At 59.1% G+C, this 56,347-nt stretch carries 51 protein-coding genes and 1 pseudogene (2 of these 52 cut by a window edge); 20 read left to right on the forward strand and 32 right to left on the reverse strand.

All coding sequences use genetic code 11. The annotated features are described in order from the left end of the window. The 5 genes from KFS80_RS08700 to KFS80_RS08720 form a co-directional block, all read right to left on the reverse strand. Positions 1-894, reverse strand: the 5' portion of a protein-coding gene (locus KFS80_RS08700) for a fumarate reductase/succinate dehydrogenase flavoprotein subunit (RefSeq protein WP_122600338.1). 837 nt of this gene lie to the left of the window's left edge; the window shows 894 of its 1,731 coding nt (coding positions 1-894); the start codon lies at positions 892-894; its stop codon lies beyond the left edge, outside the window. Next, positions 891-1,643 (reverse strand): GntR family transcriptional regulator, encoded by a 753-nt coding sequence (locus KFS80_RS08705; protein WP_212544545.1) that lies wholly within the window; start codon positions 1,641-1,643, stop codon positions 891-893. The genes KFS80_RS08700 and KFS80_RS08705 overlap by 4 nt, the downstream gene beginning before the upstream one ends. 183 nt (positions 1,644-1,826) lie before the next feature. Next, positions 1,827-2,792, reverse strand: a complete 966-nt coding sequence (locus KFS80_RS08710; RefSeq protein ID WP_212544546.1) for a Gfo/Idh/MocA family protein — start codon at positions 2,790-2,792, stop codon at positions 1,827-1,829. 11 nt (positions 2,793-2,803) lie between these two features. Next, positions 2,804-3,691: a Dyp-type peroxidase gene (locus tag KFS80_RS08715; protein WP_212544547.1), complete on the reverse strand. Its 888-nt coding sequence runs from the start codon at positions 3,689-3,691 to the stop codon at positions 2,804-2,806. A gap of 331 nt (positions 3,692-4,022) precedes the next feature. After that, positions 4,023-5,120: an AraC family transcriptional regulator gene (locus KFS80_RS08720; protein ID WP_159814809.1), complete on the reverse strand. Its 1,098-nt coding sequence runs from the start codon at positions 5,118-5,120 to the stop codon at positions 4,023-4,025. A gap of 211 nt (positions 5,121-5,331) precedes the next feature. On the opposite strand from KFS80_RS08720, the gene KFS80_RS08725 reads away from it, so the two are divergent. The 3 genes from KFS80_RS08725 to KFS80_RS08735 all read left to right on the forward strand — a co-directional run bounded on the left by KFS80_RS08725 (position 5,332) and on the right by KFS80_RS08735 (position 7,118). Next, complete coding sequence (locus KFS80_RS08725; protein ID WP_212544548.1) at positions 5,332-6,279, forward strand: SphA family protein; 948 nt, start codon at positions 5,332-5,334, stop codon at positions 6,277-6,279. Between the two features lie 385 nt (positions 6,280-6,664). Then, positions 6,665-6,859, forward strand: coding sequence for a type II toxin-antitoxin system RelB family antitoxin (relB, locus tag KFS80_RS08730; RefSeq protein ID WP_159814810.1), 195 nt, complete (start codon positions 6,665-6,667; stop codon positions 6,857-6,859). A 46-nt stretch (positions 6,860-6,905) separates the two neighbouring features. Continuing rightward, on the forward strand, positions 6,906-7,118 hold the full coding sequence (locus KFS80_RS08735) for a type II toxin-antitoxin system RelE/ParE family toxin (protein WP_256671890.1): 213 nt from the start codon (positions 6,906-6,908) through the stop codon (positions 7,116-7,118). 60 nt (positions 7,119-7,178) lie between these two features. Here the strand turns inward: KFS80_RS08735 and KFS80_RS08740 are convergent, their stop codons facing one another. The 15 genes from KFS80_RS08740 to KFS80_RS08810 form a co-directional block, all read right to left on the reverse strand. Continuing rightward, a complete protein-coding gene (locus KFS80_RS08740; protein ID WP_212544549.1) occupies positions 7,179-8,234 on the reverse strand; it encodes a substrate-binding domain-containing protein in 1,056 nt (351 codons plus the stop codon). Positions 8,235-8,258: 24 nt separating this feature from the next. After that, on the reverse strand, positions 8,259-9,284 hold the full coding sequence (locus tag KFS80_RS08745; protein WP_212544550.1) for an ABC transporter permease: 1,026 nt from the start codon (positions 9,282-9,284) through the stop codon (positions 8,259-8,261). Then, positions 9,277-10,833 carry a sugar ABC transporter ATP-binding protein gene (locus KFS80_RS08750; protein ID WP_212544551.1) on the reverse strand — a complete coding sequence of 519 codons (1,557 nt, stop codon included), beginning with the start codon at positions 10,831-10,833 and terminating at the stop codon, positions 9,277-9,279. Before KFS80_RS08750 ends, KFS80_RS08745 begins: the two co-directional genes overlap by 8 nt. Positions 10,834-10,841: 8 nt before the next feature. After that, positions 10,842-11,513, reverse strand: coding sequence for a methionine ABC transporter permease (locus KFS80_RS08755; RefSeq protein WP_159814813.1), 672 nt, complete (start codon positions 11,511-11,513; stop codon positions 10,842-10,844). Beyond that, entirely contained in the window at positions 11,510-12,310 is an 801-nt protein-coding gene (locus KFS80_RS08760) for a methionine ABC transporter ATP-binding protein (RefSeq protein WP_212544552.1), read from the reverse strand. Before KFS80_RS08760 ends, KFS80_RS08755 begins: the two co-directional genes overlap by 4 nt. Beyond that, positions 12,307-13,116 (reverse strand): MetQ/NlpA family ABC transporter substrate-binding protein, encoded by an 810-nt coding sequence (locus KFS80_RS08765; protein ID WP_053119562.1) that lies wholly within the window; start codon positions 13,114-13,116, stop codon positions 12,307-12,309. The genes KFS80_RS08760 and KFS80_RS08765 overlap by 4 nt, the downstream gene beginning before the upstream one ends. 27 nt (positions 13,117-13,143) lie before the next feature. Further along, positions 13,144-14,190, reverse strand: coding sequence for an isopenicillin N synthase family dioxygenase (locus tag KFS80_RS08770; RefSeq protein ID WP_212544553.1), 1,047 nt, complete (start codon positions 14,188-14,190; stop codon positions 13,144-13,146). Between the two features lie 834 nt (positions 14,191-15,024). Beyond that, positions 15,025-15,942, reverse strand: coding sequence for a catechol 1,2-dioxygenase (gene catA, locus KFS80_RS08775; protein ID WP_212544554.1), 918 nt, complete (start codon positions 15,940-15,942; stop codon positions 15,025-15,027). Positions 15,943-16,117: 175 nt separating this feature from the next. Continuing rightward, positions 16,118-16,408, reverse strand: a complete 291-nt coding sequence (gene catC, locus KFS80_RS08780) for a muconolactone Delta-isomerase (protein ID WP_212544555.1) — start codon at positions 16,406-16,408, stop codon at positions 16,118-16,120. A gap of 27 nt (positions 16,409-16,435) precedes the next feature. Beyond that, positions 16,436-17,557: a muconate cycloisomerase family protein gene (locus KFS80_RS08785; protein ID WP_212544556.1), complete on the reverse strand. Its 1,122-nt coding sequence runs from the start codon at positions 17,555-17,557 to the stop codon at positions 16,436-16,438. A 22-nt stretch (positions 17,558-17,579) separates the two neighbouring features. Beyond that, complete coding sequence (locus KFS80_RS08790) at positions 17,580-18,341, reverse strand: 1,6-dihydroxycyclohexa-2,4-diene-1-carboxylate dehydrogenase (protein ID WP_212544557.1); 762 nt, start codon at positions 18,339-18,341, stop codon at positions 17,580-17,582. A gap of 180 nt (positions 18,342-18,521) precedes the next feature. Next, positions 18,522-19,529, reverse strand: a complete 1,008-nt coding sequence (gene benC / locus KFS80_RS08795; protein ID WP_212544558.1) for a benzoate 1,2-dioxygenase electron transfer component BenC — start codon at positions 19,527-19,529, stop codon at positions 18,522-18,524. Positions 19,530-19,549: 20 nt separating this feature from the next. Further along, a complete protein-coding gene (gene benB, locus KFS80_RS08800; RefSeq protein WP_212544559.1) occupies positions 19,550-20,038 on the reverse strand; it encodes a benzoate 1,2-dioxygenase small subunit in 489 nt (162 codons plus the stop codon). After that, positions 20,038-21,393 (reverse strand): benzoate 1,2-dioxygenase large subunit, encoded by a 1,356-nt coding sequence (gene benA / locus KFS80_RS08805; RefSeq protein WP_212544560.1) that lies wholly within the window; start codon positions 21,391-21,393, stop codon positions 20,038-20,040. The genes benB and benA overlap by 1 nt, the downstream gene beginning before the upstream one ends. A gap of 139 nt (positions 21,394-21,532) precedes the next feature. After that, positions 21,533-22,489 (reverse strand): AraC family transcriptional regulator, encoded by a 957-nt coding sequence (locus KFS80_RS08810; RefSeq protein WP_212544561.1) that lies wholly within the window; start codon positions 22,487-22,489, stop codon positions 21,533-21,535. Between the two features lie 201 nt (positions 22,490-22,690). Here KFS80_RS08810 and KFS80_RS08815 point away from each other — a divergent pair, with 201 nt between their 5' ends. Then, positions 22,691-24,235 (forward strand): methyltransferase regulatory domain-containing protein, encoded by a 1,545-nt coding sequence (locus KFS80_RS08815; protein ID WP_212544562.1) that lies wholly within the window; start codon positions 22,691-22,693, stop codon positions 24,233-24,235. Positions 24,236-24,310: 75 nt separating this feature from the next. Here the strand turns inward: KFS80_RS08815 and KFS80_RS08820 are convergent, their stop codons facing one another. Continuing rightward, complete coding sequence (locus tag KFS80_RS08820; protein ID WP_212544563.1) at positions 24,311-24,568, reverse strand: hypothetical protein; 258 nt, start codon at positions 24,566-24,568, stop codon at positions 24,311-24,313. A gap of 113 nt (positions 24,569-24,681) precedes the next feature. Further along, positions 24,682-25,683 carry an AraC family transcriptional regulator gene (locus KFS80_RS08825; RefSeq protein ID WP_212544564.1) on the reverse strand — a complete coding sequence of 334 codons (1,002 nt, stop codon included), beginning with the start codon at positions 25,681-25,683 and terminating at the stop codon, positions 24,682-24,684. Positions 25,684-25,816: 133 nt separating this feature from the next. Here KFS80_RS08825 and KFS80_RS08830 point away from each other — a divergent pair, with 133 nt between their 5' ends. From KFS80_RS08830 to KFS80_RS08840, 3 genes are all read left to right on the forward strand, one after another. Further along, positions 25,817-27,403: a GMC family oxidoreductase gene (locus KFS80_RS08830; RefSeq protein WP_212544565.1), complete on the forward strand. Its 1,587-nt coding sequence runs from the start codon at positions 25,817-25,819 to the stop codon at positions 27,401-27,403. A 251-nt stretch (positions 27,404-27,654) separates the two neighbouring features. After that, positions 27,655-29,235, forward strand: a complete 1,581-nt coding sequence (locus tag KFS80_RS08835; protein WP_053119536.1) for an arylsulfatase — start codon at positions 27,655-27,657, stop codon at positions 29,233-29,235. Positions 29,236-29,332: 97 nt separating this feature from the next. Further along, entirely contained in the window at positions 29,333-29,683 is a 351-nt protein-coding gene (locus KFS80_RS08840; RefSeq protein WP_212544566.1) for a hypothetical protein, read from the forward strand. A 37-nt stretch (positions 29,684-29,720) separates the two neighbouring features. Here KFS80_RS08840 and KFS80_RS08845 read toward each other — a convergent pair whose 3' ends face one another. Further along, entirely contained in the window at positions 29,721-30,008 is a 288-nt protein-coding gene (locus KFS80_RS08845) for a hypothetical protein (protein ID WP_212544567.1), read from the reverse strand. Positions 30,009-30,907: 899 nt separating this feature from the next. Next, positions 30,908-33,196, reverse strand: coding sequence for a 5-methyltetrahydropteroyltriglutamate--homocysteine S-methyltransferase (gene metE, locus KFS80_RS08850; protein WP_212544735.1), 2,289 nt, complete (start codon positions 33,194-33,196; stop codon positions 30,908-30,910). A gap of 300 nt (positions 33,197-33,496) precedes the next feature. Here metE and KFS80_RS08855 point away from each other — a divergent pair, with 300 nt between their 5' ends. The 3 genes from KFS80_RS08855 to KFS80_RS26925 all read left to right on the forward strand — a co-directional run bounded on the left by KFS80_RS08855 (position 33,497) and on the right by KFS80_RS26925 (position 37,303). Next, entirely contained in the window at positions 33,497-34,873 is a 1,377-nt protein-coding gene (locus tag KFS80_RS08855) for a pyridoxal-phosphate dependent enzyme (RefSeq protein WP_053121219.1), read from the forward strand. Then, positions 34,870-36,042, forward strand: coding sequence for a cystathionine gamma-synthase (locus tag KFS80_RS08860; protein ID WP_212544568.1), 1,173 nt, complete (start codon positions 34,870-34,872; stop codon positions 36,040-36,042). Before KFS80_RS08855 ends, KFS80_RS08860 begins: the two co-directional genes overlap by 4 nt. 652 nt (positions 36,043-36,694) lie before the next feature. Further along, positions 36,695-37,303, forward strand: a complete 609-nt coding sequence (locus KFS80_RS26925) for a heme utilization protein (RefSeq protein ID WP_246541756.1) — start codon at positions 36,695-36,697, stop codon at positions 37,301-37,303. Positions 37,304-37,637: 334 nt separating this feature from the next. Here the strand turns inward: KFS80_RS26925 and KFS80_RS08870 are convergent, their stop codons facing one another. Beyond that, entirely contained in the window at positions 37,638-38,636 is a 999-nt protein-coding gene (locus tag KFS80_RS08870) for a bile acid:sodium symporter family protein (RefSeq protein ID WP_053121226.1), read from the reverse strand. Between the two features lie 84 nt (positions 38,637-38,720). On the opposite strand from KFS80_RS08870, the gene KFS80_RS08875 reads away from it, so the two are divergent. Further along, entirely contained in the window at positions 38,721-39,509 is a 789-nt protein-coding gene (locus KFS80_RS08875) for an AraC family transcriptional regulator (protein WP_212544569.1), read from the forward strand. Here KFS80_RS08875 and KFS80_RS08880 read toward each other — a convergent pair whose 3' ends face one another. Beyond that, on the reverse strand, positions 39,510-40,454 hold the full coding sequence (locus KFS80_RS08880) for a Dyp-type peroxidase (protein ID WP_212544570.1): 945 nt from the start codon (positions 40,452-40,454) through the stop codon (positions 39,510-39,512). It abuts the gene before it with no gap. Between the two features lie 196 nt (positions 40,455-40,650). Here KFS80_RS08880 and KFS80_RS08885 point away from each other — a divergent pair, with 196 nt between their 5' ends. After that, complete coding sequence (locus tag KFS80_RS08885; RefSeq protein ID WP_212544571.1) at positions 40,651-41,625, forward strand: TerC family protein; 975 nt, start codon at positions 40,651-40,653, stop codon at positions 41,623-41,625. A gap of 123 nt (positions 41,626-41,748) precedes the next feature. Here KFS80_RS08885 and KFS80_RS08890 read toward each other — a convergent pair whose 3' ends face one another. Further along, on the reverse strand, positions 41,749-42,849 hold the full coding sequence (locus tag KFS80_RS08890) for a polyamine ABC transporter substrate-binding protein (RefSeq protein WP_159814039.1): 1,101 nt from the start codon (positions 42,847-42,849) through the stop codon (positions 41,749-41,751). A gap of 250 nt (positions 42,850-43,099) precedes the next feature. After that, the gene (locus KFS80_RS08895) at positions 43,100-44,506 is read right to left on the reverse strand and encodes a purine-cytosine permease family protein (protein WP_212544572.1); all 1,407 of its coding nucleotides are present in this window, start codon (positions 44,504-44,506) and stop codon (positions 43,100-43,102) included. Positions 44,507-44,830: 324 nt separating this feature from the next. Here KFS80_RS08895 and KFS80_RS08900 point away from each other — a divergent pair, with 324 nt between their 5' ends. Beyond that, entirely contained in the window at positions 44,831-45,316 is a 486-nt protein-coding gene (locus KFS80_RS08900) for a flavin reductase family protein (RefSeq protein WP_212544573.1), read from the forward strand. 160 nt (positions 45,317-45,476) lie between these two features. Continuing rightward, positions 45,477-46,520 (forward strand): LLM class flavin-dependent oxidoreductase, encoded by a 1,044-nt coding sequence (locus KFS80_RS08905; RefSeq protein ID WP_159814042.1) that lies wholly within the window; start codon positions 45,477-45,479, stop codon positions 46,518-46,520. A 127-nt stretch (positions 46,521-46,647) separates the two neighbouring features. Here KFS80_RS08905 and KFS80_RS08910 read toward each other — a convergent pair whose 3' ends face one another. Together KFS80_RS08910 and KFS80_RS27275 are read right to left on the reverse strand one after the other, a co-directional pair. After that, a complete protein-coding gene (locus KFS80_RS08910) occupies positions 46,648-47,247 on the reverse strand; it encodes a hypothetical protein (protein ID WP_159814044.1) in 600 nt (199 codons plus the stop codon). A 98-nt stretch (positions 47,248-47,345) separates the two neighbouring features. Then, a pseudogene (locus tag KFS80_RS27275) lies at positions 47,346-47,695 on the reverse strand (winged helix-turn-helix transcriptional regulator); the annotation flags it as partial. A 165-nt stretch (positions 47,696-47,860) separates the two neighbouring features. On the opposite strand from KFS80_RS27275, the gene KFS80_RS08920 reads away from it, so the two are divergent. From KFS80_RS08920 to argE, 5 genes are all read left to right on the forward strand, one after another. Next, positions 47,861-48,679, forward strand: a complete 819-nt coding sequence (locus KFS80_RS08920) for an alpha/beta fold hydrolase (RefSeq protein ID WP_212544574.1) — start codon at positions 47,861-47,863, stop codon at positions 48,677-48,679. Between the two features lie 352 nt (positions 48,680-49,031). Next, entirely contained in the window at positions 49,032-50,351 is a 1,320-nt protein-coding gene (locus tag KFS80_RS08925; protein ID WP_212544575.1) for a flavin-containing monooxygenase, read from the forward strand. Between the two features lie 58 nt (positions 50,352-50,409). Then, the gene (locus tag KFS80_RS08930) at positions 50,410-50,826 is read left to right on the forward strand and encodes a RidA family protein (RefSeq protein ID WP_212544576.1); all 417 of its coding nucleotides are present in this window, start codon (positions 50,410-50,412) and stop codon (positions 50,824-50,826) included. A 126-nt stretch (positions 50,827-50,952) separates the two neighbouring features. After that, entirely contained in the window at positions 50,953-51,630 is a 678-nt protein-coding gene (locus KFS80_RS08935) for a DUF1028 domain-containing protein (protein WP_212544577.1), read from the forward strand. Then, positions 51,627-52,775 carry an acetylornithine deacetylase gene (argE, locus tag KFS80_RS08940; protein ID WP_212544578.1) on the forward strand — a complete coding sequence of 383 codons (1,149 nt, stop codon included), beginning with the start codon at positions 51,627-51,629 and terminating at the stop codon, positions 52,773-52,775. Before KFS80_RS08935 ends, argE begins: the two co-directional genes overlap by 4 nt. 18 nt (positions 52,776-52,793) lie before the next feature. On the opposite strand, the gene KFS80_RS08945 is transcribed toward argE, so the two are convergent. After that, positions 52,794-53,705 carry a LysR family transcriptional regulator gene (locus KFS80_RS08945; RefSeq protein ID WP_053121255.1) on the reverse strand — a complete coding sequence of 304 codons (912 nt, stop codon included), beginning with the start codon at positions 53,703-53,705 and terminating at the stop codon, positions 52,794-52,796. 463 nt (positions 53,706-54,168) lie between these two features. On the opposite strand from KFS80_RS08945, the gene KFS80_RS08950 reads away from it, so the two are divergent. Further along, complete coding sequence (locus KFS80_RS08950; protein WP_053121257.1) at positions 54,169-55,584, forward strand: purine-cytosine permease family protein; 1,416 nt, start codon at positions 54,169-54,171, stop codon at positions 55,582-55,584. A 66-nt stretch (positions 55,585-55,650) separates the two neighbouring features. On the opposite strand, the gene KFS80_RS08955 is transcribed toward KFS80_RS08950, so the two are convergent. Continuing rightward, positions 55,651-56,347 carry the 3' portion of an NmrA family NAD(P)-binding protein gene (locus tag KFS80_RS08955; protein WP_159814058.1) on the reverse strand. It continues 167 nt past the right edge of the window, so 697 of the gene's 864 nt are visible here — the last part of the coding sequence; its start codon lies off the right edge, out of view; the stop codon is at positions 55,651-55,653.

Genomic DNA, 56,347 nt, shown 5'->3' on the forward strand with positions numbered 1-56,347 from the left:
CACCGGGCCGTTGCCGCTCTCCAGTTCCTGGTGGAATTCCCACATCATCTGCCCGCTCCAGTAGTCGCACTCGATGAAGCGTTCGCCCTTGTTGTTGGCGGTGTAGCCGCCCAGCGGGCCGGTGACGTAAGCGCAGGCCGGGCCGTTGTAATCCTTGATCAGCGGGTTGATCTGGAAGCACTCGAGGTTGGCCAGTTCGGCGCCGGCGTGATAGGCCATCGCGTAGCCGTCGCCGGCATTGGTCGGGTTTTCGTAGGTGCCCATCAGGTAGCCCGACGATGGCAGGCCGAGTCGCCCTGCAGCGCCGCAGGCGAGGATCACCGCTTTGGCTTTGATCACGTGGAAATCGGCGGTGCGGCAGTCGAAGCCCATCACCCCGTTGACGGTGCCCTCCTCGTCGGTCAGCAACCGCGTGCACACGAGGCGATTGGTGATGCTCACTCGTGCACGTTTCAACTGGCGATAGAGGACTTTTTTGATGTCGTGCCCTTCCGGCATCGGCAGCACGTAGGCGCCCATGTGGTGGACTTTTTTCACTGCGTAATCGCCGGTTTCGTCTTTCTCGAACTTCACGCCCCAACGGTCGAGCTGTTCGATGGTTTCGAAGCTGTGCGTCGCGTAAGCGTAAACGGCGGCCTGATTGACGATGCCGTCATTGGCGATGGTGATTTCCTTGGTGTACTGCTCAGGCGTCGAGTGCCCGGGAATGATCGCGTTGTTCAGGCCGTCCATGCCCATGCTGATCGCGCCGCTGCGTTTGACGTTGGCCTTGTCGACCAGCAGCACGCGCAGGTCGCGGTTCTTTTCCTTGGCCTTGATCGCGGCCATCGGGCCCGCGGTGCCGCCGCCGATGACGACGATGTCGTATTCCTGTTCGAGAACGTTGCGGGTCATGCCTGCTCCCCTTTTTGCCGGTCGATCCGCAGGCGGTACTGGAATGCATCGCCACGGTAGTAAAGGTGTTCGAAGTCCAGCGGCTGGCCTTTTGCGTCATGGGTCAGACGTTCGATGCGCATGATTGGCGAACCGGCTTCGACGTTGAGCGCCTGGGTCAGGTCGCTGTCGGCCAGCACCGCGTCGATGGCCAGATCAGCGTGACCGAGGGCGATGCCGCAGTCGTTTTCGAGGATCAGAAAGATGTCGCGGGTGACCAGATCAGCCTTCTCTAACCGCTCGCCGACGGCTTTCGGCAGATAGGTGATTTCAAGCGAAATCGGCTCGCGGTTGATCAGGCGCACGCGTTTGATCTGCGCGACGATCTCGCCTTCGGCCACCTGCAAACGCTCGGCCACGCGCTTGTCGGCCGGGATGAATTTGAAGCTGCGCAGGCGGTTGATCACCTCGTAACCGCGCCCGGTCATGGACTCGGCGAGGCCTTGCAGGCTGCTGACGTTTTGAAAGGTTTTCGGCTTGGCGACGAAGGTGCCTTTGCCGTGGATCTTGAAGATCAGCCCTTCTTTTTGCAGATCGCCCAAGGCCTGGCGCACGGTGATGCGGCTGACTTTGAACAGCGCGCCGAGTTCGCTTTCGGAGGGCATCTGGCTGTCTTGCGGGTATTCGCCGTCGAGAATGCGCGCACGGAGGACGTCGCGTAATTGGGTGTGCAGAGGAACGCTACTGAGGGAGAGAACGTTATCGGTCATCGCGGGATCACTTGTTATAACGAGTTATGACGTGATCTTAGAGTTGTTATGACAAGGTTAGAAATATTGTTTGGGCATAACCTTAGATTCGGTGTTGAAAATTCAAAGATCGCAGCCTTCGGCAGCTCCTACATGAAACCGCGATCCCCTGTAGGAGCTGCCGAAGGCTGCGATCTTTTGATCTTAACGTTTGAGGATTTGATCCATGACCCAGTCAGTCTTGAGCGCTTGCTCGGCGACTGCAGGGTGTTGTGAATCACCCCGAATATGCGCATTCATACCCAGCACGTGATGCCACTGAATGTGTTCGTGATGCGGGATTTCCAGGCTGATCTTTTCATCGGCATGCAACTGCACAGGATGCTCATCAAACACCGAAAAACTGATCCGCCCCAGGCTGCCGATGATCTCGACGCGGTCCTCGCGCCGATCCGCGACAAAGCTCCAGCAGCCCATGCCCAACGCCCCGGAGGCGAATCGCCAACTGGCGCTGACGGCATCTTCCGCCGCATACAAACCCGCCTGCCGCGCCGTGAATCCGGCCACTTCAACGATATCGCCGAGCAGATATTGGAACAGGTCAAAACCGTGGCTGGCCAGATCGGCGAAGTAACCGCCACCGGCCACCGCAGGATCGGTGCGCCAGTTGTCGCGGCCATCGAGATCAACCGGCGACGGCGCTTTGGTCAGCGTCCAGCTCAGATGTCGAACCTTACCGATGCGCCCCTCCTCCAGCCACTGCCGCACCTGCGCAAAGCGCGGCAACGAACGGCGATAGTAGGAAACGAACAGGTGCAAACCAGCGTCGGCAAACGCCTGTTGCATCTCGCGGCTTTGCCCGGCGTTCAGCGCCATGGGTTTTTCCACGCAGCAATGTTTGCCGGCGGCAGCGACTTTCAGGCTGTAGGCGTGGTGGCTGTCGGGTGGCGTGGCGATGTACACCGCGTCGACCTCGGGATCGTTGATCAGCGCATTGACGTCGGTGTAGACCCGCGCGATGCCGTGGCGCGCAGCGTAGTCAGTCACCGCTTCAAGGCGTCGGCCCATCACCGCCACCAGCGCAGAACCGGGCGCCTTGTAGAAGGCCGGCCCGCTCTTGCGTTCAGCGACGCTGCCGCACCCGATCATGCCCCAACGCACCACGTTCATTTTTTACTCCTTTAGCCGATGCGCAAGGCGCGCAGATCGAGGTGACCATCCTTCAACGGCGGGCACCAGTAGTAGCCGCCAGTGACCGGCCGGCTAATGCGATACAGACCGTCGGTGATGCCGTCTTCCAGACCGCTCATGCGTCGCAGTTGTGCTTCGAAGGCATCCAGCGAGAAGCCGAACGCGAGGAACATCAGGCCCGCACGATCGCCTTCAATCCACGGCATCGAACGGCGCACGACGAACGCTTCCGGCGCGAAGCTTTCCTGCGCGGTGCGTTTGACGTGGGCCGAAATCGGCGCGTCGTCGATCTCTTCGTTGTCGCTGAGGCGACGGCCCATGATGTTGTCTTTGTCATCGGCCGAGAGTTTGTGGAAACCCTTGAGATCGTGCTGCCACTGCTGGATTGCGGCGAAGCTGCCGCCGACCATGCCGTCAGTGCCGGCGCTTTGCAGGGCAGCGGCGATGGCGGCTTCGTCGTGCGGGTTTTCGGTGCCGTCTTCGTAGCCGGTGAGGTCGTGGCCGTCCTTGTGGCGGAAGGCTTCCTGCATCTCAACCAGGCGCAGGGCCGGAGCGAGTGCGGCTTCGAGGGCGTTGCAGCGGTTGAGCAGTTCACCACGGTCGACGCCGTGCAGCCAGACCCACAGCGCGTGTTGGGTCGACGGGTTTTCCACGCCGACGCCGGACATGGCCGGGAAGCTGCGCAGGCCTTCAATTTGTACATTGAGGGCCTTGGCCAGGGATTCACCGAAACCGACCACCGCCGACTTGCCGTCCACCAGATTCATCAGGTTGTCGATCGCCTGTGGCAGCGCTTCAACTGACTGAAGCGCGAAAAACAGGTGACGTGCTTGCGCAGGAACGGGGGTGGCGAGAATGCCCGGCTGGTAGTAACTCATGTGAACTCCTTGGAAAGTGCGCGGGAGTTTACCTGTGGCCGGAGGATTTGTGTGGGTTTGGATGGTGGCAAAAGCCCCTCACCCTAGCCCTCTCCCCGAGGGAGAGGGAACTGAATGGGGGATATTTGCGAGGTACGCCGACTTGAACGTGCTGCTGTGAATCCATAATCGACGCAAAACGTTCAGGTCGATGTATAAAGCAAGCCACCTCGATCGGCCATTTGCCCTCACCCTAGCCCTCTCCCAAAGGGAGAGGGAACTGAATGGGGGATATTTGAGAGGTGCGCCGACTTGGACGTGCGGTTGGGAATCCATAATCGACACAAAACGTTCAGGTCGATGTATGAATCAAGACACCTCGGTCGGCCCCCTCTCCCTCTGGGAGAGGGCTGGGGTGAGGGTTTGCGTCATTGCGCCACGCACTCGGACTCATCCCCGTCCAGCGCTTGAACGCCCGGCGAAAACTGCGCACATCGCTGTAGCCCACCTCTTCGGTAATCCGCTCGATCGGCATGTCCGGGTTCGCCAGCAGACTCATCGTCCGCGCCTGCCGGACTTGCTCCAGCAGCGCCTCAAATGTCAGCGCATGCTCGGTCAACCGTCGGCGCAAGGTGCGGCTGCTCATGTTCAAATCGCCGGCAATCTTTTCGATATGACTACCGCTGCTCAGATCCCGCGCAATCGCCCGCTCCACCGCCTGGATCAGATCAAGCTTCTGATGCACCTGCGCCGCTTCCAGCTCCAGCAGTTTCACTGCCTGACGCAGCGCCAGTGAATGGTGATTGGGCAGGTTCACATCGAGCCAGCGCACATCGATCAACATGCGATTGTGCAGGCAACCGAAGCGCACATTCGGCCCGAGCAGTCGGTGATATTCGCTCAGGTAATCCGGCGCGGCATGCACAAACTCCACCGCAATCGGCGCAAAATCAGCCCCGGCTAGCGCCCGGCCATACACCAGCAAACTGGCAAAAAACTCCTCGACCGCGAACACCTGCACTTCGGCGAACGGCAAACGACAATCAGCATCAAGGTGCACCTGATCGCCAACCACATCGACACTCGACACCACAATCCCGCCCGACGTGTGCTGATGACGAATGCCCAAGGCAAACGCATCGCGCAAAGTCTTGCACAGCGACAACACATGCCCGAGCAAGCCCAACGTGCCCAGCACATTTTGTGCGCCCACCCACAAGCCGAGGCCCTGATTGGGCAGGACTTTGAGCGCACGCTGAATCATCGCCACGGCCTGGCGATAGGAAATCCGCTGCGCCGGATCCTGCAGGTCTTCAAGGGTAAAACCCAGGCCACGGCACAGGCTCTCGGGCTCGACGCCCTTGTTTTGCGCGACTTCGGCGAGGGTTTGCAGGAGGAACGGCGACACCAGCGCCAGTTCGTAGGTCGGATCGACAACTTTCATGTTCATGGCGGCGAGACATTCCGGATCAGGCTTGATTGTTATTTTTGTAACCGGTTATGTCGAAGGAAGTTAGCACAGGCTTGACGGACTGTCCGCAGAAGTCCCCCTCAGTGTCCGCCAATACCCTGCCCTGACAGGCGCCAACGGCTTATTTCTATAGTGCCGGGCGTGCTGCGTACCGGCGTTGCGTCACAACACAATAATAATGAGGACGGATATGCACCCGAACCGCGCGACATTCCCCTTGCGCCTGGCCCTTTCCTTGCTGGGCTGCGCCGCGACTGTACCGGCGCTGGCCACCGAAGCCGGCGTCGACAACATCGGCCCCGGCACCGACGGTTTCTTCATGCTGCCGCTGGAAGTCGACAGCCTTCCGGAGAACATGGTCGCGTTCAACGTCTACTACAACCATTACAAGTCGACCAAACTCAACATCAGTTCGCTGGGCGGCAAGGTGCCTAATGTCGAAATTGAATCGACGGCGGTGATTCCGCGCCTCGACTACTTGAGCCCGGTGCGCGTGTTCGGTGGGCGTCTGGCCGGCTACATCGCACAGCCGTGGTTGAAGCAGGAAGTCTCGGTGTTCGGCCTCAGCGACACACGCGAAGGCATGGGCGACACCACCGTCGCGCCGATCATTTTGTGGGACATGGGCAAAAACCTGACCCTCGGCGCGGCCTTGGAAATCACTGTGCCGACCGGTGAATACAGCGTCGATCGGCTGGCCAACACCAGCAACAATTTCTACACCTACAAGCCGCTGTTCTCCTTCACCTGGCTGCCGACGGATAAAACCGAGGTGTCGATGAAGACCACTTACAGCTTCAACGAGAAGAACAAAGACACCGACTACAAGTCCGGGCAGATCTTCCACTTCGATTATTCGGCCAGCTACAAGCTCACCGACGACCTGATGCTCGGGATCAACGGCTACTTTCTCCAGCAAACCACCGACGACAAACAGTTCGGCCACACCGTGCAGTTCGCCGGGCAGGATGTCGACGACGGCGTGCGCGGCAAAGTGTTCGCCATCGGCCCGGCGCTGCACTGGACGTTCCTCAAATACGCCAGCGCAGAGATCCGCTGGGCCAAGGAATTCGACGTGGAAAACCGCCCGGAAGGCGAAATGCTCTGGGCCAAGGTCAGCATCCCCTACGCCTTCTGAAATCTCCTTGCCCTCTGTGGGAGCGGGCTTGCTCGCGAAGGCGCCAGGTCAGGCACCTTCGATGTTGAATGTCGCGGCCTCTTCGTGAGCAAGCCCACTCCCACCTTTGATCCCTGCCAACCACAAATCCCGCCTCCACTCACGATCCAATGTGTGTGGGCTTGCTCGCGAAGACGGCGTGTCAGCCATTAAAGATGTCGCCAGACACTACGCTTTCGCGAGCAAGCTCAGCTCCTACAAAAGCCTCCGAAATTCCCTGCTGATCGGAGGAATCGTCTGACATCTTTGGCGCTTGAGCTTGGGGATACTCGGTACTTCGTCTAGCCAGTGACGACACAGAGCCGCATCCCCCTTAGACTGCTTAACATTGATCATGGAGGTCATTATGAGCGCCGAACTTTTTCCTGACGTTGCCGAATTCGAAACTGCAGAGCAGGCAGCGAGCTACGACCGTTGGTATCGTGCAAAAGTACAAGCCGCACTTGATGATCCGCGCCCAGGCATTCCCCATCAGGAAGCCATGGTGCGGCTTGATCGGATGTTAGAAGAGAGGCGAAAAAATCGACGCGCTACTGGTTGAGTGGAGCGATCAAGCTCTGGACGATCTGGCTGATATCATCGATTACATTGAGCAATACAACACTAACGCTTCAGTTTCGCTGTATAAAAAAGTTGGGACAGCTGCGCAAAACCTGTCTTCTGTGCCCCGTGGCTTCCGCTTTGGTCGAATACAAGGGACTCGCGAAATGGTGATAAACCCGAACTATCTTCTTGTTTATCGAGTGACGGATCGCATCAGAATACTGACGGTGCTCCACGCTCGGCAAAAATATCCCTGAACACGATCAAAAAAAAAGGGCGACCCATCGGTCGCCCTCCACGTACAACCGCACAAACTTTCAATTCACCACCGGAATCCAAGCCGCCCGCGCCACATCTGCCGTATCGCCAAACGCCGGCAGTTTCTGCGCCAGGTCGCGCACGTTCTTCACGTCGAGATCCAGCAACTGCTGCCGCGTGATCAAGGTCGGTGGTACCAGCACTTGCTGCCCCGGGTTTTCCCCGGCAATCAGCATCGCCAGACTGCGCACACTGATTGCACCGGCGACTTGTGGATTGACCGCTGCCGTCGCGGCCCAGGCGCTGTTCGGTTCTTTCATGATCTGGATATCGGCGGTGGAGATGTCGGCGCTGTAGATTTTCACTTTGCTCGCCAGTCCGGCTTCGTCGACGGCGATTTTTGCGCCTTTGGCGAATTCGTCGAACGGCGCGAAGATCACGCTGATGTCGGGATTGGCGCGCAGCACGGCGCTGGCCTGATCGGCGACGGAGTTGGCGATTGGCGGGTTGAGCGTGCCGAATCGCGCTTTCTCGATGATCCCCGGATTGGCCTTTTTCACTTGGCTCCAGATTTCATCGCGCCGCTCCATCGGGGTGAAACCGCTGATGTACACGTAGCCCGCATCAAAGCGCGTGCCGTTGTCCTTCACCGCTTGATCTAGCGCCAGACGCGCCAATGCGTGGTGATCCTGCTCGACCTGGGTGACTTGCGGCGTGTTCAGATCAACGTCGAAGGCGACGACTTTGATGCCTTTGGCGAGCGCCCGGTCGATCGGGCCTTTGAGGGTTTCCGCCAGGCCGAGCTGCACGATGATGCCGTCGACACCGAGGTCAGCCGCCTGATCAATCATCTCGCCCTGACTCGCCGCCTGCTGCCGCGCATCAAACACCCGCAGATTGGCGCCGAGCGCTTCAGTCTGTTTCTCCACACCACGCAAATACGCTTCGGGAAAATCCCCGGAAAACAGATAACCCACCAGCGCAATCTGCACCTGGCCCTTATCGAACGGCGCCGGAGCGCCGGGCAATGCCTTGGCCTGCGCGTTAAGCGCCAATACCGAGAGCACCGCGCCGGTGAGGCAATGGCGCGCGAACTGTTTGATTGAACCGTGCATACAACATCCTTGAATAAAAGCAGCTCAGCGCGCCCGATGCGCGAGGCCGAAGGTGAACATCAGGGCCAGCACCAACACCAGTCCCTTGACGAAATCCTGCGCGTAATACGGCGCATTGAGCATGGTCAGGCCATTGAGCAGCGAGGCGACCAACAGCGCGCCGATCAGCGTGCCGAAGGCGTTGGGTTTCTTCGCGCCGAGCACGGCGAAACCGATCAGCGCGGCGCCGAGCGCGTCGAGCACCAGACCGTTGCCGGAGCTGACATCGCCACGGCCCAACCGCGCCGCGAGCAACAATCCGCCGAGCGACGCCAGTAACGACGACAGCACGTAAGCCAACAGTTTGAAGCGCTGCACTGGCGCCCCGGCCAGTCGCGCAGCCTGCTCGTTGCCGCCGATGGCATAGAACAGCCGACCGATGCGCGTACGTTCGAGAAACAGCCACACCGCCACCGCAACCACCGCAGTGATCAACACCGGAATTGGTACGACTTCCCACAGCCGCCCACGGCCCAGCGCAAGAAATGCGGCACTGAATGCGCCCTCGGTTTCCTCGCCGTTGGGTAGCGTCATGCCCACCGCAATCGAGCGGCCACCGGTAGGAATCAACTGCACGCCGATCACCAGAAACATGCTGCCCAACGTGGCGAGAATGTCAGGCACCCGCAGCTTGACGATCAGCCAACCGTTGAGCAGGCCGACCAGCGCGCCGCCCGCCAGGCTGATCAACACCGCCGGCACCGCGCCCCAACCGAGCACGACCATCACGTAACTGGCGATCATCAGGCTCATCGCCGCGACCGCGCCAATCGACAAATCGAGGCCGCCGACGGCCATGGTCAAGGTCACGCCCAAGGCGAGCAGCGCGACAATCGACACCGATTGCAGAATGCTGAACAGATTGCCGACGCGCAGAAACGCCGGCTCTGCGAAGCTGAAAAACACCACGATGGCCGCCAGCAGCCACAACAGGCCATAACGGATCAACGCTTGCAGCAGACGCTCGGCAGGTGCCGGTGCGCTCGATGACAGTGAACTCGAATCAGGCACTCGCTCTGCTCCTTGGCGTGGCGTGAGGGGAATGTTCGGTAACGTCGCTGCCGGCCAATGCCGCGACCAGTTCGGCACGGTTCAGACCGGCGCGCGGGTATTCGGCGACGACCGCGTGATCGCGCACCAGGAGAATTCGATCGGCAATTTCCAGCGCTTCATCGACATCGGCGCAAATCACCAGCGTCGCCCGGCCCTTGGCACTGTCGCGCAGCAGTTGGCCGATTTCGCGGCGGGCGCGGACGTCGACACCCTGGAACGGTTCATCGAGGATCAACATCCGACCTTCCCCGAGCAGCCAGCGGCCGAGCACAACCTTTTGCTGATTGCCGCCGGACAGCGCAGTCATCGGCACATCGATGCCGGCAGTCTTGATACCCAGCGCGGCGACCTGCGCTTCGACCGCCGCCGCTTCGGCGCGATTGCGAATAAAACCGCCACGGGTGAAACGCTCCAGAAACGGCAAGGTCAGCGTGCGACGCAGAGAGAAATCCGGCACCAGCGAATGACTGGCGCGATCTTCGGCGGCGTAGAAAACCCCGCTACGAATCGCCTCCCGAGGCGAACCTGGCTGCCAGTCAACGCCAGCCAATTGCACGCTGCCCTCCGCCAATGAGCGTAAACCGAACAGCACTTCGGCGATCTCGGTTTTGCCGGCGCCGAGCAACCCGGTCAGCACCACCACTTCGTTTTCATGCAAGGTCAGATCGAAAGCCTTCGAACGCGGCAGCACTTTTAACGCACGGAGTTTCAGCACTTCCTGCCCCGCCACTTGCGGCATGTACACATGCGCGGCCAGTGCTTGCCCGAGCATCGCGTGAACGGCTTCGGGTAACTGCCGCGCGCTGAACTCACCGGCCAATCGTCCGTCACGCAAAACAATCGCGCGATCAGCGACCCGTTGCAGATCGGACAGCCGATGGGAGATGTAAAGAATCGCCACGCCACGGCTGCGCAACGTGTCGATCAAACCAAACAGGCGCTGCGCTTCGGCATCGGATAACGCCGCCGTCGGCTCGTCGAGAATCAGCAAACGCGGCTGCAAGGCAAAGGCGCGAGCGAGCACGACCAATTGCCGCTCGGCCTGGCCAAGGTGTTCGATGGGTTGCTCCAGCGGCAAGCTCAGGCCGAGACCGGCGGCGATACTCGCGGCGCGTTCCAGAAGGCGTTTGCGGTTAAGCCAGAAATTCGCATCGGGCTTGCACAGCTCATCGAGCAGGAGGTTTTCGGCCACGCTCAAACCCGGCGCGATGCCCTCGTTGATCTGCTGATGCACAGCGACGATGCCGACCCTGCGCGCCGACAGCGGCGAGCTGAAATGGCGCGGCTGCCCCTCGACGAGAATCTCGCCAGCATCCGCGTTTTGACTGCCTGCCAAAATCTTCACCAACGTCGATTTACCGGCGCCATTGGCGCCGAGTAACGCGACCACTTCGGCGGGATAAATCTCAAGGCTGACCCGATCCAGCGCTCGGTTCGAGCCAAACGTTTTGCTCAGTTCACGTACCCGAATCAGTGGCTCAGGTGCCACGGCGACAGGCGCACTCATAAATTTCCTTAGCGGCGATGAGCCAGCGAACGCACGAGCCGATCGCCCAGGCTTTGCACGCCCTGGACGAGGATGACCAACACCACCACGGTGGCGACCATCACTTCATTGTTGAAACGCTGATAGCCATAACGGATCGCCAGATCGCCGAGTCCGCCGCCACCGATGACCCCGGCCATCGAGGAAAAACCAATCAACATCACCAGCGTCAGGGTGATGCCCGCGAGCAACGCCGGCAGGGCTTCGGGCAGCAGCACTTTAAAAATCACATGGCCGATGTCGCCGCCCATGGCGAGGATCGCTTCGATGCGGCCCTTGTCGACTTCGTCCAGCGCGTTTTCGACGATGCGCGCGAAGAACGGAAACGCGCCAATGGTGATCGGCACCACCGCAGCGGTGCTGCCCAGCGTGGTGCCGACGACCAGACGGGTCAGCGGAATCAAGGCGATCAGCATCACCACGAACGGCAGCGAACGGCCGAGATTGACCAGACTGCTGAGGGCCGCGTTGAAACGCGGCATCGGCCGCAATCCGTCGCGGCGACTGATAAAAAGCAGCACACCCAGCGGCAAGCCGATCAGCAGCGTGAACAGCCCCGCGAGCAACACCATGTACAGGGTTTCGCCGGTGGCGTTGAACACCAGTTGCAGGATTTCATCCCAATTGATCGAACGGTTCATGACTGCGCCGCCCTTACGCCATATTGCTTGAGGAAGGTCAGGCCCGGCGCGTCATGGCCCAGCGGTAATCCGCAAGTCGGACGCAGTGAACTGCCGAGCGCCGACTGTGGATCAGCGAGCAGACGTGGCACCGGCCCGGCCTCGACCAGCCGTCCGTTGGCCATAAATGCGGCGTGATCGCAGATCGACTTGACCACGTCGAGTTCGTGGGTGATCAGCACGATGGTCAGGCCCAATTGCCGATTGATGTCGCGCAGCAGATCAAGAATTGAAGCGGTGGTTTCCGGGTCGAGGGCGCTGGTGGCTTCGTCCGACAACAGATACGCCGGCTCCGCAGCCAAGGCGCGGGCAATCCCCACTCGCTGCTTTTGCCCGCCGGACAGTTGCGAAGGAAAGGCTTGCGCCTTGTCGCTCAAACCGACCAGTTCCAGCAGTTCGCGAACCCGCACATGGCGCCACGGTTTGCCGACGTTGGCGATTTCCAGCGGCACGGCGATGTTGTCGAACACGTTGCGCGAGTGCAGCAGGTTGAAGCCCTGAAAGATCATGCCGATACGCTGACGTTGCTTGCGCAGTTCGCTGTCGGACAGCGCCAGCAGATCCACACCATCAATCAGAATCTTGCCGCTGTCCGGTCGTTCAAGCAGGTTGAGGCAACGCAGCAGCGTCGACTTGCCCGCCCCGCTCCGCCCGAGAATCCCGTAGACCGCGCCGTCAGGAATGCTCAGCGAGACCTGATCCAGCGCCGGTTGCGTGGCCGACGCGTAGGTTTTGCTCAACTGCTCGACGGCGATCATGGCTTGCCGCCCGCCACCGGAATCACCGAACCGGCGAAGTTATCGGTGATGTATTTGGCGACTTCCGGCGAAGTCAGATCCTTGGCCAGTTGTGCGATGCGTGGGTCGTGCTCCAGCTTCGGTGTGGTCACCAGAATGTTGGCGTAAGGATTGTGCTCGGCCTTCTCGAGGCCCAAGGCGTCTTTGGCCGGCACCAGGCCTGCGTCGAGCGCGTAGTTGCCGTTGATCACTGCCAGATCGACGTCGTCGAGCGAACGTGGAATCTGCGGTGATTCGATTTCGAGAATTTTCAGCTGTTTCGGGTTTTCGGCGATGTCCTTGGGCGTTGCCTGATCGGCGGCGGGATCGTTGAAACCGGGCTTGAGCTTGATCAGGCCGTTGTCCTGCAACAGGTACAGCGCGCGGCTCAGATTGGTGACGTTGTTGGGTACGGCGACGGTGCCTTTTTCCGGCACGTCGGCGAAGCTTTTGTGCCGACGTGAATAAATCCCCAAAGGCTCGATATGCACGGTGGCGGCCACCGCGAGTTTCTCGCCGAGCGCCTGCTCCTGAGATTTCAGATACGGCAGGTGCTGGAAGTAATTGGCGTCGACATCACCGTGTACCAGCAACTCGTTGGAGTTCACGCCGTTGGGGATTTCGATGACTTTGAGGTTGAGTTGCGGATCGATTTTCTGGATGTACGCAAGGATCTGCGCGTGGGGCACCGGGTCGGCGGCAACACGCAACGGTTCCAGGGCCTGCGCGCCGAAAGAGCTCACCAGTGCGCCGAGGACGGCCAGGGTCAAACCTGCTTTTTTAATCATGTGCGGAGTCCTTGAGCGAATGATGAATCAGGCGGTTTTACGAACAGGTACTGGCGGCAGCAACGCGTCGGCGTAGAAGCGCTGAGCAACGTCCGGATGCGAGCGCAAACGACCCTTGAGGTAGTTCCAGCCGACATCGCGAAACAGTGGATTGAGCGGATCACTCGCCGGCCCGCGCGCCTCGCGCAACAGCACGGTGGGCAACGGATACAGCGGCACCACCGCATCGAGTTGCGCGCCGAGGAAGAACGCGATCGATAGGCGTTCGCTGCCAGCCGGTGGCGAAACCACGCGGTGCACGGTGGCACGCAGATAACCGTTAGTGGCCAGTTCGAGCAGCTCGCCGATGTTCACCACCAAAGTGTTTTCGCGGGGTAATGCGTCGATCCAGCGGCCTTCTTCGACCTCGACTTGCAGCCCGGCCTGTTGGTCTTGCAGCAGAAAACTCAGGAACCCGGAATCCTTGTGCGCGCCGACGCCTTGATGGCTCGCCTCGCTCAACTGGCCGGGGTAGCGCATCAACTTGATGTGTTCGTTGGGTTTGTCACCGTAGAGCTGATCGAAGGCATCGGCGCGCAGTGACAGCGCCTGAGCGAAGGCCCGCAGCAAGCGCAACGACATGCGCGTCATCGCCTGTTGCCATTCGAGCAGCAACGGTTTCAGTTCGGGGAGTGCCGCTGGCCATTGGTTGGGGCCTTGCAGCCGCGCCCACAATGGACTGTCTTCGTTTAACGGTAGAGCCTCACGCTCGGCGCCGAGATCAAACTGTTCGCGCTGATCGGGTTGCCCGCGAGTGATCTCGGAAGCCGCACGGTTGTAGCCGCGAAAATGCGGCGAATTGATCATGCCGACGGCGGTTTTTTCGCTGTCGGGCAAGGCGAAGAATTGTCGGGCGTGGGCCTGCACTTGCTCGAGCAGCGTACTGTCGATGCCGTGGCCGGTGAGGTAGAAGAAACCGACGTCACGGGCGGCGTGGCGCAGGCTTTCCAGAAATTGGTAACGCTGTTGCGCGGTGCCCTCGAACAGGGACAGGTCGAGGGTTGGCAGTGTGGTGATATCCAAGGTATGCGGCATGATTCACTCCTGGGTGAACCAAACCTGAAGAACCTTTGATCGATTCAGCGTGTGCCGTCATGGCAATCGGGGGTCTATCGGTTTGATGCGTTTATTCGTCGTTGAGGACAAAACTAAACGATCTTAAAAACAGCGGGCCAATATCTTTTTTGCATTACCTTAGGTCTGTTTTCCCCTCACCCCAGCCCTCTCCCAGAGGTAGAGGGGGCCGACCGTGGTGTCTGGCGTGATACATCGACCTGAAAGATCGTGGCGATTATGGATTCGGCTGAAATCGTTCAGGTCGAATCTCTATTCAGCGCTCTCTCACCCTCAGGTAGAGGGGCCGACCGTGGTGTCTGGCGTGATACATCGACCTGAAAGATCGTGGCGATCATGGATTCGGCAGAAATCGTTCAGGTCGAATCTCTATTCAGCGCTCTCTCACCCTCAAGTAGAGGGGCCGACCGTGGTGTCTGGCGTGATACATCGACCTGAAAGATCGTGGCGATTATGGATTCGGCAGAAATCGTTCAGGTCGAATCCCCATTCAGCGCTCTCTCACCCTCAGGTAGAGGGGCCGACCGTGGTGTCTGGCGTGATACATCGACCTGAAAGATCGTGGCGATTATGGATTCGGCAGAAAACGTTCAGGTCGAATCCCCATTCAGCGCTCTCTCACCCTCAGGTAGAGGGGCCGACCGTGGTGTCTGGCGTGATACATCGACCTGAAAGATCGTGGCGATCATGGATTCGGCAGAAACCGTTCAGGTCGGCGTATCTCGCAAGCATCCCCCATTCAGTCCCCTCTCCCTCCGGGAGAGGGTTAGGGTGAGGGCCACAAACGACGCGGTATCAATCCGTTTGCAACGCGCGCGGGCGTTGACTGCGTTGTTCGGCGCTGGCGTCTGGCGCGGGTTGCAGCTGGAAGTCGAACTTGAGTTTGGCGTGGCGTCCCAACGTTTCGTGCTCATGGAACACCACCTCGCCGACCAACCCTTCGCGGGTCGCGTAAGCAAAGTCATCCCACAAATATTGATCGCCCGACAGATTGATCTGCGTGGTCAGGTGTCGATGCCCCGGTGCGCTGATAAAAAAGTGCACATGCGCCGGACGCTGACCGTGACGACCGAGCAAGTTCAGACATTCCTGCGTAGGGCCCTGCGGGTCGCAGCCATATCCGGAGGGAACGATGCTGCGTGCGCGGTAACAGCCTTCGGCGTCGGTGATGATCCGGCGGCGCAGGTTGTATTCGGACTGGCTCGGATCAAAAAACGAGTAGGTGCCTTTGGTATTGGCGTGCCACACATCGACTGTGGCGCCGGCCAGCGGCTGGCCGTGGAGGTCAAGCACCTGGCCTTGGAGAAACATCACCGTGGCAACGCCGTCCTCGCTGCCATCGTCCATGCGGCACTCGCCTTCACACAGCGGCGCACCCGCGACGTAGAGCGGCCCTTCGATGGTGCGCGGCGTGCCGCCGGTCAAGCCGATTTGTGCGTCTTTGGCGTCCTGGAGCAGGTCAAGGAAGTGTTCGATGCCAAGACCGGCGACCAGCAACCCCGCTTCCGAACGACCGCCCAAACGATTGAGATAGTCGACGGCTTTCCAGAATTCGTCTTCGCTGATTTCGAGGTCTTCGATGATTTTCGCGGTGTCCTGCAGTACGCGCAGAACGATGGTTTTCAAACGCGAGCTGCCGTCGTCGTTGGTGAAGCCGGCGGCTTCTTTGAAGAAGGTTTGCAGCTCAGGCGTGTGGGCAATTTTCACGGTCATGGTGGGTTACCTCATCTTGTTGTTGTGTGGTTCATGCAGCAGTTGTGTCCAGCCGCGCAGCACCTGTGGGAGCGAGCCTGCTCGCGAAGGCGCTATGTCATTCAACATCTGTGGTGGCTGATCCACCGTCTTCGCGAGCAAGCTCGCTCCCACAAGGGCGGGCGGTATTCAGGGCTCAGCGGTCGTCGGCGTGGATCGACGACGGATGTCGGCAGAGCCCGTTGATCTCGATGTCCATGTAGGGGAACAACGGCAATTGCATCAGCGTGTCGTGCAGCGCTTCGACGCTTGGCAGATCAAACACGCTGTAATTGGCGTAATGCCCGGCGATGCGCCACAGGTGACGCCACCGGCCTTCGCATTGCAGCCGTTGCGCCAGTTCTTTTTCGTCAGCCTTGAGCCGGGTGGCGATGGCCGGATCCATGTCGACAGGCAATTTCACGGTCATTTTTACGTGGAACAGCATGGTGGCTTTCCTCTGGTTGTGATCGGTTCAGGAACGGCGAAAACGCGCCAGCCGCCCTTCGTCCAGCGTCAGGCCAAGGCCCGGGGTGCGCGGGATGTGCAGGTGAAAGTCGTGGTACTCGGGCCGTTCGGTGACGATGTCTTCGGTCAGCAGCAACGGCCCGAACAGCTCGGTTTCCCAGGTCAGTTGCTTGAGCGTGAGAAAGGCGTGGGCCGAGGCCAGTGTGCCGACGGAGCCTTCGAGCATGGTGCCGCCATACAGCGCAATGCCGGCGGCCTCGGCGATTTGCGCGGTTCTGAGCACGGCGCGCGGGCCACCGTTCTTGGCGATTTTCAGGGCGAACACACTGGCCGCGCCGTCAGCGGCGAGGCTGAAGGCGTCCTCGACACTTTCAATTGATTCATCGGCCATGATCGGTGCCGGGCTGCGCTGATTCAGACGAATCTGCCCGGAGCGGTTGACCCGCGAGATCGGCTGTTCAATCAGATCAATGCCGTTGTCGCCCAATACCTGGCAGCCACGAATCGCCTGGGACTCATCCCAATATTGATTGACGTCGACCCGCACACTGGCGCGATCGCCCAAAGCTTTTTTGATCGCCACGACGTGCTTGAGATCCTGCTCCAACGGATTGGCGCCGATCTTCAATTTGAAGATGCGATGACGCCGTACTTCAAGCATCTGCTCGGCCTCGGCAATGTCGCGCGCGGTGTCGCCGCTGGCCAGCGTCCACGCGACTTCGAGGCTGTCGCGCACACGACCGCCGAGCAGTTCGCTGACGGGCAGGCCGAGGCGTTTGCCCTGCGCGTCGAGCAGCGCGCTTTCGATGCCGGATTTGGCGAAGGTGTTGCCCTTGGCGATCTTGTCGAGCCGCTGCATCGCCGCGTTGATGTTGTTGGCGTCCATGCCAATCAACGCTGGCGCGAGATGCGCGTCGATGTTGGCCTTGATGCTTTCCGGGCTTTCATAGCCGTACGCAAGGCCGCCGATGGTGGTGGCTTCACCGATGCCTTCAACGCCATCACTGCAGCGCAAACGCAGGATCACCAGGGTCTGCTTCTGCATGGTGTGCATCGCCAGTTTGTGCGGGCGAATGGTCGGCAGGTCGACGATGATCGTCGTCAGGTTTTCAATCAGAATTCGCGGCATATCAATGCTCCTTGAGAAGTACTCAGCCGAGGTCGCCGCCACCGACCGGCAAGGTCACGCCGGTGATGTACGAAGCGTCGTCGGAGGCGAGAAAGAGGATCGCGCCGACCTGTTCATCGAGGCTGCCGTAGCGTTTCATCAGGCTGCTGTCGAGGGTTTGCGTGACGATTTGCTGGTACCAGGTTTGTTCTTGCGCCGACTGTTCGGCGTCGTTGCGCGGGATGCGCCGAGGTGGCGCTTCGGTACCGCCGGGTGCAGTAGCGTTGACGCGAATGCCACGCTCGGCGTTTTCGAAGGCCAGGCACGCGGTGAGTGCGTTGATGCCGCCCTTGGCCGCGCCATACGGCACGCGATTGACGCTGCGGGTGGCGATTGAGGAAACGTTGACGATGGCGCCGCTGCCTTGTTTGAGCATGTACGGCAGCGCGGCGTGGCAGCACCACAAGGTCGGGAACAGCGAGCGGCGCACTTCCGCCTCGATTTGTTCGACCTGGTAGTGCTCGAACGGCTTGGCCCAAATGGTGCCGCCAACGTTGTTGATCAGGATGTCGAGTCGATCGAAAGTGTTGATCGCTTCGACCATGACCCGGGCGCAATCGGCGTACTGTTCCAGATCGGCAGTCAGCGCCAGAACGCCCTCGCCTTGCAGTTCGTGAACCAGTTCGGAGCGGTCGACGGCGACCACTTGCGCGCCTTCGCTGAGCAGGCGCTCGCAGACGCGGCGGCCGATGCCTTGCGCCGCGCCGGTGACCAGCGCGACTTTGTTGGAGAATCTGTTGTTCATGACAACCTCGACTGAAACAGTTGCTTAAGCACACACAGCCCTTTGTGGCGAGGGAGCTTGCTCCCGCTGGACTGCGCAGCAGGCCCATCTTTTTATGAGGCAAAAGCGAGGGCCGCTGCGCGCCCCAGCGGGAGCAAGCTCCCTCGCCACAGGTGTGATTGCAGGCTCGGTTGATGGAGATCAGGCCGCGGCGAATTTTTCGTAGTAGAAATTCGCCGGGGTGATGCCCTGCTCGCGGATGTATTGGCTGACCGCCTCAACCATCGGCGGCGGGCCGCAGAGGTAGACGTCGACATCGCCGTCATTGAGGTGGCGCGGCTCGATGTGCTGGGTGACGTAGCCCTTGAGCGGGTGTGCACTTTGCGGATTGGCGACGCAGGCGCCGAAGCTGAAATTGGCGATGCGTGCGGCAAAGGCTTCGAGGCGATCGAGTTCAACCAGATCAAAGTCATTGGTCACGCCGTAGATCAAATGCACCGGATGCGCGCTGCCCTGCTCGGCGATCTTTTCCAGCATCGCGGTGAACGGCGCCAGACCGGTGCCGCCGGCGAGCAACAGCAGCGGCCGCTTGATTTCGCGCAGGTAAAAACTGCCCAGCGGCCCGGCCAGATTCATGCTGTCGCCGGCCTTGGCCAGACCGGTGAGGAAATTGCTCATCAAACCGCCGGGCACGTTGCGAATCAGAAAACTGACCTCGCCATTCTTCTGCAACGAGCTGAAAGAATACGCACGCCTGTGTTCACTGCCCGGCACTTGCAGGTTGACGTATTGCCCCGGCAGGAACGCCAGTTTGCTCAGCGCTTCGCTCTTGATCGACAGCGCGATGGTGCTCTCGGACAACTGCCGGACATCACTGATCGCCGCCTGAAAATTGGCCTGTTCGGTTTTGCACACCTGCGAGCCAACCGGCACGCGCACCACGCAATCGCTTGCGGCCCGCATCTGGCAGGTCAGCACATAACCTTGTGCGAGTTCGTCGGCGCTCAAGGCGTCTTCGATGAAGTTATCGCCCATCTCGTAACGCCCGGCTTCGGCGAAACACTTACAGGTGCCGCAGGCGCCGTCGCGGCAGTCCAGCGGGATGTTGATGCCTTGGCGATACGCCGCGTCGGCGACGGTTTCATGGCTGCCGGCCTCGATGAAACGAGTCACGCCGTCTTCAAAATTGAGTGCGATCTGGAAATTCATGGTGCACCTCGTCGTGTCGACTAGATGTGATAGATGTCGATGACCTGACGGACGTAATCGTTTTTCAGCACGACTTTCTTGGCCTTGATCAGCGGCTGCTCGCCACGCAGATCAAGGGTGTAGAAACTGCTGCCGAAGTAGCTGTCGGTGACCTGATAACGAAAGCTCAGGGTGTGCCAGTTGAAGCGCACCTGGCACTGGTCGGCGCTGTGCTCGACGATCTCGATGTTGCTCAGGTTGTGCGAGGTGCGGGTGTCGGGAATCGTCGCGCTGGAGCGCTCGGTCTTGATCCGGAAGATGCGGTCTTCGAGGCCGCCACGGTTGCCGTACCAGATCAGCGAGATTTCGCTTTGCGGGTCTTCGGTGAGCGTGTCGTCATCGTCCCAGGCCGGCATCCAGAAAGTCGCATCGGCAGCGTATAGCTCCAGCCATTGATCCCACTGGCCGTCATCGAGATAACGCGCTTCGCGGTAGAGAAAGTCGCGCACATTGTCGTAGAGGTTGCTCATCACACAGCCTCCACGGGGATCAGTTGTGGTTCGGCGGCAGCGGCTTTGAGCATGGTTTCCTGCCAGTACTTGTGTTGCAGCACGAACAGGCCTTCGTCCTCGGTGCGCATACCGGAGAGCAGCGGTTTCAGGTCGATTTCCTCGGCAGCAGCGTCGGCGCCTTCGACCCAATGGGTCGCGCCTCGGGACATGTCGTTCCAGCCGCGTCCGGCGCCGTAACCGGTCTGGCACGAACGGAATTCTTCCAGATCATCCGGCGTGGCCATGCCGCTGACGTTGAAAAAATCCTCGTACTGGCGGATACGTTTGGCGCGCGCTTCGGCGCTCTCGCCTTTGGGGGCGATGCAGTAGATGGTGATTTCAGTCTTGTCGACCGAGATTGGCCGGGCGATGCGGATCTGCGAACTGAACTGATCCATCAGATACACGTTCGGGTACAGGCACAGGTTGCGCGAGTTTTCGATCATCCAGTCGGCGCGAGCCTGACCGAAATCACGCGCCAGTTCGTCGCGACGCTCATAAGCCGGGCGGTCTTCAGGGTTGGCCCAGCGCGTCCAGAGCAGCAGATGGCCGTGATCGAAGGAGTAGAAACCGCCGCCCTTCTTCGCCCAACTGCCGGCGCTCATGGTCTTGATCGCCTCGCCTGCTTCGCGTTGCTGGCGCTGGTTCTGCGTCGCGGCGTAATTCCAGTGCACGGAGCTGACGTGATAGCCGTCGGCACCGTTTTCGGCGGTGAGTTTCCAGTTGCCTTCGTAGATATAGGAACTGGAACCACGCAGTACTTCGAGACCTTCCGGCGACTGGTCGACGATCATGTCGATGATCTTCGCTGACTCGCCCAAGTGCTCGGTGAGGGATTTCACATCGGCATTCAGGCTGCCAAACAGAAAGCCGCGGTAGGACTCGAAACGCGCGACTTTGGTCAGGTCATGCGAGCCTTCGCAGTTAAAGCTTTGCGGGTAACCGGCCTCACTCGGGTCTTTGACCTTGAGCAGTTTGCCGCTGTTGTTGAACGTCCAGCCGTGGAACGGGCAGGTATAGCTGGAACGGTTGCCGGATTTGTGCCGGCACAGCATGGCGCCGCGATGGCTGCAGGCGTTGAGAAAAGCGTTGAGCACGCCGTCCTTGTTGCGCGCGATGAAGATCGGCTGGCGCCCCATCGTGGTGGTCAGAAAATCGTTGTTGTTGGGCAGTTGGCTTTCGTGGGCGAGGTAAATCCAGTTGCCTTCGAAGATGTGCGCCATCTCCAGTTCGAACAGACGCGGATCGGTGAACATCTCCCGCTTGCAGCGGTAGGCGCCCTTGTCTTGGTCTTCTTCAAGCATGGCATTGAGGTAGTCGATTCCCAGGGACATGGCCAGGGCCTCCATTGTTATTGTTCAGGCCAGGTCAGATTAGGGAGGCGCAGCGCGGGGCAATAGCCGAATCCTGCAGATCGCTATCCGTTTTGTGCAGGACGGCGCGGCAGATGATTCGGACTGTTTCGAAGGGCGATCAGTGGCGGCGTTTGAGGGTGTGCGACGGCAGTTCGCCGAACTGTTGGCGATAGCTTTCGGCGAAACGGCCCAAGTGCAGGAAGCCATAATCCAGTGCCAGCTCCGTGAGGTTGCGCACCGGGCAGCTCGGGTCGCTGAGGCAGGCGTGAATACGCGCCAGTTTGCGCTGACGGATGTATTGCATCGGAGTAACGCCGAGTTGGCGTTCGAACAGGCTGTACAGCGAACGCGGGCTCATGCTCGCCTGCGCGGCCAGATGTTCGGCGGGCAGATCGAGTTTCAGGTTGCGCTCAATGTAATCGAGGATGCGCTCGAAACTGACGCTCGGAGCACTGAGGCTCTCACGGCTGACATTGGTGTTCATCAGCGAGATCAGTTTGCTGCCGATGATCTGCGCATAGTGCTCCTGCACCCGCAGCAACGGATCGCTGGCCTCGGCCTCCTGGCAAATCATCGCGAGCAGATTGGTGAAGCCTTCCAGTTCGTTCAACTGATAGTGATTGCGCAAGAAGCGGATACCGCTCGAAGGTCGCAACCAGCGCTGCTCGTCGCACACCGACTCGAGCACGCTGACCGGCACTTTGAGGATGAATTTTTCGCAGTCGTCGGAGTAAGTCAGATCGACCGGATCATCCGGATTGATCAATAACAACTCGCCCGGTACCAGATGATGTTCACGTTTATGCCCGCGCCACAGGCAATTGCCTTGCAGCAGCACCTGCAGGTGATACACGGTTTCCAGCGCCAGCGACGTCACCCGGACGCTGCCGCCATAACTGATGCGGCACAGATCGAGATCGGCGAGTTTGCGATGGTTGAGGCTGGCTTGCGGATGGGCGGTTTTGGACAGGCCAATGAAGTGCTGGCCAACGTGCTGATTGACGTAGTCGGAGACGGCATAGGGGTCAGCGTGACGAAACACGCTGCTGCGATCACTCAGCAGATGACTGTCCATTAGGCGGTGCTCGATCTTGTCGTTATGGGGTGCACGGTTTTCAGACTCACCGGTCACAGTACGCTTGCGTGCAAAAACCGGCAATTGGACAAAAGGTCGGGTATCCGTTAATCGAACACATTGTGTTCAGTTTTTGAACGGCGTGCCGATAACGCGAATAAGCAAAAGCAACTTTCCCTGTCGAAATTAAAGGACACCCGCATGAGCGACGCCTGGAACGAAGGATATTTCACCGACGAAGGCTACACCTACAGCTATAGCCGCGAAATCAATCCGGTCTTCCAGCGTTACTGTTTGCTGCTGCGCGGTTCTGCCGGCCTGGAGACCACTGACGGCTATCACTGTGAACTCGGTTTTGGTCAAGGCGTGTCGATCAATATCCACGCTGCCGCCAACCCCGGTTCCTATGTGGGCACCGATTTCCATCCGGGTCAGGCTGGCCACGCCATAGCTCTGGCGAACAGCTGGAACAGCGATGCGCGGCTGTATGACGACAGTTTCGAACAGCTGCTCGCGCGTAATGATCTGCCGCAATTCGACAGCATCAGCCTGCATGGCATCTGGACGTGGGTCAGCCGTGACAATCAGCAACTGATCGTCGAATTTGCCCGTCGTCACCTCAAGCCCGGTGGCCTGTTGTACGTCAGCTACAACTGTCTTCCCGGCTGGTCGCCTTCGGCGCCACTGCGCAATCTGTTCCGCCTGCACGACCGCTTTGCCACGAGCAGCTCCGCTCGCCCTGATCAGCGCATAGACGCCGCGCTGCAATTCTCCGAAGCGTTGCTGGCAGCCAACCCGAACTACGCCGGCACAGCCCCTGGCCTCAATGCCCAACTGCAGAGCATCAAAGGTCAGAATCGCCAATACGTCGCCCACGAATACTTCAATCGTGAGTGGAACTGTATGTACTTCACCGACGTGGTCGACGCCTTCGCTCCGGCCAAACTCGACTACGCCGCGACCGCTGTACCACTGGACACGGTCGACCCGCTCAACCTGAGCGCCGAAGGGATGGATTTCCTCGAAGGCATCGATCACCCGATCATGCGCGAGCAAGCGCGGGACTATTTCGTCAATCAGAATTTCCGCCGAGACCTGTACGTGCGCGGCGCCAACCGATTGTCTGCGGCAGAACAACGCCAGGGGCTGCTGAATACGCGCTTTATTCTGTTGCAGCCGGCGGAAAGCGTCGCCGCCAGCGTCAAGGGCCCGGCCGGCGAAGCGTCGTTGCAAGCCGAAGTGTACGGCCCGGTGCTTGAAGCACTGGCGGCCGATGCGTATGTCGCGAAGACTCTGCGCCAGCTCTCAAGCGCGTTGCCCGAAATGCCTTTTGACGATCTGCTGCAGGCCCTCAGCGTACTGATCGGGATGAGCGCTGCCGCACCGTGCCAAAGCGAAGCCGCCGAGCGACTGGTGCAAGCGCGTTGCAGCACGCTCAATCTGCAATTGTGCAAACGTTCGTTGCTGAGCGACAAAATCCAGGTACTGGCCAGCCCGGTGACGGGCGGTGGCATCGTGGTCAGTCGCTTTCATCAGTTATTCCTGATCTCGCTCAAGCAGGGCAAAAAACACCCGGCGGATTGGGCACAACTGGCGTGGGCGGTGCTGGCCGAGCAAGATGTTGTCCTGGTTAAAAACAACCAGCCACTGAACACGGCCGAAGAAAACATTGCCGAATTGACGGAGCAGGCACACGCATTCGCCGCCGGTTCACTGGTGACGCTCAGGGCATTGAATATCGCCTGACCAAACGGCAGATGAAAAAAAACCCGGCTGATCAAGCCGGGCTTTTTCATTAAGGCTTGCGGTAAAACTGCGCATTCAGGCGTTACGGCGTTCGAGCAGACGGTCGGCGCCACCCTCGGCAACCAGATTGCCCTTCAGTCGATCCGAACCGTCGGCGGCAACGGCGTCACTGAACAGAGGATCGGTTTCGTTCCCGGCAACCGAGTCGCTGAACAACCGGTCGGTTTCCGTTGCGGCAACCGCGTCACTGAACAGCGGATCGGTTTCAGTCGCAGCAGAAGCGTTCAGGGCGAAGATCGAGAAAGCAATGCCGAGCAGGGTTTGGCGTTTCATGGTGTGAGCTCCGTGGTGCAGTGGTTGGGTATGGAGCCGATCTTACGCCGCGCGATCAATATGAGAACTTCATTGGGTTAATGGTTGTTATTGATAGCGTCAATGATTGTGTCTTAGCGCAGCAACTGGCGCCGCATCGCCCCCGGCGACATCGCAAACCAACGCTGACACGCGCGATTGAACACGCTTTGCTCGCTGTAGCCGAGAAGCCCGGCGACTTGCGACATCGGCATGTGCCTCTGCCCCAGATAGTGTTCGCTGCGCTCTTTACGGAGTGTCTCGACAACGTCATCGAAACTGCGACCCTGCTCGGCCAGCCTTCGCTGCAACATACGCACGTGCATCCCGAGTTGTTCTGCGATCAAAGGCAAGCGGCAACGCTGGATCGGCATCATGCGCAGCACCAGACGTTCCACCTGCTTGACCACATCCGAGGTGGCCTGCAAATCGAACTGATCGAAATACTGCTCAAGCGCCTGATGCAGATAAGGCGCCTGCTGTTCGATCGGCTGATTCAGCTGCTCGTTGCTTAACACCAGCGCATTGCAGGGCTGGCCGGTTTGCACCGTCGTTTTGAAATAGCGCCGGTAGGTTTTTCCAGTCAAATGTGTGCTGGAAAAAAGTACCGACTGCGCGACGAAATGGTCGCCATACAGCAGCTTCATACCGTTATGCGCCACGCCCATCGCCAGTTCGATCATTTGCCGGCGGGGAGCCGGGCCCGAGAGCCGGATGTCGATGACCAGTCGTGGAGAGCCGGCCTCGCTGTGATCCAGATCGAGCTGAATGCCCGGGCTGTGGTAACCGATGAAGCGGATGATTTGCGCCAGCGCCTCCCCCGCCGTGGCGCAGGTTCGGGCGATCACTGCTATCGGCCCGAGTACGTGCAAATCCTGATATTCGGCCATGCGCAGGCCGAAATCGGCGCAGTTCAGCTCGCGCGCGGCAAACTCCAGCAGGCCCACCAAAGAGCGTAAAGGCACGCGCGCCTCATCGTCCTCCAGCAACTGCGGATTGATCCGAAAGCGTTCGAGCATGCGGTCTGCATCGCCGCCGAGCTGGCTGGTGACTTGCCGAAAACCGGTGAACGAGGTTGTTCTTATTAATGAAGTCATGTCACTAAATATCAAATAAATGTCATGAGAGATCAATAATTTTCTTGTCCTACAAGCCAACAATCAACCCGGGGTACTTACCGCTGCGTCATCGCGACGCGGCCACTGCTCACTCGCTCGGGATTGCTCTGTAATGGAATTCGATTACGTAATCATCGGTGCCGGCTCAGCCGGTTGCGTTCTGGCCAATCGCCTGAGTACAGACCCGCACGTCACGGTGTGTTTGCTGGAGTCAGGGCCTGAAGACCGCTCACCACTGATCCACGCACCGGTGGGCGTCGCAGCGATAGTGCCTACGCGGCATGTCAACTGGGCGTTCAAGACCGTTGCGCAGCCAGGCTTGAACGGGCGTTACGGCTATCAACCACGGGGCAAGACGCTGGGCGGTAGCAGTTCGATCAACGGCATGATTTATATTCGTGGCCATCACACGGACTTTGACGATTGGCAGGCGCAGGGCAATCCGGGCTGGTCGTTTGCTGAGGTGCTGCCGTACTTTCGCAAGAGCGAGATGAACTACCGCGGTGCCTGCGATCTGCACGGCGCGCTCGGTGAACTGTACGTCGGCAAAAACCCGATACATCCAGCGACTCAGGCCTTTATCGACGCGGGTCAGATGGCCGGGCACCGCTACAACGCGGATTTCAACGGTGTCGATCAGGAAGGCATCGGCCAGTACGACGTGACGATCCGCGAGGGTCGACGCTGGAGCACGGCCACCGCGTTTCTCAAACCGATTCGACACACGCGCAAAAACCTCACCGTGCTGACGTCGGCGGTCGCCGAGCGCATTGTGCTAGAGGACAAAAAAGCCGTCGGTGTCACGCTTTGCCGCAACGGTGACCGGCAAACCATCAAGGCCCGGCGCGAGGTTCTGCTCAGTGCCGGCGCCTTTGGCAGCCCGCAGTTGCTGATGCTGTCGGGGATTGGCCCGCAAGAGGAGCTCAAACCTCAAGGCATCGCGGTTCTGCACGAACTTACGGGCGTCGGCCAGAATCTGCAGGATCATCCGGATGTCGTGCTCCAGTACAAAAGCCCCGATACGTCATTGATGGGCATCTCTGTAAGCGGCGGCATCAACATGGGCAAGGCCTGGCTTGATTACGTCAGGCATCGTCGGGGGCCGTTCATCAGCAACTTCGCTGAAGGCGGTGCTTTTCTGAAAACCGACAGCAGCCTGACGCGTCCGGACATCCAGTTGCATTCAGTGATCGCGATGATCGACGACCACAACCGCAAATTGCACTGGGGGCACGGTTTCAGTTGTCACGTCTGCGTGCTGCGCCCAAAAAGCAGAGGCAGCGTCGGTTTGCAGTCGATTGACCCTACCGCCCCGCCTCGCATCGACCCAAATCTTCTAGGCCATGACGATGACGTCGAGACATTGCTGACGGGATACCGCATGGCCCGCGAGATCATCCAGCAAGCGCCCATGGCACGTTTCGGTCTGAAAGATGTGCTCAGCGAAGGCTTGTACGGGGACGAGCAACTGATCCAGTTACTGCGCCAGCGTGCAGACTCCATCTACCACCCGGTCGGCACCTGCAAGATGGGCAACGATGAACTCGCCGTGGTCGACAGTCAGTTACGCGTGCACGGGATCGAAGGGCTCCGCGTCGTTGACGCATCGATCATGCCGACCCTGGTGGGCGGTAACACCAATGCAGCCTCGATCATGATTGCCGAACGTGCCGCTGACTGGATTATCAATGCACGTTAAGCGTCGATGAGAAGTTTTATCTGTCAGAAAAGTCGCAACTTAATTGGCTGCATTAATTGTCGTGACATCAAGTACTTGGTTTGATTTCAGAGGTTCGCCAGAGGGCAAATGTCATATTTGGACACGCGCACTGGAGGCGAAAACACCCACGCCATCTAAGGTGAAACGGGCATTCCGTAAAGTTTGCACGAGGGCAAAGTGATGGCACGTCATAAGTCCGTAAGGACTACCTGTCTAAAGGAGTTGTAGGTATGACTGATTTAAGTAAGTGGTTACCTACGTTTGCGTTAGTTGCAGCGTCGGTCATCTCAGCCTCGGCCATGGCTGCGGAGAAACCCAATATATTGGTGATTTTTGGTGACGACATCGGCCAGACCAATATCAGCGCCTATTCAATGGGCGTGGTGGGTTACAAAACGCCAAACATCGACCGGATTGCCAAAGAAGGCATGATGTTCACCGATTACTACGCGGAGAACAGCTGCACGGCAGGTCGATCTTCTTTCATCACTGGCCAGACGCCACTACGTACCGGCCTGTCGAAAGTCGGCATCCCCGGCGCACCGGTCGGCCTGCAAAAACGCGATATCACCATCGCTCAGGCGCTCAAATCCCAGGGTTATGCGACCGGTCAGTTCGGCAAGAACCACTTGGGCGACAAGGATGAATACCTGCCGACCAACCACGGTTTCGACGAGTTCTTTGGCAACCTGTATCACCTCAATGCCGAAGAAGAACCTGAGCGTCCGTACTGGCCGAAGGATGACCCGGAGTTCGTCAAAGCCACCTCCCCTCGCGGCGTCATTCACAGCTTTGCCGATGGCAAAATCGAAGACACCGGTGCGTTGACTAAAAAACGCATGGAAACCATCGACGACGAAACCACCGCCGCCGCACAGGCTTTCATCGAGAAACAGGCGAAAGCGGACAAACCGTTTTTTGTCTGGATGAACACCACCCGCATGCACGCGTTTACGCACATACGTGACTCAATGCAGGGCCAAAGCGGCATGCCGGGCAACGATTACGCCGACGGCATGATCGAGCACGACGGTGACGTCGGTAAACTGCTGAAAACCCTCGATGACCTGAAAATCACCGATAACACCATCGTGGTTTACACCACCGACAACGGCCCGAACCAGTGGTCGTGGCCCGATGCGGCAACCACACCGTTCCGCAACGAAAAGAACTCCAACTGGGAAGGTGCTTACCGTGTGCCAGCAATGGTTCGCTGGCCAGGCAAGATCAAACCGGGTGAAGTGTCCAACGAGCTGTTCTCGGGTCTGGACTGGTTCCCGACACTGCTCGCCGCTGCGGGTGACACCGATGTCACCAACAAGCTACTCAAAGGCTGGGCGCCGACTTCCGGTGGCACCAGTTTCAAAGTGCATCTGGATGGCTACAACCAACTGCCGTACCTGACCGGCCAGAGCCCTAAAGGTGAGCGCAAGGAGTTCTACTACTTCAACGACGATGGCGTGCTGGTGTCGATGCGTTTCGGCAACTGGAAAGCCGTGTTCTGCGAACAACGCGCACCGGGCGGCTTCAAGGTCTGGAGCGAACCGTTCGTGTGCCTGCGCGTACCGAAAATCTTCAACCTGCGCATGGATCCGTATGAACGTGCCGATATCGTTTCCGACCAGTACTACGACTGGACGACCAAAAACGTTTATCTGACCGAAATGGCCGTCGGCAAGTCCGCAGCGTTCCTGCAGACCTTCGTCGATTACCCGCCTAGCCAGAAACCAGCGAGCTTCAGCGTTGACCAGATCCGCGCGGCGGTCGATGCAAAAATCGCTGAAAAAATGAAGGCCGAAGCAAAACAGTAAGACGCGCGCCTGAGAGCGGCATCGCAAAGCTTTCTCCAGGCGCGGCATCCCGTATGTCGCGCCTGGAGAAAGCCCCATTATTCAGGGAGAAGAACATATGAAGGCAGCCCTATGGGTGTTGACGCTGGCGTCACTGACAGGCTGTGCGGCACCCTCGATGAATGAACTGCGCCAGGAGGAACCGCGCCAAGTGCTGCATTCGAAAAAAGCCGTCAAGGTAATTGCCGACTGCGTACAGCATGGCTGGGAGAACCTTTCGGTGTTCGAGGGCCGATCCGGGGCCACTCAGGAACCGGGCAAGAAAGGCGCGATTACGGTGGCCACAACGGGCTCGGCATACTTCGTTGATATTCAGCCTGATGCGTCCGGTTCGGTGGCGAAATATTACGCATCGACCTATCGCTGGATATCCAGGAAGCACTTGGACACTGTGGAAAGCTGCCTGTAATTTGCCGCCTGGCCCACTGCGCAGAGGTGGGCCGGGATTACTTGCACTTGGCCAACACCACATGACAGGTGTTCGGCGTTCCACCGGAACGACCGGCATAGCGGATGCAGTTGTTCAAGGATTTTTGGCGAGCCATGTTCAGGCTGGAGCCCCACGCGAGACCGCCCTCGCCGACCGTTGGTAATGCCTTGGCGTAACAACTGTCGCCGACGCCTGATGGCGGATAGTGCTTTCGGTTCGAGCAGCCTGAGATCAACGTCAGGCTGATCGCTACCAACGTGAGCCAGGCCCATAACGGACTCCGGCACCTCTGTAATCCGATCATCCCGTTTCACCTGCTGCGAGAGAGCCGCGATGGCATGAGTCTAGCCGGTATGCCCAAGGATCATGTAGGAGCTGCCGAAGGCTGCGATCTTTTGATCTGTTTTTAAGATCAACATCAAAAGATCGCAGCCTTCGGCAGCTCCTACAGTAATCCGACTAGCCCGTTACCTCTGGCCAACGCAGTCAAACTGTGGGAGCGGGCTTGCTCGCGAAGGGGGCGGCAGGTTCAGTATCTTCGTTGCAGGTACACCGCTTTCGCGAGCAATCTCTGCTCCTACAAAAACAAAAGCAACATCAAAAGATCGCAGCCTTCGGCAGCTCCTACGCAGGATGAGCGCAAGCTCGGCTGCAGCTTTTGATCTACCCGCCCCGTCGGAAGGCTGAGTGGCGGGATTTATCCGGGGGTGGGAGCGCAGCGACCGTTTGGCGCAGCCAAATGCATCGAGAGGAGGTGCAGCGAAGCAAACCGTAGGCGATGCGCCCGGATGAATTCCGTAACGAAGGAACCCCGAGCCCCAGCGAGCGGGCCGAACGCTGGGGCAAAGCCTTTTGGGTTACCTTTTCGGCGTCTGGAAAAGGTGACCCGCCGTAAGGGCGGAACCCTAAGCGGCCGTTACCGCAGGAATGGATATGTACGCAGTCAGAAAGAACCCTACAGCCTTCGCGAGCAGGCTCACTCCCACAATTGGAACTGGGTATATTCTGCCAGAGATTGGTCGGCTCTCAGGCCGCCATCGCTGGCAAGCCAGCTCCTACAAGGATGTGTGGTAATCCCCGGTTCCGTGATCAACACTAATTCCCTGTGGGAGTGAGCCTGCTCGCGATGGCGGTGGGTCTGTGCCGAAAATGCTGGCTGACACAGCGCTTTCGCGAGCAGGCTCGCTCCCACAGGTTTTGTGATCAGGCCAATTCTTTGCGCAGTTGCCGGGCAGCGGTGACCATGTGCACCAGCGCCGCTTCGGTCTCTGGCCAGCCGCGGGTTTTAAGGCCGCAGTCGGGGTTGACCCACAAGCGCTCCGCCGGGATACGCTTGGCCGCTTTACGCAACAGATTGGTCATTTCTGACGCATCCGGCACCCGTGGCGAGTGGATGTCGTAGACGCCCGGGCCGATTTCATTCGGGTAGGCGAAAGCTTCGAAAGCCTCCAGCAATTCCATGTCCGAGCGCGAAGTTTCGATGGTGATCACGTCGGCATCCATCGCCGCGATGGACTCGATCACGTCGTTGAATTCGCTGTAGCACATGTGCGTGTGAATCTGCGTTTCGTCGCGCACACCCGAGGCGCACAAACGGAATACTTCAGTCGCCCAATCCAGATAATGCTGCCACTGCGCCTGACGCAACGGCAGACCTTCACGGAAGGCCGCTTCGTCGATTTGCACGATCTTGATGCCGGCGGCTTCCAGATCCACCACTTCGTCGCGAATCGCCAGCGCCAGTTGCCGGGCCTGCGCTTCACGCGAAACGTCTTCACGCGGGAACGACCACATCAGCATGGTCACCGGGCCAGTCAGCATGCCTTTCATGACCTTGCGGGTCAGGCTCTGGGCGTAGCGAATCCATTCGACGGTCATGGCTTTCGGACGACTCAGATCACCAAAAATCACCGCCGGTTTCACGCAGCGCGAACCGTAGCTCTGCACCCAGCCAAAACGGGTGAATACATAGCCGTCGAGTTGTTCGGCAAAGTACTCGACCATGTCATTGCGCTCGGCTTCACCGTGCACCAACACATCAAGACCCAAACGCTCCTGAATCTCCACCGCGTGGCGGATTTCGCTGTGCATCGCCTCGGTGTATTCGGCTTCGCTGAGCTTGCCTTGCTTGAACGATTGCCGAGCCAGACGAATCGATGCGGTCTGCGGGAACGAACCGATCGTCGTGGTCGGAAACAGCGGCAGATCGAGCCCGGCACGCTGCTTGGCGATACGCTGGGCAAACAACGATTGACGCTGACTATCCTTGGCAGTGATCGCCGCCACACGCGCCTGAACCGCCGGTTTGTGAATGCGTGGCGATGCAGCACGCGCAGCCTGCACCGAACGGCTCTGGGTCAATGCCCGCAGCACGCGCGGCGCTTCCGGTTCGTTAACCGCCTGAGCCAGAACCGCCACTTCCTCGCACTTCTGCACGGCGAAGGCCAGCCAGCTTTTCAGTTCGGCATCCAGCTTGTCTTCACGGCCCAGATCCACCGGGCTGTGCAACAGCGAGCAGGACGGCGCCACCCACAAGCGATCACCCAGACGCTCATGCGCATGCTGCAAAGTCGCAAGGGCATTTTCCAGATCGCAGCGCCAGACGTTACGGCCGTTGACTACACCCAGCGACAACACTTTATACGCCGGCAGACGATCAAGAATCGTCGGGTACTGTTCCGGCGCACGCACCAGATCAATGTGCAAACCGTCGACGGGCAGATTCGCCGCCAGACCAAGGTTTTCTTCCAAGCCACCAAAGTACGTGGCCAACAGTTTCTTCAATGGATCACGCTGAATCTGGTTGTAGGCGCGCTCGAATGCGTTCTTCCATTCCTGAGGCAGATCGAGCACCAGAATCGGCTCGTCAATCTGCACCCACTCCACGCCCTGAGCAGCAAGGCGCGAGAAGATCTGCCCGTACAGCGGCAACAAACGATCGAGCAAATCGAGCTTGTCGAAATCGGCGCCTTTGGCCTTGCCCAGCCACAGATAGGTCAGCGGGCCGATGATCACCGGTTTGACGTTGTGCCCCAGCGCGCGGGCTTCTTCGACTTCTTCGAACAACTGTTCCCAACCCAACTGGAACTGTTGATCCGCGCTGAATTCCGGGACGATGTAGTGGTAGTTGGTATCGAACCACTTGGTCATTTCCTGGGCGTGAGCACCGCCGCAGCAACTGTCGCTGACGCCACGCGCCATACCGAACAGGGTGTGCAGACTGGCTTTGCCGTCGTGCGGACGGAAGCGCTCCGGGATCACACCGAACATCAGCGAGTGCGTCAGCACCTGGTCGTACCAGGCGAAATCGCCGACCGGCAACAACTCGATGCCGGCGTTCTTCTGCAAGTCCCAATGGGCTTTGCGCAGTTCCCGCCCGACGTCACGCAGGCCCGCTTCGTTCAGTTCTCCTTTCCAGAACGCCTCTTGCGCTTTTTTCAGTTCGCGGTCGCGACCGATGCGCGGAAATCCAAGGGAATGGGCGAGTGCCATAACAAACAACTCCAATGTCTTGTTGATGGCGGGCATTGTCGGCATCGGTCGCAAGTGAATCAAACTCAATATAATCCTGATCATCACAAGAAATCTTCATGATCACCCACCCCCCTGTAGGAGCTGCGGAACGCTGCGATCCTTTGATCTTGCCCTTCAAAAACCAACATCAAAAGATCGCAGCGTTCCGCAGCTCCTACGGGGATCGGGGTTGCGAGAGGTGCCAACCGGGCCTATGTTGCTTGCGAGCATCTTCTGCGCGAATGGAACGCGATCAATCACCAACACCGAGGTGAAGACATGTCAAAGGAATCCCGCCCTGCCGTACTTGGGCTGATCGGCAACACCCCGCTGGTGCAAGTGACCCGCTTTGATACCGGGCCGTGCACGCTGTTTCTAAAACTCGAATCACAGAACCCCGGCGGCTCGATCAAGGATCGCATCGGCCTGGCAATGATCGACGCCGCTGAACGCGATGGCCGTCTGCAACCGGGTGGCACCATCGTCGAAGCGACGGCCGGCAACACCGGTCTGGGCCTGGCACTGGTCGGCCGCGCCAAAGGTTATCGGGTGGTTTTGGTGGTGCCGGACAAAATGTCCACCGAGAAAGTCCTGCATTTGAAAGCCATGGGCGCCGAGGTGCACATCACCCGCTCCGATGTCGGCAAGGGCCATCCCGAGTATTACCAGGACGTCGCCGCGCGTTTGGCGAAAGACATTCCCGGCGCGTTTTTCGCCGACCAATTCAACAACCCCGCCAACCCGCTGGCCCACGAATGCAGCACCGCGCCGGAGATCTGGGCGCAGACCGAACATGATCTGGACGCGATTGTGGTGGGCGTTGGCTCGGCCGGCACGCTGACCGGTTTGACCCGATTCTTCAAACGCGTGCAACCGGATCTGGAAATGGTCTTGGCCGATCCGGTCGGCTCGGTCATGGCGCAATACAGCCGCGACGGCAGCCTGCCAACGCCCGGTTCATGGGCGGTGGAAGGCATCGGCGAAGATTTTATTCCGTCGATCACCGACCTCTCCAGCGTGCGCCACGCCTACTCGATCAGCGACGAAGAAAGCTTCGATCACGCCCGTCAATTACTCAAGGCCGAGGGCATTCTCGGCGGTTCCTCCACCGGCACCCTCCTCGCCGCCGCGCTGCGTTATTGCCGCGAACAGACCGAGCCGAAGCGCGTAGTCAGTTTCGTCTGCGACACCGGCACGCGCTATCTGTCGAAGGTTTACAACGATCAATGGATGACCGATCAGGGCCTGCTCAAACGCAAAGGTTATGGCGACTTGCGCGACCTGGTTGCCCGTCGTTTTGAAGATGGCCGGGTGATCAGCGTCGGCCCCGACGACACCCTGCTGACCGCCTTCCAGCGCATGCGCCTGGCCGACGTTTCGCAGTTGCCGGTGTTGATCGACGGCAAGCAACTGGTCGGCGTGATCGATGAGTCGGACATCCTGCTCGGCGTCCATGAGGATGCCGCGCACTTCCGCAAACCGGTGACCAGCGCCATGACCGACAAGCTGCAAACCCTCGCGCCGAACGCCGATCTGGCTGAGCTGGAAAGCGTGCTCAGCCGTGGCCTCGTCGCCATCATCGCCGACGCCTCCGGCTTCCATGGCCTGATCACCCGCGTCGACATGCTCAACCAATTACGGAGATCCCTCGCATGAGTCAGCACGACGTTAAATCCCAAGGCTTCGCGACCCGGGTGATCCACGCCGGGCAGGAACCGGATCCGACCACCGGCGCGCTGATGCCGCCGATCTACGCCAACTCCACCTACCTGCAAGACAGCCCCGGCGTGCACAAAGGTTTCGATTACGGCCGCTCGCACAACCCGACGCGCTTCGCGCTGGAGCGTTGCGTGGCGGATCTTGAAGGTGGCACGCGGGCGTTTGCGTTTGCTTCAGGGCTGGCGACAATTTCGACGGTGCTGGAATTGCTCGATGCCGGCTCGCACATTGTTTCCGGCAACGATCTGTACGGCGGCACGTTCCGTCTTTTCGACAAGGTGCGCCAGCGCAGCGCCGGGCATCGTTTCAGCTTCGTCGACCTGGCGGATCTGTCGGCGTTCGAAGCGTCATTGCAGGACGACACGCGGATGGTCATGGTCGAGACGCCGACCAACCCGCTGCTGAGCCTGTCGGATCTGGCCGAGATTGCGCGTATCTGCCGCGCACGCGGGATCATTTGCGTGGCCGACAACACCTTCGCCAGCCCCTATATCCAGCGGCCGCTGGAGTTGGGTTTCGACATCGTGCTGCACTCAACCACCAAGTATTTGAACGGCCACTCCGATGTGATTGGCGGGATTGCCGTGGTTGGGCAGAACGCTGAACTGGCAGAGAAACTGGGTTTTCTGCAAAACGCCGTCGGGGCGATTGCCGGGCCGTTCGATGCGTTTCTGACCTTGCGCGGGGTGAAAACCTTGGCGCTGCGCATGGAGCGTCATTGCAGCAATGCGCTGGAGCTGGCGCAGTGGCTGGAGCAGCAGCCGCAGGTTAAACGTGTCTACTATCCGGGGCTGCCGTCGCATCCGCAGCATGAGTTGGCCAAGCGGCAGATGCGTGGTTTTGGCGGGATGATTTCTGTTGATCTGAATAGTGATCTGGCCGGTGCGCGGCGGTTTTTGGAGAATGTGAAGATCTTTGCGTTGGCGGAAAGTCTGGGCGGCGTGGAGAGTTTGATCGAGCATCCGGCGATCATGACGCATGCGACGATTCCGGCTGAGACGCGGGCTAAACTCGGGATTGGTGACGGGTTGGTGCGGCTGTCGGTGGGGGTTGAGGATGTTGAGGATCTGCGGGGGGATTTGTTGCAGGCTTTGGCTGGGATGTAAGTCTTGGGGTTTGATTCGAAATTGTCGAGGGGGGCTGCTTCGCAGCCCAACGGGGCGGTGCGACGTTTCGCTAAATCCCCTCGCCACAGGGGTACAAGGGAGAACTGTGGAGAACGACAAAGCCCGCACGGGGCGGGCTTTGGTGTTTGAGTAGGCGGCCAGTGCTGGTCTCTGGCTTACAAGGTTTATCGGGAGTCTCACAGTACTGGACCAGGGTGAAAGTAACGGTCTCAGCTGCTTCACACGGCATAAGGGCTGGATCTCAGCGCGGAGATCTTTCTAACCGTGAACCCTTCGGAACGCGCCCCACGTTTCCTTGCTATCCGATTGCGCATCAGTCTGCGTCTTCGCCTACATCATTGAGCCTAGCAAAGCCTGCGCAAACCGGTTCAGTGTTTTTAGACGGATTTCTTTTTTGCGCGTGGCTGCAAGGAAGCGAAACGACTATCCCCTCACCCTTCGTCCCGCCGGCCAATGGCCGGCAAATGCCCATCTATACTGGTTCAGTTGCCTTCGCTGAGTCGTTCAAATCGCCGACACCCGTGCACCCCGACGGTGCGCCCGTGCCAATCGCCAACCAGCTAGACCCGAGTCAGTAAATCGAACGGACATCACTCAACTGCGTTGTAGCTGACGGGTCGTGGAGAAGATCATGAATCACAAGCTTTTGTCAGGCGTTGTATTCGCAGTAGCGGCAACAATCGTGGCGCCCGGAGTCTGGGCCGGACAGCCGCAAGCGGTGGCGGCGGATGGGTCGGATCATGTTGGTGCGGGTGCGGTCGCTGCTGATGGCGCAGATCACGTCGGCGCGAATGCCGTGGCTGCTGACGGTTCCGATCACGTCGGCGCGGGTGCAGTGGCTGCTGACGGCGCAGATCACGTCGGCGCGGGTGCCGTTGCTGCTGACGGCTCTGATCACGTCGGCGCGGGTGCCGTCGCTGCTGACGGCTCCGATCACGTCGGCGCGAATGCTGTGGCTGCTGACGGCTCTGATCATGTCGGCGCGAGCGCTGTGGCAGCAGACGGCGCAGATCACGTCGGCGCGAATGCCGTGGCAGCAGACGGCGCAGATCACGTCGGCGCGAATGCCGTGGCAGCAGACGGCGCAGATCACGTCGGCGCGAATGCCGTGGCATCCGACGGCACAGATCGCTTAAACGCCAACCGTCTCGCCTATTCTCGCGTTGGCGTGGGTTCTGATCGCGTTGCGTCGGCATTGATGACTGGCAGCTATTCCGACCAGTTCAACAGCCCCCAGTAATAAACAAAACTGTAGGAGTGAGCCTGCTCGCGATAGCGCAGTGTCTGTGCCGAAGAAGATGGCTGACACAACGCCATCGCGAGCAGGCTCACTCCTACAATGATTTGTGATGTGCCGCGGATTTTGTATACGGCACAAAACCCTGTGGGAGCGGGCTTGCTCGCGAAAGCGTCTGCTCAGCCAACATCCATGTTGAATGCACTGCCCCCTTCGTGAGCAAGCCCACTCCCACTTTGATTCTGTGCTAGTCAATGCATCCGCATACGCCACAAGTCCCTGTGGGAGCAGGCACGGCTCCTACAAGGATTCGTGCGTTCGGGCGTGAGGTGTCAGCTCACGGATCCACTTGCGCCATCAATTCCGGCACTGATTCCGGCCGTTTCGCATAACGCTGCGCCAACACCGCACAGACCATCAACTGAATCTGATGGAACAACATCAGCGGCAAAATCAACACGCCAATCGTGCTGCCGGCAAACAATACCTGGGCCATCGGCACCCCGGTGGCCAGGCTCTTCTTCGAGCCGCAGAACAGGATGGTGATGCGGTCTTCCTGATTGAAGCCAAACGCCTTGCCCAACAGCGTCGAGGCCACCAGCACCAGCGCCAGCAAAATGCAGCAAACCACCACCAGTCCCAGCAACTCGATCAGCGGAATCTGATGCCAGATGCCTTCATTGACCGCCTCGCTGAACGCGCCGTACACCACCAGCAGAATCGAGCCCTGATCAACGAATTTCAACCAGCTCTTATTGCGGCCGACCCACGCGCCGATCCAGCGGCGGGCAATCTGTCCGGCAATAAACGGCAGGAGCAATTGCACGCTGATCTTGAGGATCGCATCCAGCGTCGAGCCGCCGTCCCCGTGGACGTTGAGCAACAGCGTCACCAGCAACGGCGTGAGGAAGATCCCGAACAGGCTCGAGGCCGCCGCGCTGCAAATCGCCGCCGGGATATTGCCCCGCGCCAGCGAGGTGAAGGCAATCGCCGACTGCACCGTGGCCGGCAAGGCGCAGAGGTACAACATGCCCATGTACAGCTTGTCGCCGATCAGCGGTGACAGCAGCGGTTTCAGCGCCAGGCCCAACAGCGGGAACAGCACGAAGGTCAGGCCGAACACCAACAGATGCAAACGCCAGTGACCGGCGCCGGCGATGATCGACTCGCGGGAAAGCTTGGCGCCATGCAGGAAAAACAGCAGCGCGATGGCGATGTTGGTCAGCCAGCCAAAACCGACCGCGACCTGGCCGCTTGCTGGCAGAAAGCTGGCGAGTAGCACAACGCCGATCAGCGTCAGGGTGAAGTTATCGGGCAAAAATCTTGGGCGAGTCATGGTGTTTTTATCCGGGGGTTGCCAGTGCGTGCCGACGACTCTAACGTGACTGCAAATTACCGACTAACGCCGAAGAGCCTTGAGATGCCGCCTAAAGGACATGACAAAAGCATTCGCCGCAGCATTCCCGGGCTGCCCAGCCTGCCGCGCCCGCTGTATGGACGCACGGAATCACTGCCCAATCGCGCATTGACCCGGCGCCATAGTCACCCGTGGGTGCAGTTGTCGTACGCGATTCAAGGTGTGCTCGAAGTGCAGACCAGCGTCGGCCGCTTTGTCGCGCCGCCGGAGCGCGCGGTGTGGATTCCGGCCGGTGTGCCGCATCGGGTATTCAGTTCGCCGCAAACGGAAATGCGCAGCCTCTACATCGATTGCAGTGTGGCGGGCTGGGCGGTTGAGCATTGTCATGTGCTCGGCGTCAGTGATTTGCTTCGCGAACTGATCCGCGCGTTCAGTCAGGTGCCGGTGGAATACGACCAGAGCGGCCCGCACGGGCGCATGGCGCAGGTGATCCTAGATCAACTGGCAGACGCCCCGCAGATCGATTTGATGCTGCCGCTGCCGCAGGACGCGCGCTTAAAACAAATCTACCAAAGCCTGGAGCAACACCCGGAGCAGCAGACCACCCTGAGTCACTGGAGCGAAAAATTTGGCATCACCGAAAAGACCCTCACCCGCCTGTTCCTGCGCGACACCGGCCTGACCTTCCGCGCCTGGCGCCAACGCCTGCGCCTGCTCGGGGCACTGACGCCGCTGGAGAAAGGTGAACGCGTCACCGATGTGGCGCTGGCCTGTGGTTACGATTCGACGTCGGCATTTATTGCGGCGTTTCGGCAACAATTTGGCGAAACGCCGGGGGAGTTCTTTCGTTGATCAGCGATCCGCCAACTCTTCCAGCAAATCAGCCGACGGCACGAAATACAGGCTCCCGGTGACTGCAGTGCTGAAATCCAGCAACTTGTCATAGTTGCCGACTGGCTTGCCGACAAACATATTTTCCAACATCTGTTCCATCGGCTCAGGCGAACGCGCATAGCCAATAAAGAACGTACCAAACTCCCCCGCTCCCGGTCGGCCAAACGGCATGTTGTCGCGCAGGATCTTCACCTCCTCGCCCTCGGCGGTAGTGATCGTCGTCAGTGCACTGTGTGAATTGGAAGGTTTGACCGAGTCGTCCAGTTCGATGTCGGACAACTTCTCGCGGCCGATCACTCGCTCCTGCGCCTCAACGCTCAGCGAATTCCACGCATTCATGTTGTGCAGGTATTTCTGCACCAGCACGTAGCTGCCGCCACTGAAGCCCGGATCTTCATCACCGACGATGGTGAAATTCACCGCTTTGCGCCCGACCGGGTTTTCCGTGCCGTCGACAAAACCGATGATGCTGCGCATGTCGAAATAACGGAAACCCTGCACCTCGTCGACCACGGTGACGGCATCGCCCAGCACGGCCATGATTTGCGTCGCCAGTTCAAAACACAGATCCATCTGATCGGCGCGGATGTGCAGCAGCAGATCGCCGGGAGTTGACGGCGCGTGTCGCCCTTCCTCGCCAAATTCGCGGAACGCGTGCAGGGACGCCGGTCGCGGGCTGCCAAATAAACGATCCCAGACGTTCGAGGAAAAGCCGCAGATGCAGGTTAGGTTGCCTGACGGCACGCGCTTGCCGACCGAGCGCACCAGCCCGGCGACGTCGCCGCACCAGCCTTTCACGGTTGCGGCGGCGTCGGCGCCTTCATTGAGTGTCGCGACGATAAAAATCGCGCTGCGGGTGATCGGGCTGCACACGGCTTGCGGTTCGAGGATGTCGGTTTGCATGGCTGAAAGTGCCGCCCTGTAGGGGTAACACCAAAGGTGCGACCCGAAATTCGAGGATGAGTCGGACTGCCTTGTTGGCCCGACACTTCGTTTTTATCGAACTCTACCGCAGAAATAAACGATTTTTCTTTCGCGCAAACTCGTCGCTAGCATGGCCACGTCTGACGCTAATCGAATAAAAGACAGGGAGCGTGACATGCCTTCAACCAATATCAATATCGGCGAACCGTGGATGTGGGGCGGCTTCGTCGTCTTCGTGCTGGCGATGCTCGCATTGGATCTCTTTGTGTTCGGCGGGCGCAAGGCGCACCGCGTCTCAGTGCGCGAAGCCTTGTCCTGGGTGATTGCCTGGTGCTTGTTGGCACTGAGTTTCGCCGCGCTGTTGTGGTGGTATTTGCACGGCGAATTCGGTGCCGATATCGCCCGGCAGAAGACCCTGGAATTTCTCACCGGTTATCTGATCGAGCAATCGCTGTCGATCGACAACATGTTCATCTTCGTGATGATTTTCACCTACTTCGCGGTGCCGCCGGAGTTGCAACGCCGCGTGCTGCTGTACGGCGTGCTCGGGGCGATTGTGATGCGCGCGGTGATGATTTTCGCCGGCGTGTGGCTGGTGTCGCAGTTCGAATGGCTGCTGTACGCGTTCGGCGTGTTCCTGATCATCACCGGCATCAAGATGCTGGTGTTTGCCGACCAGCAACCGGATCTCGACAAGAATCCGCTGCTGCGCTGGGTGCGCGGTCATATGCGCATCACCAGTGGCTTTCATGGCGAACGGTTTTTTGTTCTGCAAAACGGTGTGCGCTGGGCGACGCCGATGTTTCTGGTGCTGGTATTGATCGAGGCCAGTGATTTGATGTTCGCGGTCGACAGCATCCCGGCGATCTTCGCCGTAACGACTGACCCGTTCATTGTGTTCACCTCGAACATCTTCGCGATCATGGGCTTGCGCGCGCTGTACTTCCTGCTGGCGGACATGGCTGACCGCTTTCATTTGCTCAAGTACGGGCTGGCGATTGTGCTGGTGTTTATCGGCGGAAAAATGGTGCTGATGCCGTGGTTTCACATGCCGGTGGAGTGGTCGCTGCTGGTGGTGGGCGGGGTGATTTTTGGTTCGGTGTTGCTGAGTCTGGTCATCACCCGAGATGCCGAACGCAGCACCGAATGACACACCAAAAAAACCTGTGGGAGTGGGCTTGCTCGCGAAAGCGGAGTATCAGTCGGCAAATAAGCTGCCTGATACACCGCCTTCGCGAGCAAGCCCGCTCCCACATTGGGTCGGCGTCGACTGTTATTTATCGGACTTGATGCTGGTCCAGACGCGGGTGCGCACGCGTTCGAGTTTCTGCGGCAATGGCTGGACGACGTAGAGGTTTTTCAGTGCCTCCGGGGTCGGTGTCAGGTTCGGGTTGTCGGTGATCTCTTTGTTGATCAACGGGATCGAATCCTTGTTCGCATTCGGGTAGCCGAGGAAGTCACTGATCGGCGCGATGACTTTCGGATCGAGCAAGTTGTTGAGGAATTCGTGGGCCTCTTCGACGTTCTTCGCGCTCTTCGGAATCGCGAAAGTGTCGAACCAGATCGGCGCGCCTTCCTTCGGCAAGCGCCAGTCGACCACGACACCGTTTTTTGCCTCTTTGGCGCGGTTGCCAAACTGGTAGAAGCTGCCCGAATAACCGATGGCCACGCAGATGTCGCCATTGGCGATGTCGGTCATGTACTTGGCCGAGTTGAAGTAGGTGACGTACGGACGAACCTTGAGCATCAGCTCTTTGGCTTTTTCATAGTCGGCAGGGTTTTGGCTATTCGGGTCGAGGCCCAGATAGTGCAGGGCCAGTGGCAGAATTTCTGTCGGCGAATCGAGCATCGCAACGCCGCAGGATTTGAGTTTTTCCATGTTCTCCGGTTTGAACACCAGATCCCAACTGTCGACCGGCGCGTTATCGCCCAGTGCAGCCTTGACCTTGTCCGGGTTGAAGCCGATCAGCACGGTGCCGACCATGTAAGGCACGCCGTACTGGTTGCCGGGGTCGTTCTTGCCCAGCAGTTTCAACAGCTCCGGATCCTGGTGGCTCCAGTTTGGCAATTTCGACTTGTCGAGTTTCTGGAACACGCCGGCCTTGATTTGCGTTTCGAGGAACTGGTTCGACGGCACGACGAGGTCGTAACCGGAGTTGCCGGTGAGCAGTTTGGCTTCCAGGGATTCGTTGGTGTCGAAGGTGTCCCAGATCACTTTGATGCCGCTTTTTGCAGCGAAATCCTTGGGCACGGACGGCAGAATGTAATCCGCCCAGTTGTACACCCGCAGTTCGCGTTGCTCGGCCTGGACGGCGCTGGCCAACAGCGTCAGCCCACACACGGCGGCACCCAGAATGCGTTTCATCGTGACCATGGTTGTTTCCCCAAAATGCGGCGTGAGTTCGATGGTTTTTATGTTCTGTACACGGCAGCGGCTTTAAAGGTAGCCGAGGGTAAAAAAGGTCTAGCGTTTCGTTATGGTTTTGATTCTTGCTGACAGCGTAGACGGATCACAGTGGGGGATGGGCCAAAAGGGGATCGATGTGGCCAATATGAATGACCACCGGGATGCGTGAGCATCCCGCAAGTCAATTGTGGTGAGGGGACATCACCAGAGAAATCGGTTAGGGGCGATAGCTCAGTTTTGCCACCCTGCTCTGCTGCGCCTGCCCACGTGTCGCCAGGCAGTAATACAGCGGCACAGTGACCACCAGCCCGACCAGCCACGACAGATCCGCACCCTCCACCAGATTGGCGTACGGCCCGACATACAGCGAAGTGTTGGCGAACGGCAGCTGCACAATGATGCCGATGAAGTACGCAACGATCGCGTGCAGATTGAAGCGTCCGTAAATCCCGCCGTCAGCGCGGAAGATCGAGGTGATGTCGTAGCTGCCGCGTTTGATCAGGTAGAAGTCGATCAGGTTGATCGACGCCCACGGCACCAACACCAGCAACAGCGCCAGAATCAGCCCGATAAACTCGGAGATGAAATCCGCCGAGGCACCCAGCGCCACCACGCAGCAACCCGCCAACACGACACTCGATAGCACCACGCGCACCTTGATGCTCGGCGTCCATTGGCTGGCGAAGGTCTGGATCGAGGTGATGATCGACAGCACCGCGCCATACAGATTCAGGGCGTTATGGCTGATGATATTGAGCAAAAACAGCACCATCAAAATCGGCCCCAGCCAGCCCGTCGACTGCTTGACCGCCGCCATCGCCTCGGTGCCTTCCGGAGTCGCCAACACCGCCACTGCGCCGAAGCTGAACGACAGAATTGTGCCCAGCGTCGCGCCCAGATACGTCGCCCAAAACGGCTTGGCGATGCCGATATCCGCCGGCAAATAACGCGAATAGTCGGACACGTACGGCGAGAAGCTGATCTGCCAGATGATCCCCAACGACACCGTCGCCAGCCAACCGGACAGGTTGAAGCTGCCGCGCGTGAGGAAGTCCGCAGGCAAGTCATGGGCGAAGATATAGATGAACCCGGCGAGCAACGCGCTGCCCATCACCCAGGTGCCGATGCGGTTCAGCGTGTGAATGAAGTTGTAGCCGATCACGCCAATGGCCGTGGCCGCCAGCGCACCAATCAAAATGCTCAGCGGAGCCGGCACCGACGGCGCAAGGCCGACGATGGATTTACCCGCCAGCACGATGTTGGAAATGAAGAAGCCTATGTAAATGATCGCCGCAAAAAACACGATCAACAGCGCGCCATAACGCCCGAACTGACCGCGACTCTGCACCATCTGCGGAATGCCCATGCGCGGGCCTTGCGCCGAGGCCAGCGCAATCACCACGCCGCCAATCATGTGCCCCAGCGCAATCGCCAGCAGGCCCCAGAGCAAATCGAGATGGAACACCTGAACCACCATGGCGCCGGTGACGATGGGCAGTGGCGCAATGTTGGTGCTGAACCAAAGAGTGAATAGGTCGCGGGCCTTGCCGTGGCGTTCCGCGAGTGGGACGTAGTCGACCGTATGATTCTCGATCAACGGATCTTGCCTGGACATCTGGGGCATAGGAATGAACTCGAGTTTGTCTGTTCTTATCTTTGTATGAAGCCAAACCGGGGGGACTCTCTGGCCGCCCCTCAGATGCAGACCATATTATGGTATTCCAAACTTTTCACAAGACTGATCCGTAGTTCACAGCACTAACTGATACGTCATCCTCCCTGAAACCGCGGCTCACAGGCCAGCCGCAAGCCCAATAAACGTTGAGTTTCCGACGAAAGCACCACGTTAATCGGTTCAGCTTAAAAGCCCTTGCAAAGTAAAATTACTGGTATACCATCAGACCAACAAATACATAAAAATCGCGTCACAACACCCGAGGACCGTCCAATGATCGATGCAGCCAGCTACAAACAAGTCATGGGCTCGTTTCCGTCCGGCGTCACTGTCATCACCACGCTGGATGATGACGGGCAGATCGTCGGCCTGACCGCCAGCGCCTTCAGCTCGCTGTCGATGGATCCTGCGCTGGTGCTGTTCTGCCCCAACTACAGCTCCGACTCCTACCCTGTGCTGATCAAGAACAAACGCTTCGCGATTCATGTTCTGTCCGGCGGCCAGCAAAGCGAAGCCTACGCTTTCGCCCGCAAAGGCAAGGACAAGGCGCACGGCATCGAGTGGACGCTGAGCGAACTGGGTAACCCGATTCTGGCCAATGCGACGGCTATCATCGAGTGTGAACTGTGGCGCGAATACGAAGGCGGCGACCACGCCATCATGGTCGGCGCCGTGAAGAACCTGATCGTCCCCGAGCAGCACAGCGGCCCGCTGGTGTACTGCCACGGCAAAATGGGCGCCCTGCCCGTCCTGGCCTGAATAGATCAATGTAGGAGCTGCCGAAGGCTGCGATCTTTTGATTTTGCTTTAAAGACCAGATCAAAAGATCGCAGCCTTCGGCAGCTCCTACAGAGTTCAGCGTAAGCAGGCGAAGGCCTACAAGTTTTTGCCTCAACAACAAAAGATCCGAGGAAGCGTGATGAAATTTTCCCTGTTCGTACACATGGAGCGCTGGGACGAAAGCGTCAGCCACCGCCAACTGTTCGAAGACCTGACCGAACTCACCCTGATGGCCGAGGCCGGCGGTTTCAGCACCGTGTGGATCGGCGAACACCACGCGATGGAATACACCATCTCGCCAAGCCCGATGCCGCTGCTGGCCTACCTCGCGGCAAAAACCACGACCATCCACCTCGGCGCCGGCACCATCATCGCGCCGTTCTGGCACCCGCTGCGAGTGGCCGGTGAATGCGCGTTGCTCGACGTGATCAGCAACGGTCGCATGGAAGTCGGGCTGGCCCGTGGCGCCTATCAGGTTGAATTCGATCGCATGGCCGGCGGCATGCCTGCCTCTTCCGGCGGTCAGGCCTTGCGTGAAATGGTTCCGGTGGTGCGCGCCCTGTGGAAAGGCGATTACGCCCACGACGGTGACATCTGGAAATTCCCCACTTCGACCAGCGTGCCGAAGCCGATTCAGCAGCCGAACCCGCCGATGTGGATCGCCGCCCGCGATCCGGATTCGCACAACTTCGCCGTGGCCAACGGCTGCAACGTGATGGTTACGCCGTTGATGAAAGGCGACGAAGAAGTTCTCGACCTGAAGAACAAATTCCAGACCGCACTGAACAACAACCCCGACGTGCCGCGTCCACAATTGATGGTGCTGCGTCATACCCACGTACACACCGCAGACGATCCGGACGGCTGGAAAGTCGGCGCCAAAGCGATCTCGCGCTTCTACCGCACCTTCGACGCGTGGTTCGGCAACAAGCAAACCCCGGTCAACGGCTTCCTCGACCCAAGCCCGGAAGAGAAGTTTGCCGGACGTCCTGAGTTCGAACTGGAAAGCCTGCACAAAACCGCAATGATCGGCACGCCGGAGGAGATTATTCCGCGCATCAAGTACTACCAGGAACTGGGCGTCGATGAGTTCAGCTTCTGGTGCGACAACAGCTTGCCGCATGCCGAGAAAAAGAAATCGCTGGAGCTGTTTATCAAGCACGTGGTGCCGGCGTTTCGCTGAGTGATCTGCTGATCAGGCCTGGCCAATGAAAACGCCCCGATTGATTCGGGGCGTTTTTTACTCGAAGTCGATTGAGCCGCGCATAAACTACCCACCCTTACCCCTCTAGGTTATTCCCGCAAACAGGTCAACAAAAAAGTCTGTTAAAAACCAATCCAATGGAATTGTTCACAACAATCTGTCCAAAGGTAAAATCCAATGTGTCCGAGACTACAACCAGCGACCTTAAACTCTCGGGAAAGTCTTCAATCCCCGCAGGTACAGTTGGAACTAAAAACCGAAAATAGTCCCCATTTGATGCTTTTCCTTCATATCCGACCGGATAATCTTCGCCAGGAGAAGAGCTTTCCAATGCATGATAAACGTAAAATCCTTTGATTGACGGAATTGAATACTCTGAGAGTGTTTGATCAAAACCTGCTCTTTCTGAAACTATCAACTCCACATCTTTGCGCGAATGAGTATTACGGTATCTGCGAAATGAATACACATCTAACAAAGTTCGACCTGCCTTATTCTCTGGATAATCAGTAAAATCTAACGACTCCTCCCATAAAAACTCATTGATACCATCGAGTTTCGCTTCCAAGCCTGGAACATCCAGCAACACAGGAGGGAGGCGACCAAAACAGTTGTTTACCATCACTGCTATAAGTCCATTTTTATCCATGGCGAACCAAGTGATTATTTCTCCGAAACCAGGCTGCCAATCTTTATTCAGTGACATCACTTTCTCTCCGGCCAGCTAACTATGCTGTCAGCACAAGTATCAATTTTAGCGACGTTCCAAGTGAAACAATCACGGCGCCATTGTAGCCCCCCGAGCTAGTGCTCGACCGCCAAGCGGGTCGCTACAGCCTCCGGTGCGAACACGCGACCACCGGTTGCCATCAGCTCCAGCTTGCGAATCGGCTGACGATTTTTTACATCAACCATCACCGAGCCCGGCGCATACATGCATTCCCCGCCTCATTGCGACAACGCAACGATCACCGTCTACAACGCTTTGCCACGTTCAGTCAGCACGTATTCCTTTGCGCACCGCCATCCGCTGCGGGCACTGTTTGCAGGATGCCCTGCTCGACCAGGCCCTTGAGCCGGGCGCTGAGCAGGTTCTTGGCGGTGGCCAGGTTCTTCTGAAAATCACTGAATCGCCGAATCCCGTCCAGCGCATCACAAAAGGTACTCCACTGACGGATCAAAGGTTGCATCAACCAACTCTGCTATGGATTAGAACCGATATAACCCAGCACTTGCATACAAGTAGCAGCAACACATTGCGCCGATAGTGAAGGCTGCCATTTCGGCTTTCCGAATCATCGCTGACGCAAGGAGTTTGCATGAGCACCTTCACCACGCAAGACGGCACCGAGATCTATTTCAAGGACTGGGGCAGCGGCAAACCCGTGCTGTTCAGCCATGGCTGGCCGCTGGATGCCGACATGTGGGAATACCAGATGGAATACCTGAGTAGCCGTGGCTACCGCACCATCGCGTTCGATCGCCGGGGTTTCGGCCGCTCCGATCAGCCGTGGACAGGTTACGACTACGATACTTTCGCCGATGACATCGCGCAATTGATCAACCATCTGGATCTGCGTGACGTCACCCTGGTGGGCTTCTCCATGGGCGGTGGCGATGTCAGCCGCTATATCGCCCGTCATGGCAGCGAGCGCGTTGCCGGGCTGGTGTTGCTGGGCGCGGTGACGCCGTTATTTGGCAAGAAAGCTGACTTCCCGGAAGGCGTCGACACGTCGGTATTCGACGGCATCAAGGCTGGCCTGTTGAAGGATCGTGCGCAGTTCATCGCCGATTTTGCCGCGCCGTTCTATGGCACCAATCAGGGCCAGAAAGTCTCTGACGGCGTACTCACGCAGACCCTGAATGTGGCTCTGCTGGCGTCGCTCAAGGGCACCGTGGATTGCGTTACTGCGTTCTCGGAAACCGACTTCCGTCCGGACATGGCCAAGATCGATGTGCCGACGCTGGTGATTCATGGCGACGGCGATCAGATTGTGCCGTTTGAAACCACGGGTAAGCAGGCTGCTGCGCAGATCAAGGGTGCTGAGTTGAAGGTGTATGCCGGTGCACCGCATGGTTTTGCGGTGACCCATGCGCAAGCATTGAATGAAGACCTGCTGGCGTTCCTCAACCGATAACCCCTCTAAGATTCCCACTACCACTGTGGTGAGGGGATTCATCCCCGTTGGACTGCGCAGCAGTCCCTTTTTTTGAAATCAAAAGAAGGGCCGCTTCGCGACCCAACGGGGATAAATCCCCTCACCACAAGGATTGCACTCTGGTTGAAGATTTTTGTGTGTAGTTGCAGGTTCGTCCACTGCTAGAACCCCCGTATTCAAAGGCCTTCCCCCCCCTGCATCAGAATTTTATCTTCACATCCCAGCTTAATAATATTTTACCGATATCCCCCCTCTCCCTAGTCTGACCTCAAGCCAAACGGACAAGCCAACAGCGCCCGAATCCAACTGCCTTGCTAGGAAGGATGTAGAGATGACCACTGAAATAATAAAAACAGACACGCTGATCGTGGGTGCCGGCCAGGCAGGCGTCGCCATGAGTGAGCACCTGAGCAAACTCGGTGTGCCGCACCTGGTGCTGGAGCGCAACCGCATTGCCGAGCGCTGGCGCACCGGGCGTTGGGATTCGCTGGTCGCCAACGGCCCGGCGTGGCACGACCGCTTTCCGGGTCTGGAATTTGATGATGTCGATCCCGACGGTTTCGCCCCGAAAGAACGCGTGGCTGATTACTTCGAAGCCTATGCGAAGAAATTCAATGCGCCGATCCGCACCGGCGTTGAAGTCAAAAGCGTGGTGCGCAATGTCGGTCGTCCGGGTTTCACCGTCGAAACCTCCGAAGGCGTGATCGAAGCCAGCCGTGTGGTCGCGGCTACCGGTCCGTTTCAGAAACCGGTGATCCCGGCGATTGCCCCGCAAGACGAACGTCTGCTGCAGATCCACTCCGCTGACTATCGCAACCCGCAGCAACTGCCGGAAGGCGCAGTGCTGGTGGTCGGTGCCGGTTCTTCCGGCGTGCAAATTGCCGATGAACTGCAACGCTCAGGCAAGCAAGTTTTCCTCTCCGTCGGCGCCCACGACCGCCCGCCTCGCGCTTACCGCAACCGTGATTTCTGCTGGTGGCTGGGCGTGTTGGGCGAGTGGGATCAAGCGGCGATGAAACCTGGCCGCGAGCACGTGACCATCGCGGTCAGTGGCGCCCATGGCGGGCGCACCATCGATTTTCGCGGGCTGGCCCATCGCGGCATGACCCTGGTCGGTGTGACCGAGTCGTTCAATAACGGCGTGGTCACTTTCAAGCAGGATCTGGTCGGCAACCTCAATCGCGGTGACGAAAACTATCTGGCACTGCTGGATGCTGCCGACGCTTACATCGAGCGTAACGGCCTCGACCTGCCGGAAGAACCGGAAGCACGCGAAACGTATCCAGAGCCTGACTGCGTGAAAAATCCGCTGGCCGATCTGGATCTGGCCAAGGCTGGCATCACCTCGATCATCTGGGCCACAGGCTTCGCCGTGGATTATTCCTGGCTGCAAGTCGCGGCGTTCGATGACAAAGGCAAGCCTGTGCATCAGCGCGGTGTGTCGAGCGAGCCGGGTGTGTATTTCCTTGGTTTACCGTGGCAGTCGCGTCGCGGTTCGTCGTTCATCTGGGGCGTCTGGCACGACGCCAAACACGTCGCCGATCACATCGCGACCCAGCGCAAATATCTGGACTATCGCGACGCCGAGCAGCGTGAAGCCGAACTGCACTCGCCTGCGCATAACAAAATCGCCGACACCGTCGACGCCTGATTTGCTTCTTTCGATCCGGCGCCGATTGCGCCGGGCAACCCTGATTCTGGAGCTGTAAATGAGCACGCCAACCCACACTCGCATCCGTATGTTCAACACCAAAGACACCTACCCGAACCAGACGCTGGACAACGACCTGTGCCAGGCCGTTCGCGCCGGTAACACGGTCTATGTTCGTGGTCAGGTCGGCACTGATTTCGACGGCAATCTGATCGGTCTGGGCGACCCGCGTGCGCAGGCTGAACAAGCGATGTGCAACGTCAAGCAACTGCTGGAAGAAGCCGGCAGCGACATGAGCCACATCGTCAAAACCACCACCTACCTGATCGACCCGCGTTATCGCGAAGCGGTGTATGGCGAGGTGGGCAAGTGGCTCAAAGGCGTGTTCCCGATTTCGACCGGGTTGGTGGTGTCGGCACTGGGGCAGCCGCAGTGGTTGATGGAGATTGATGTGATTGCGGTGATTCCTGAGTAAGGCATAACACCGAGTTATGGCCTTCGCGGGCAAGCCTTGCTCCTACAGAAGCAGATCTTTGTAGGAGCAGAGCTTGCTCGCGAAGAGGCCCTAAAGGACAACCATTTCCTCAAAAGGATTAAAACCATGACCTTTTCAATCGCAGCCCGCTGCGCCGAAACCGGCCAGTTCGGTGTCGCCATCAGTTCCTCCAGCATCGCCGTCGGCGCGCGCTGCCCATGGTTGCTGCCGGGCGTTGGCGCGGTGTCGAGCCAGAACATCACCCTGCCCTCGCTCGGCCCGGAAGTGCTCGCGCTGATGGAGCAAGGCCTGTCGCCGGACGAAGCACTGGACAAAGTCCTCACGCGCAACGGCTACAGCCAGTACCGCCAGATCACCGCGATCAACCACCTCGGCCAGACTGCACACTTCAGCGGTTCGCAGACCCTTGGCGTGCACAATGCAGTCTCCGGCGAACAATGCGTCGCTGCCGGCAACATGCTCGCCGGGCGCTCAGTCATCGAAGCGATGGTCAGCGCCTTCGAAGACGGCGAAGGCCAACTCGCCGACCGTCTGCTCAAAGCCCTGCACGCCGCGCAAGCCCTCGGTGGCGAAGCCGGCCCGGTGCATTCGGCTGCGGTTGTAGTGGTCGGTGAACAGACCTGGCCGATCGTCAATCTGCGCGTGGACTGGGCCGATGAAGACCCGATCGGTCAGTTGCAAAAACTTTGGGACGCCTATCAGCCGCAGCTTCAAGACTACATCGACCGCGCGCTCGATCCCGCCAAGGCCCCGGGTTACGGCGTCGCCGGTGATGATCGATGAACAGCGTCGAGTTGCTCAGAGCGCTGGTGGGTTTCGACACCACCAGCCGTGAATCCAACTTGCAACTGATCGAATTCGTCCGCGATTACCTCGAAGGCTTCGACGTGTCCTGCGCGCTGATCTACAACGATGAGCGCAGCAAAGCCAACCTGTTCGCCACGATCGGCCCGGTGGATCAACCGGGCATCGTGCTGTCCGGGCACACCGATGTGGTGCCGGTCGACGGCCAGCCGTGGACGCTTCCTCCATTCGAACTGACTGAGCGCGACGGCAAAGTGTTCGGCCGAGGCACGGCGGACATGAAGGGCTACATCGCCTGCGTGCTCGCCTTGGTGCCGGCGCTGGTGCAGGCGTCGTTGCGCATCCCGGTGCACATCGCGTTGTCGTATGACGAAGAAGTTGGCTGCCTCGGCGTGCGTTCTTTGCTCAAGGTTCTGCAGCAGCGCCCAGTCAAACCGCTGCTGTGCATCATCGGCGAGCCAACCGAATTGAAACCGGTGCTCGGCCACAAAGGCAAACTGGCGATGCGCTGCGATGTGCACGGCCATCCGTGCCATTCGGCCTACGCGCCACTCGGCGTCAACGCCATCGAATACGCCGCCGAATTGATCGGCGAACTGGGACGCCTCGGTCAGCAACTGAAAGCACCGGAGCATCACGACAAGCGTTTTGACCCGCCCTACAGCACCGTGCAAACCGGTGTCATCAGCGGTGGTAAAGCGCTAAATATCGTGCCTGCCGATTGCCGTTTCGATTTCGAGATCCGTGCCCTGCCCTCGCAGGATCCGGCCTTGGTTGCCGAGGCGCTAAAGAGCTATGCCGAGCGCGAAGTGCTGCCGCGCATGCGTGCGGTCAGTGCGCAAAGTGAAATTCGTTTCAGTGAGTTGTCGGCGTATCCGGGACTGGTCACCGATGCGCAGAGCCAGGCTGCCGAGTTGATTGCGGCGTTCTGCGGCTCAATGGAATTCGGCACGGTGGCATTCGGCACTGAAGGTGGTTTGTTTGATGCGGTGGGCATTCCAACCGTAGTCTGCGGCCCCGGCAGCATGGATCAGGGCCACAAACCGGATGAGTTTGTCAGCCTCGATCAGTTGCAGGCCTGCGATGACATGCTCCAGCGCGTGCTGACGTTTATCCGCGATTGAAACCCGGCTCGACTGCACTCACGCGTACAGTCGGGCCAATTCCTCACGGCAATGGTCGACGAACAACTGCACCGGTTTGGTCAGTTGCACGCGCCGCAACCACGCTGCCGACAATCCCGAACCGGTCACCGTTTCCGCCAACGGCACACACACGACTTGCTGGCCGTCGTAGGTGTAGTCGCTGAACGGTTTCGTCACCAGAATCGAAAAGCCAAAACCATTGCCAACCATGCCGCGCACCATCTCGATCGACGGTGAGCTGAAGACGATATTCGGCGTCAGTCCGCGCTCTTCGAAAATGCTCACGAAGTAGGTGCGGCTCGGCACTACGTCGAGCAGGATCATCGGCTCCAGCACCAGATCGTGCAAAGAAACCTTGGCCTGTTGCGCGAAGCGATGGTTGGCCGGAAGCAAGGCGTACGGCTGTTGCGGTGGCATCAGTGGCGTGGTTTCGATGGTGCTGTCGAGGTCGTGCTCGAACATCATCGCCACGTCGATGCTGCCGGCGGTCAGGGCTTGCACCAGTTCCTGTTGTTCGCCGTCGCGAATGCGGATTTCCACGCCGGGCCAGCGCGCCTTGAAACCGGCGATCAGGCGCGGCAGGTACAGCGGCGCGACGGTTTCGAAACAGCCGATATCGATCTGTCCGGAGACCACGTCGTTGTCGGCCAGGGCGTTTTGTTCGAACTCGTGGGCAACGCGCAACAGTTCCAGCGCCTTGCGATAGAAGCGCGAACCGCTCGGTGTCAGCGAAACGCCCTGGGCGTGGTGGCGGATGAACAACTGCACGCCGAAGCTTTCTTCCAGATGTTTGATCGCGGTGGAGACCGATGGCTGCGCGATGTAGAGCTTGCGCGAGGCTTCGGCGACGCTGCCGCAATCGGCGGTGGTGACGAAGTATTTGAGCTGGCGCAGGTTGTAGGCGGCCATGGGAATCTCCAGAAAATCAAAGGATCGCAGCCTTCGGCAGCTCCTACACAGAGCACCTTTGGTAAGGGGAATATCTGTGGCAAAAGGATTTATCTGTGCCAGAGGATTTATATGTGGCGAGGGGATTTATCCCCGCTGGGCTGCGCAGCGGCCCCTGTTTTTAAAATCAAAAGAGGGGCCGCTTCGCGCCCCATCGGGGATAAATCCCCTCGCCACAGATAAATCCCCTCTCCACAGAAGATGCCCTCCCCACAGGACTGAGCAAAGCCGGATGAGGGTGAAGCCTGAACATACCGGAGCCATACCCCACCCAGAGCATATTTTTTTTAACGTCTGTAGCAACAAACTTACTAATTTATCTATCCCGACGCTTTACCCATGATCGCTTCAACAAGAATTGCGCCGCCCGTGCCGGCGCTTGCCGAAGTACGTCCACGTACTCATCCTTGCCTTGGAGTTCGTCATGGCTACCCCCGCAGCATCCTCCGCTCCGCTGATTGAAAAACACACGATAGGATACGTGCCCCCCGAAGATCGCCACGGAAAGGTCAGGGATCTGTTCACGCTCTGGTTCGGCGGCAACATCGCGCCGTTGCCCATCGTCACCGGTGCGCTGGGCGTGCAGTTGTTTCACTTGAATCTGGTCTGGGGCATCGTCGCGATCCTCGTCGGCCATCTGGTCGGCGGCGTGCTGATGGCGTTGCACTCGGCGCAAGGCCCGCAGATGGGCATTCCGCAGATGATCCAGAGCCGCGCGCAGTTCGGCTCTCTCGGTGCGCTGCTTGTGGTGTTGATTGCCGGCGTCATGTACATCGGTTTCTTCGCCTCCAACATCGTCCTGGCCGGCAAGTCGTTGCACGGCGTGGTTGATAGCGTTCCGGTGCCGGTCGGCATTGTCATCGGCGCCGTGGGTTCGGGGATCATCGGCATCATCGGCTACCGCTTTATCCACGTGCTCAACCGCATCGGCACCTGGGTGTTGGGGATCGGCATCGTCGTCGGATTCGGCTACATCTTTACCCATATTCAGACCGATGATTTCCTCACCCGTGGCAGCTTCAACCTCTCCGGATGGCTGGCCACCGTGTCGTTGGCGGCGTTGTGGCAGATCGCATTTGCGCCGTACGTGTCCGACTATTCGCGTTACTTGCCGGCCGACGTCAAAGTCTCGTCGACCTTCTGGACGACCTATCTGGGTTCGGCGCTCGGTTCGAGCCTGGCGTTCATTTTCGGCGCCGTTGCCGTGCTTGCGACACCGGTTGGCATGGACACCATGGACGCCGTGAAAATGGCCACCGGTTCCATCGGCCCGCTGATGTTGGTGCTGTTTCTGCTCAGCGTAATCAGCCACAACGCCCTCAACCTCTACGGCGCCGTGCTGTCGCTGATCACTCTGGTGCAGACCTTCGCCTACCGCTGGATCCCGACCGCCAAGAGCCGCGCGGTGATCTCGATCATCGTGTTGCTGGCCTGCTGCTTCGCCGCCGTCGGCGCCTCAAAGGACTTCATCGGTCACTTCGTCGATATGGTGCTGGTGCTTTTGGTGGTGCTGGTGCCGTGGACGGCGATCAACCTGATCGACTTCTACGCGATCCACAAAGGCAAATACGACATCCAGTCGATCTTCCAGGTCGATGGCGGCATCTACGGTCGCTACAACCCGCAGGCCTTGCTGGCTTACGCGATTGGCATCGCCGTGCAGATCCCGTTCATGAACACGCCGCTGTACGTCGGCCCGGTGTCGGCACACATCAACGGCGCGGATCTGTCGTGGCTGGTCGGCTTGCTGGTGACGTCGCCGCTGTACTTCTGGCTGGCGAATCGGGATACGTCCTATCGTCGACGGATGATGGGCGGGAAGTTGGCGAGCAGCTTGTAATCATCATCTGCTGAACGCACAAAGGGCCGGAACGCTGTGCAGCGATCCGGCCCTTTTTCGTTACCTTCAGATAAAGCGCTGGCGATGCTCCTCGATGAATTGCGCCGGTGTCTGCAATGGCTGACCGATGATCGCGGCGCCCGTGTCATCGAGCCCTTCCAGGCGTTTCTCACGCTGGTCGATTTTCACTGCGTTGAAGTGCACGGCAAACGCTGGATCGGCATCAACGCCGAGCATCCGCACAAAGTCTTCGACTTCCACCTGCTCGAAACGCACCTCCTTGCCCAGCGTGCTGCCCAACAGAGCGGCGAGTTCACGGTGGCTGTATTCGATCGGGCCGTGCAGCGCATACGCCTGACCGCCGTGGCCTTCGGGTTTGAGCAGAACATTGGCCACCACCAACGCGATATCACTGGCCGCCATGGGCGCAAAACGGCTGTCGGCGTCGAACGGTGTCAGGTAGCGCCCCTCGCGAATAAAGTCGGCGATGTAGAGCATCCATTGGGCGAAAAACGTCACGCGCAGGTGGGTGGATGGAATGCCCGACCAAGTGAAAATCTGTTCCGACATCCAATGGTTCAACGTCGCCTGACTGCGTGCATCCGGTCGCGATTGTTTGTGCGACATGTTGACGATGTGCTTGACCCCCTGCTCTTTCGCCGCTTGGGCAAACAGCGCCGCTGCTTCGACCAGGCCATCGCTCAACGGGTAGCAAAAGTAGGCACCGTCCACGCCTTCCATCGCCGGGCGCAATGACTTGAGG

This window comes from Pseudomonas rustica (assembly GCF_018336155.1).
Lineage (GTDB): Bacteria > Pseudomonadota > Gammaproteobacteria > Pseudomonadales > Pseudomonadaceae > Aquipseudomonas > Aquipseudomonas rustica.

What these genes read in the sequence shown, in the direction of transcription:
- KFS80_RS08705 (WP_212544545.1), bottom strand. Translation starts at nt 1,643, where the DNA reads ATGACCGATAACGTTCTCTCCCTCAGTAGCGTTCCTCTGCACACCCAA.
- KFS80_RS08710 (WP_212544546.1), bottom strand. Translation starts at nt 2,792, where the DNA reads ATGAACGTGGTGCGTTGGGGCATGATCGGGTGCGGCAGCGTCGCTGAA.
- KFS80_RS08715 (WP_212544547.1), bottom strand. Translation starts at nt 3,691, where the DNA reads ATGAGTTACTACCAGCCGGGCATTCTCGCCACCCCCGTTCCTGCGCAA.
- KFS80_RS08720 (WP_159814809.1), bottom strand. Translation starts at nt 5,120, where the DNA reads ATGAACATGAAAGTTGTCGATCCGACCTACGAACTGGCGCTGGTGTCG.
- KFS80_RS08725 (WP_212544548.1), top strand. Translation starts at nt 5,332, where the DNA reads ATGCACCCGAACCGCGCGACATTCCCCTTGCGCCTGGCCCTTTCCTTG.
- relB (WP_159814810.1), top strand. Translation starts at nt 6,665, where the DNA reads ATGAGCGCCGAACTTTTTCCTGACGTTGCCGAATTCGAAACTGCAGAG.
- KFS80_RS08740 (WP_212544549.1), bottom strand. Translation starts at nt 8,234, where the DNA reads ATGCACGGTTCAATCAAACAGTTCGCGCGCCATTGCCTCACCGGCGCG.
- KFS80_RS08750 (WP_212544551.1), bottom strand. Translation starts at nt 10,833, where the DNA reads ATGAGTGCGCCTGTCGCCGTGGCACCTGAGCCACTGATTCGGGTACGT.
- KFS80_RS08755 (WP_159814813.1), bottom strand. Translation starts at nt 11,513, where the DNA reads ATGAACCGTTCGATCAATTGGGATGAAATCCTGCAACTGGTGTTCAAC.
- KFS80_RS08760 (WP_212544552.1), bottom strand. Translation starts at nt 12,310, where the DNA reads ATGATCGCCGTCGAGCAGTTGAGCAAAACCTACGCGTCGGCCACGCAA.
- KFS80_RS08765 (WP_053119562.1), bottom strand. Translation starts at nt 13,116, where the DNA reads ATGATTAAAAAAGCAGGTTTGACCCTGGCCGTCCTCGGCGCACTGGTG.
- KFS80_RS08770 (WP_212544553.1), bottom strand. Translation starts at nt 14,190, where the DNA reads ATGCCGCATACCTTGGATATCACCACACTGCCAACCCTCGACCTGTCC.
- catA (WP_212544554.1), bottom strand. Translation starts at nt 15,942, where the DNA reads ATGACCGTGAAAATTGCCCACACGCCTGAGCTGCAAACCTTCTTCAAA.
- catC (WP_212544555.1), bottom strand. Translation starts at nt 16,408, where the DNA reads ATGCTGTTCCACGTAAAAATGACCGTGAAATTGCCTGTCGACATGGAT.
- KFS80_RS08785 (WP_212544556.1), bottom strand. Translation starts at nt 17,557, where the DNA reads ATGCCGCGAATTCTGATTGAAAACCTGACGACGATCATCGTCGACCTG.
- KFS80_RS08790 (WP_212544557.1), bottom strand. Translation starts at nt 18,341, where the DNA reads ATGAACAACAGATTCTCCAACAAAGTCGCGCTGGTCACCGGCGCGGCG.
- benC (WP_212544558.1), bottom strand. Translation starts at nt 19,529, where the DNA reads ATGAATTTCCAGATCGCACTCAATTTTGAAGACGGCGTGACTCGTTTC.
- benB (WP_212544559.1), bottom strand. Translation starts at nt 20,038, where the DNA reads ATGAGCAACCTCTACGACAATGTGCGCGACTTTCTCTACCGCGAAGCG.
- benA (WP_212544560.1), bottom strand. Translation starts at nt 21,393, where the DNA reads ATGTCCCTGGGAATCGACTACCTCAATGCCATGCTTGAAGAAGACCAA.
- KFS80_RS08810 (WP_212544561.1), bottom strand. Translation starts at nt 22,489, where the DNA reads ATGGACAGTCATCTGCTGAGTGATCGCAGCAGCGTGTTTCGTCACGCT.
- KFS80_RS08815 (WP_212544562.1), top strand. Translation starts at nt 22,691, where the DNA reads ATGAGCGACGCCTGGAACGAAGGATATTTCACCGACGAAGGCTACACC.
- KFS80_RS08820 (WP_212544563.1), bottom strand. Translation starts at nt 24,568, where the DNA reads ATGAAACGCCAAACCCTGCTCGGCATTGCTTTCTCGATCTTCGCCCTG.
- KFS80_RS08825 (WP_212544564.1), bottom strand. Translation starts at nt 25,683, where the DNA reads ATGACTTCATTAATAAGAACAACCTCGTTCACCGGTTTTCGGCAAGTC.
- KFS80_RS08830 (WP_212544565.1), top strand. Translation starts at nt 25,817, where the DNA reads ATGGAATTCGATTACGTAATCATCGGTGCCGGCTCAGCCGGTTGCGTT.
- KFS80_RS08835 (WP_053119536.1), top strand. Translation starts at nt 27,655, where the DNA reads ATGACTGATTTAAGTAAGTGGTTACCTACGTTTGCGTTAGTTGCAGCG.
- KFS80_RS08840 (WP_212544566.1), top strand. Translation starts at nt 29,333, where the DNA reads ATGAAGGCAGCCCTATGGGTGTTGACGCTGGCGTCACTGACAGGCTGT.
- KFS80_RS08845 (WP_212544567.1), bottom strand. Translation starts at nt 30,008, where the DNA reads ATGATCGGATTACAGAGGTGCCGGAGTCCGTTATGGGCCTGGCTCACG.
- metE (WP_212544735.1), bottom strand. Translation starts at nt 33,196, where the DNA reads ATGGCACTCGCCCATTCCCTTGGATTTCCGCGCATCGGTCGCGACCGC.
- KFS80_RS08855 (WP_053121219.1), top strand. Translation starts at nt 33,497, where the DNA reads ATGTCAAAGGAATCCCGCCCTGCCGTACTTGGGCTGATCGGCAACACC.
- KFS80_RS08860 (WP_212544568.1), top strand. Translation starts at nt 34,870, where the DNA reads ATGAGTCAGCACGACGTTAAATCCCAAGGCTTCGCGACCCGGGTGATC.
- KFS80_RS26925 (WP_246541756.1), top strand. Translation starts at nt 36,695, where the DNA reads ATGAATCACAAGCTTTTGTCAGGCGTTGTATTCGCAGTAGCGGCAACA.
- KFS80_RS08870 (WP_053121226.1), bottom strand. Translation starts at nt 38,636, where the DNA reads ATGACTCGCCCAAGATTTTTGCCCGATAACTTCACCCTGACGCTGATC.
- KFS80_RS08875 (WP_212544569.1), top strand. Translation starts at nt 38,721, where the DNA reads ATGCCGCCTAAAGGACATGACAAAAGCATTCGCCGCAGCATTCCCGGG.
- KFS80_RS08880 (WP_212544570.1), bottom strand. Translation starts at nt 40,454, where the DNA reads ATGCAAACCGACATCCTCGAACCGCAAGCCGTGTGCAGCCCGATCACC.
- KFS80_RS08885 (WP_212544571.1), top strand. Translation starts at nt 40,651, where the DNA reads ATGCCTTCAACCAATATCAATATCGGCGAACCGTGGATGTGGGGCGGC.
- KFS80_RS08890 (WP_159814039.1), bottom strand. Translation starts at nt 42,849, where the DNA reads ATGGTCACGATGAAACGCATTCTGGGTGCCGCCGTGTGTGGGCTGACG.
- KFS80_RS08895 (WP_212544572.1), bottom strand. Translation starts at nt 44,506, where the DNA reads ATGCCCCAGATGTCCAGGCAAGATCCGTTGATCGAGAATCATACGGTC.
- KFS80_RS08900 (WP_212544573.1), top strand. Translation starts at nt 44,831, where the DNA reads ATGATCGATGCAGCCAGCTACAAACAAGTCATGGGCTCGTTTCCGTCC.
- KFS80_RS08905 (WP_159814042.1), top strand. Translation starts at nt 45,477, where the DNA reads ATGAAATTTTCCCTGTTCGTACACATGGAGCGCTGGGACGAAAGCGTC.
- KFS80_RS08910 (WP_159814044.1), bottom strand. Translation starts at nt 47,247, where the DNA reads ATGTCACTGAATAAAGATTGGCAGCCTGGTTTCGGAGAAATAATCACT.
- KFS80_RS08920 (WP_212544574.1), top strand. Translation starts at nt 47,861, where the DNA reads ATGAGCACCTTCACCACGCAAGACGGCACCGAGATCTATTTCAAGGAC.
- KFS80_RS08925 (WP_212544575.1), top strand. Translation starts at nt 49,032, where the DNA reads ATGACCACTGAAATAATAAAAACAGACACGCTGATCGTGGGTGCCGGC.
- KFS80_RS08930 (WP_212544576.1), top strand. Translation starts at nt 50,410, where the DNA reads ATGAGCACGCCAACCCACACTCGCATCCGTATGTTCAACACCAAAGAC.
- KFS80_RS08935 (WP_212544577.1), top strand. Translation starts at nt 50,953, where the DNA reads ATGACCTTTTCAATCGCAGCCCGCTGCGCCGAAACCGGCCAGTTCGGT.
- argE (WP_212544578.1), top strand. Translation starts at nt 51,627, where the DNA reads ATGAACAGCGTCGAGTTGCTCAGAGCGCTGGTGGGTTTCGACACCACC.
- KFS80_RS08945 (WP_053121255.1), bottom strand. Translation starts at nt 53,705, where the DNA reads ATGGCCGCCTACAACCTGCGCCAGCTCAAATACTTCGTCACCACCGCC.
- KFS80_RS08950 (WP_053121257.1), top strand. Translation starts at nt 54,169, where the DNA reads ATGGCTACCCCCGCAGCATCCTCCGCTCCGCTGATTGAAAAACACACG.